We start from the raw sequence: 57,671 nt of genomic DNA on the forward strand, positions 1-57,671 counted from the left end.
GGTTGCGGAAAATTATTTTAAAAATCAAAAAGGTCGATTCCCGCCGACCCGTAACAGTTGATATAAAATTTTCTGATAAAATAAATTCTGTTGTGAGCAAAATCAATCACGTCATACCTGAAATTGATGCGTTTGGGTTGATTTTCGGTGATAAAATCCCATCTACAAATCAATTAAAGACATTACCTGCTCCCTATTTTATCAGTTACCTGCCTGCAAATCGCCGCGACCAGCGGACCTCCGAAAATGCGGTATTTATTTCGAACTGGCAAGACGAAAGTTGGTCAGACAGAGTCAGCTTCGACGGTATCAAAGATTTCGATGGAAGGTATAAAAGCACGGATTTCACAGCACCAATTAAAATCTTAAAACCAGCAGCAGGAACATTCCCCGACATTACCCTTTCTTATCACGCATTGGTCAGAAAGAATGGAAGGTGGGCGTTAGCATCCACGAGTAAGGATCTATATCACTTCGAATGGAAACTGGTCACGACAGACCAGAATGAAAATGCCGTCGCAGTTCATGATGTGGGAAGCGAACCTTCACTAAAACTTCAAATACCGAAGAATGCATCCTACCATAAACTGTATTTGTATGTTATTCAGGGAGATTCAGTAAAAACCATCGTCCGGTCGCCGTTAAATACCCCTTTACCCGCTGAGTCAAGCCAATCGGGTTATTGACCGGATAATTTTTTAATAAATTTGTCAAATGTTACCCGCTTGATGCTCCAGTCCGGTGCCGGGATGTCGCCCCAGGCCTTCGGATTGTCAGCGAGGTTGAAGTAGCTGACACCGACGATTTCGTTATGATCTCTGATCAGTTCCGCAGCGTCTTCAACCCATTGTTGCTTGTAATCTTCCGGTCCTTTTACCCCAAATTCGGTTATAAAAATAGGTTTACCGACCAGGCTAACCCTATGAAACTTGCGATCGTATATTGTGCTGAACGATTCCTGCATTTTTGGATCGGTTATGTTCTTGTCGGGGAGGCCGTAAATCGCAATACTGATGAAATCCACTGCATCATCGCCTGGCCACCATTCGAGTGAGCCACGATCTCCGGCTGGTCCCCAGATTCGTTTAATATTGTTATCGCGTCCGCCAAATTCCATAAAATATCTGAATGCTTTAATGTAGAGCACCGGATCCTGGCTCTGCCACGCATATCGATGAATCGGAATCTCCATTTCGTGTGCAAAACGTAGGTAAACAGTCTGTCCGGAAGATTTCATAATTCGGTTGAGCTCCCGAAATTCTTCGTCATACACCCCATTGATGGTATTTAACAGCACATTCGTATCTCCCCTCATTTTCTGGTCTCTCCAGGGTTCGAAGCTGACGAGAGGTGAATGCTTGCGCCGGATTATCGCATTGAAATCCTTTTCGAAAGTACCATTCTGCACATGGGCAAGGTCAATGAAAATATGCTCGACATTAACGGACGCTGAATTCGTCAATAGTAACTTTGGGTCATATACGCCTACGACCGGGTCATGTTTTCTCCCGGTAATTTTCTTTCCCCTTTCAACCTTTGCAGTCGAATAAATGATTGAGGATTCCGCGCGGATTTGTTCAAGTCCATTTTCAATTTCCCTGACAGCCGAAGACTCCATTTTCCTCTGACCTAGTATCAGCACAGGTTTATCCATGAATCGCAGCCGATGCAGTTTCCTCTTTACCTCTGTTTGGATGTTAGGGTAAGCTGGATAGGCGTCCAGTTTCTTTTCGGCCTCAGTCCCAAGTGTAATGCTGACAACATCTGTGAAATCGTCTCCAGGATAATACTCCTCTGTTCCCGGATACCCGGCCGGTCCCCATACAATACTTACAGTCGGCGCAGATATTCGGCAGAGTCGGGCGAAATGGCGGAACGCATCAGCATAAGCCCGCGAGGACTGATATTGCCATGGATAAATTTTCACGGGCACCTCCATTTCAGGATTTAGCCGCACTAAAACGGAAGGTTTATGTTGTTTCAAGGTTTCAAAAAGAAGCTTGAATGTACTATCGAACGCCCCCGAACTGATTTCCTTCAATAGGCTGCCATCAGCTTTACCTGATAATTTTACCGTAAGCAGAATCCGTCCTTTACCTTCCAGACCGTTTGCGAGATTCTCGAAGAAATCACGTGTTGCGAATTTGTCCAACACTATCGAAATGTGTTCTACGGAAGTGGAAAGTTGGCCTCTTGACACCGGGGAGCGGTCATAGATCGCGAGTATCGGTTCGTTGAAAGCGCTTTCAATACCGTAATTGCCCGAAACATAGGCGGTATTTTTCCTGAATATGAATATGGTTGCTGCAATTACAAATACGATAATTGACGCAAGAACTATCTTACCTCTTACTGAAATTAGGCCATTTTGTCTCATTCGCAGATTTTACCTTTTAGATATGCTAAACTTACGCTGCGTGAAATTCACCGTTTGTTGATAAAGGTTTTCTTTACCCGTTTCTCATCAAACAAGTCAGCAATTGAACTCACAACACCAAAGGTAACAAGATCCATAATTTTCACGTCTTGTTAAGTCATTAAGGCAATTTCTTGTCCCTATTCACTCTTGAGTACCTCCACCGGATTACTCCTCGCCGCCTTCAACGTCTGCGAACCGATCATGACAAATGCGATCAGTAATACGGCCAGCAAGCCAATGAACAGTTCGACGAAATGCACGGGTGTGTGATAAGGGAAATTGGTGAGGACAAATCTTTCAAAGAAAAGATAAGTTACTGGAAGTGCGATGAGTGCCGATATAGACAGCAGCAATAGGAAACCGCGGCTTAGCAAGTATATCAGATTGCCCGAAGTGGCGCCCATTACTTTGCGGATACCGATTTCTTTTAGTCTGGTTTCGGTAGTAAATACGACCATTCCGAATAAGCCTATTGAGGCAATGGAAATAGCAAGGAATGAAAGGAAACCGATGATTTTGATCATGGTGGAAAACTCGCTATATGCATCTGCAATCGCCTGGTCGTAAAATTCAGCCTTAAAGGGATGAACCCGGTCGATCTTTTCCCAGGTAGACTCAATCTTTGCCATGGTCGCTGGCATATCCGCGCTCTGTATTTTAGCATTGATAATTGCGCCGTCTCCGGGCGTCCAGGGCATGAACGCAACCGGTCCGATGAGATTATCAACTTTGCCATAGTGAAAGTCCTTCATGACACCAACGATCGCCATTTTGCGCCCGTTTACACTGAAATTACTGAATAAAACCTCTTCTCCGATCGCCTTTCCCGGATCTCCCCCACTGATATTGAATCGCTTCAAAAATTGCTCATTGACAATCAGCTCACTGACGGCATCGCCTGTGGTGGGTCTTTTAATAAAGTTTCCGCCCGCAATGAGCTGATATCCATGAAGCGGCATATAATTCTCATCTACCTGGTTGGTCATCACCAGCACTGAGTCCTGCGAATCTTTGTATTTCATAAAACCACCCCACGCATTTCCAACGCTGGTTACGATCAGGGAACGGGATATATCCGTTACTTCCGGCATCTCGCTTAGTTCCTTGAGAAGTGCATCGGGTTTATTACCCTGCATATTGATGTTCAGGATGTTCTCGGTATTAAATCCCAAGTCGAATGCCAATATGTTTTTATATTGAACGTAGCCAATGGCTGTGGTTGTAATAAAAATCAGCGTGACCGTATATTGAATCACCGCCAGAGCGCGTCTGAGTGGAACATGTTTCAAAAACCTCACATTCGTCGAATTCCGAAGTGCACTTATTGCGCTGGTTTTTGAAAAGAAAATGGCCGGAATAATACCGGCAATAATACCGACGGTAACCGAAAAGCCGATAAAGGCCAAGACCACAGTGGGAGTAAGATCCAGTTTCACAGTGCGCTGCATCTCAGGGGCTATATTGATCAGCTGAGGCCGTAAAACGAGAAACAGGAAGAATGAAAGAAAGAGGGCTGCCAGGGAAATCATGATTGATTCGGAGAGAAACTGTTGTCGCACCTGGCTCTTTCCCGCGCCGATTGCTTTACGAAGACCCACTTCTTTGAAACGACGCATACCCCGTGCGATCGAAAGATTGGTATAGTTAAAACAGGCAGACAATATCACAACAAAAGCAAGCCCTCCTAGTATCCAGAGCACCATTGACGGCGTATGAGGCCCCACAGATCCGCTCATTGACCCGGATATAAGCTGCTCTCCAACCACGATATTGTATAAAGGAAGAAGTTCAAGTTGAATCTTCGTATTTTCTTCTGCAAGATTTTCCTCCTTTGCAATGGCATTGAGCTGTGACTGAATAGCTGTTTGGTCAGCATTTTCGGGCAACAAAAGATAGACGGAATTCGAATACATACTTGACCATTTTCCAAAGTTCACGTCATTCTTGTTGAGCTGCTCGGCTGTCGACAGAGATACAAGCGCTTCGAAACTGATATGCGAGAAGAAAGGAACGTCTTTTATGATACCTGTCACCTGGTAGTCGAGCGTATCAAATTTGACCGCCTTGCCCAGGGCGGGTGCGTCGCCAAATAGTTTCTTCACGGCCGTTTCTGTGAGAACGACCGAATAAGGTTCTTCCAGTGCCGTTTCAGGATTACCTTCCAACATCGGAAATGTGAATATCCGGAAGACCGATGGCTCCGCCCAAAAGCCTTTGATGGGTAGAATTTTATCGCCCACCTTCGCATCCTGCAAAAAGTCATTTTTTAGAATAGCCACTTCTTCGACACCTTTTACTTTCTCCCGGATCAATTTTCCGGTCTTTATCGAAGTTGACGAGTACTTGCCACCCCGTTCGCCTTTGAAAGACGCCACGTTAGTAATGCGATATATCCTGTCGCCTTTCCTGTTGAACTTATCGTATGATCGCAGGTCAAGCACAAATGCGATCAGCAGTAAGCCGACTGACATGCTGATGGCTAGGCCAACGATATTGATGGATGAGAACAATTTGTTACGCAATAAGCCGCGTCCCGATGTTTTGAAGTAGCTTCCGATCATGATCCAATTGATAAAAAGGTCAGCAAATTTTGGTTTCCTTACAGTATATGTTCTGAAAAACTTAATGGCATCGATCATATATATCAGCTTCGCTCGGCGAGGCCCTACAGAGCGTACATTCCGCTCAAAATATTCATTGAGATCCCCGATGAGGTCCTCGACGAGCCCCGGTTTGCAATACCATTCCACAAATCGCTGTGCCCACGCGGGCGGATGATGGTTGTGTTGATCTTTCATATTACAATTTACTCCAGACAAGCGACGGTATCTTTTCCCACAAGTCGTCACGCATTTCCTTAGCACGAACCAATGCAGTTTTCCCTGGCACCGTGATTTTATAAAATCTTTTGCGTTTACCACCCCGCGTCTTCGTCGCCTCGCCCAGCTCACTTTTCACAAGTCCTTTCTCTTCAAGACGGTGCAGTACCGCGTGGACCACACCTAATTTCATCGAACGACCTGTATAATTGGAAAGGTCGTCGCATATGGAGACGCTGTACGCCTCCCCCGTCAACGTGGCGACGGTGAGCAACACCAGTTCTTCAAATTCTCCAAGGTTCGTTCCTTTCATCGTAGTATTAATTATTTAAATGTATGTAAAATGATATTATTATACATACAAAATGGGATTTAATTAACTATTTTTAACAAAATACAAAAATCCGGTTCCAGTTTCCAAGTATTTGATAACCAGACAATAACAAGTAAAACCATTTAACAAATATCTCAGTTAATCTCCTTACCTTATTACTCAGATTCGCCTCAAAATGCCAGAAAGCTCATCCTGAATCACAGATGATTACCAACTATTGCATATCACCCAGTCCGGCTTTGAGCCCCTACGTTAACCAATATATATTGTCTACTTCAGAAGGAAAACCTGTGAAGTATGCCAGCCAATGGCCGGCCGCATTTGAGGTGATATTGATTTTTTATCTGGCAGACCGGCCGGTACATCAAACTCAATATGCGAGCTCGTCCTTATCAAGCAGCGACAATTACCTGGTTGGACCGGTGCTGCATGACAATGGCATGGTCCGGTTTGATGGCCTATATCATACTTTTATTATAGAATTTAAACCGGACGGATTAAATAGAATTTTTCGGCTGCCGGTAACGGAGATCACCGACCGGATTCTTGTGGCGGAAGATGTTTTTGGTTATACGATCCAAAACTTCAATGATACATTGCATAACGCAAAAAACGTGGAGCAAATGGCTGCAATTGCGGATGGATTTCTATTAACCACTTTAAATGCTCATACGCAGAAAAATTATTTTGCAGACGGCATAAGCTTCGTGGTCAACAAGTTGAACAATTGTCTTGAATTTGAAAGTATCCCGACTTACGCTGCGATATGTAATATGAGTGTGCGAAGTTTCGAAAGAAAGTTTACCAGCCTGCTCGGGATTTCGCCCAAGCAATATACGCAGCTGCTCCGTTTTGAGAAGGCGCTAAAAATGAAACTTATGCACCCCACCAAAAACTGGACATCCATTGCACACGAATGCGGATACTACGACCAGATGCATATGATCCGATATTTCAATCAGTTTACGAACAGAAACCCAGGTGCATTTTTGGTTGATGAAGCGCAATTTTCAAGGGCATGTATTAACATTTTCGATTCTGCTGGCTCAAACTTTGATCTCCTGAATTCGAAGACCGCAAAGGAAAGATTTATTCAAGCAAAGCGTTCTGGCTTTTAGGGTATTAGAGCTTAATCCAGGGAATAAAGCCTCAGCTGCTCATTCCATGTTCTCAAACCTAAAAAAGGACCTCTACAAACCAGCGTCCAAATGCTTGCCACCACGCGGCCATTTGATAACTCCAGCAGATATGGCAAAATAGTAAACCCATAAGAACAGTGAGATAAGGTTTCAGAAAATTGCCTTTAGCATAGTCGTAGATGATAAACACGATGGCGATCGCCTCGGCAACAAACATCGTATACGTCACAGCGACTGGAAATGGAATGCCCCCAAAAATGATCAAAGCCCGACCCAGACCCGGCCCGATCATCAGCAGAGAAGTTCCCACCATATAGCGCATATGGGCTGCCGTAGTTCTGCGGTTGACCATCGCGAGCGCAAAGAATAAGCCAAATATGAGGATAACGGGTATATCCAGCGCCAGTCCGCCAATAGCAACATCGGTGGGTTGACGGGTTATATTTTTTAGGTAAGAAACCTTGGTTACCAAAAAGATGGAAAGCAAAATCAGCGGTACCAGCGCATAGGACAATTTCCCGAGCTGACGATGCCACGCATATTTTTTATACCGGATTAAAAACGGTTGGACAATTAACATCAAAAACCACGACATCAGTATGGCACCATGAAAATGATGGACAGCCGTCAGCCCCGTAAAAGTGGGGAACTGCATCGTATACGTGAAATGGAAGCCAATCAGGCTGCAGATCAGCACACCGATAAAGAAATAACTGATGTCGGTATTAGGGGTATAAGTCTTTTCCATAGGAGCACGAACGTCTAGATTTTTTAGAATTTATATCTCAAAACTAGGCGTCGTTGGAAGGAAAAAATAGTATGAATCTGCCAATAAAATTGAAAGAGGATATATCTTCTCCGGCTGGAAATCAATCTGATTTTGAGAAACACTTGCAGCAAGCCCTTCAATTCACGGGATCAGCCATTTTAAATACTCCGTCATAATTGCTTCCCATATAGGAACCCCACTTAACCTGTTTTTTTGAGGACGAGAAGGTTTCGATTCGATGGACTTGCATGCCTTCGAAGGATTTTGCAAGTAAATTCTGCGTGTCGGTGCTGTTACAATATATTACTTCCAGATACCCATCGCCATCCAGATCTCCGATCCATGGTGTTGACGAAAGGTTATGTCCGGGTTTCGGGTCAACAAGGCTCTTGATTCGATCCGTTGTGAAATCTATGGTATATATGGCTGTATTGAAAACTTTTTCCTGTCCTTCCAGAATTTGATAATCGACACTCAATAACACTTCGTCGATATCATCCCCATTAAGGTCGGCAACGATCGGGCTGCTCGTTTGATAATAGCTTAGCGAATCGAGAAATTGAATCGAACCATCTTTCCCGCTGATCATCGCCTGTTTGGTCCACTTGAGATAAGGCCACTGACCTTTGGCAAATGATATAAAAAAATCAGGCGTAGCATCTGAATCAAAATTTCCAACTGCCATGGTCGTGTAAGCTTCTGTGCGGGGCAACCGGGCTGACCAAAAGGGATTAAAGCTCAGTCCATCGAATGTCAAAATCCGCCCATCCACACTATTAGCCACAATATCCAGCGCGCCATCTCCATTGATATCAACCCATGCGGGTGGAGATATGAAGCCTTTTTTCTCCCCGACAGCCAGCTTTTGAGCTTTAGACAAATCACCGTCCAGTACCATTTCGATCGTTCCCACAAACAAGTTCCCCCCAACCGTTTCTCCCCCTGTTCCGAATATAATTTTAGATTTTCCCGGATCCTCCTTATTGAAATCCACGGCGACAGACATATATATTTCTTTGTCGTCCGGCATTTCGGCTTCTGCCAGCAACTTCCCATTTGCGCTGCTTAATATCACTAGGCGGCCCGCAGCGCGGTTTGGATTAAATGGAGGCACTTTTATATCTCCTCCATTGGAAATAAGAATATCCTGAAGTCCATCGCCGTCGACGTCCTGAATGAACTGGGGGTCATAAAAATTAAACCACCTTTTCCCATTTTGCGAATAAAGCGTGGAATCAAAATGCCAGATAGCTTTCCCTGTTTTCCCGTCAAGAGCTTGAAATTCAACAGATCGTCCTGCAAAAAATGCGTCCTTAACGCCGTCTCCGTTTATATCGTAAAGCCCAGCGGATCCAAATATTTGATCCGTTGCAGATTTAGCCCATATCAAATCTCCCGATTTGCCATCCAGAGCCACCATTGCAGAATCGCTAAATTCAAACTCGGCCTTACCTGCGCCGATAATGATATCCATCACGCCGTCTCCATTTATGTCTTCTGCCCGCGGCGAAGAAAATGTTCCGATTCCGGGTAAAGTTTTTGACCATTGCTCATATGGACGACGGTGAGCCATATAATACCATCCACCGCAAACCATCGCAATTGCCGTAATGAGGATGATTATTTTTTTCATAAGAAACCGTTGATAACATCTTAATACACAAAAGGATAAGTAACCAAAATATACTTTTTGTAAAACATAAATTTGTATCCTGCGGTTGATTTACTTTGAAAGGAATAGGACTCTTGCGACTTTAACTGACGTGATGTAAGTTTTCCTGCCAGTATTATTTCTTATGCCAACTTCTTCCAGGTTGCACACAGATATTTTCCTGTGTAATTTCCAGAACTAATCGATCCCTTAACCAGACAGAATATGAACACTCGCCTCGTTCGCTTTTTTATCCTGATATTCCTGGGCCTATACACAGCCGATTCTTTCGCCCAAACACCCAAAAAACATAAGTATATAGTTAACGGTTACGTTGGTGGCTTCAGGGGACTGGTGAATACCGAGTTGATCGATGTATCCAAGTTGACGCATATCAACTACGCTTTTGTGAACGTTCAAGACAGCCTGGCTGTACTTACCAACCTTGCGACGGACTCTACCAACTTTCGGAAACTGAATGAATTGAAACGTGTCAATCCAGATCTTAAAATATTGATTTCCATTGGCGGCTGGGCTTGGAGTGAAAACTTTTCAGACGCCGTTTTGACGGAAAGTTCCAGGATAAAATTTGCGAAATCAGGTGTCGATATCATCCGGCAGTTTGACCTCGACGGAGTCGATATTGACTGGGAATATCCGGGCATGAAAGGTGAAGAGGGAAATATTTACCGACCGGAAGACAAGGAGAATTTCACGCTGATGTTCAAGGCTTTTCGGGAAGAGCTGGATAAACTGGCACAGGAAAAGGGAAAGAAATATTTGCTAACTGCTGCGGTAGGTGGGTCAAAGTCCTTTATTGAACATACAGATATGGGCGCGCTGGCGCAATACATGGATTATGTGTTGATTATGACCTATGACTACGGCGGGAGAAATGGAACAGTGGGGCATCACACCAATTTATATGCTGACAAAAAAGACCCTGATATGTCGTCCGCCGATCGCTCGGTCAGGAACTTTATAGCTGCCGGTTTGCCTGCTTATAAAATTGGCCTGGGAGCTGCTTTTTATGGTAAAGGTTGGGAGGCCGAAAGTGCAGTTAACAATGGATTGGGCCAGAAAAGGGTAAAAGCTGTGCAGGGAGGCGGTTATACCAAAATCAAGGACACGATGATTGACCAGAATGGGTACAAAAAATACTACGACAAAAAGGCAAAAGCTCCCTACCTTTTCAATGCCGAATCAAAGGTGTTTATCACGTACGAAGACGAAAAATCGATAAAGGGAAAATGTAAGTATATCAAAAAGAATAAGCTGGCTGGTATATTCTTTTGGGAGTATTTCAGTGATCCAAAAGGATATCTGCTCAACGAAATATCAAAAGACTTAAAATGAAATCGTTCTTAAAGTTTTTAAAATACAACGCCGGAGTCCTGGTCACTGCGATTTTTATGGCGTGTATGGCTTATAAAGAATTTCAGCATCCAAGATTTGGGAGGGAAAATGTGCCCAAAATCTATCTCGCGTTCTCCATCGTTCTGGTGGTTATGATGGTGCTGATTTATTTCAAATATTTTCATGGAAAGGGAGGCGGAACGAAAAGGAACTTGCCGAGAAAGAGTTAACGGAGCTGGAAGAAGCTCGACGTAGCTCGACCGGATTTGCAATCCGGTCGCAATGGTTCAGCGTTTGCAACGCGACTATATTATTTTGCCTATTTTCATTTTTCACAAACCCCCGAAGAGACTTAGTATTGTGATTTAAGAGCCAGCATCATCGGTCAACATTTCTCCCTTTGACTATTAACTTTCTCATACTTAACCATTTGTAGCACAAGCAAATCCTTCCCGCTAAATTGCCCCGCGCGCCTTTAACTCCAGATATTTATTGATCGTATTAGCCGACAGATGCTGCGGAGCTGTCAGAATCGTTTGAATACCGTATTGTCTCAACTCCGAAGTGATTCTCTTCTTTTCGTAATAAAACCGTTGTGCAATGGTTTTCAGATACACCTCCTCCACATTTTTTGCAGGTGTTTCGATGAGATGTTTGGTTTCGGTATTTTCGAATAAAATCACTACCAGCAGATGATCTTTGGCAAGACGTCTTAGATAAGGCAATTGACGTTGCATCCCGTCCACAGTTTCAAAATTTGTAAAAAGAAGGAGCAGACTTCTCTGACGCACTTGCGTCCGGACGGCTACACTTAACCTTTCAAAATCAGATTCCAGAAACCGGGTTTTCTGTCGGTAAAGCACTTCCAGCAACTTTTGTAAATGTCCGGCCCTTTTGTCAGCGGCCACAATCTGCCCAATAGTATCCGAGAAAGTGATCAACCCAGCTCTGTCCTCTTTTAGCAACGCAATATTGCTCATTACAAGCGAAGCGTTAATGGCATAATCCAGTAAGGTTAGTCCTTCAAAAGGGGACTGCATGACCCGGCCTTTATCAATCAGGCAATATACCGATTGCTGTTTTTCATCTTGGTAAGCGTTCACCATCACGTCACCTCGCCGCGCTGTAGCCTTCCAGTTTACTGACCGACGATCATCGCCCGGAACATAACTCCGCACCTGATCAAACTCCATGGAGTGCCCAACCCGCCTGATTTTGCGAATTCCAACCTCCGTGAGCCGGTTGGCGATCGCCATCAATGCATATTGTCGCATCTGCAGAAAAGACGGATATACCGCCACGTCGTTTTTTACTTCAAATTTGAATCTGCGTTTTACCAATCCTAATGGAGTGCCGACAAAAACATTGATGTGCCCGAACTCATATACCCCGCGACTGACAGGTCTGAGGTTATAATGAATCTGCTTTTCGGAGCGTGGCTCCATTTTCATTTCAAAAAGCACATCCCGGCGTTGAAACTGATGTGGAATTTCATCAATGACCTCAACGCTTGTTTTGAATGGGTAACGGCTTTCGAGAAAGATCGTTATGCCGTTTTCATCCCCATTTGAAAGGCGATCCGGTGAGCTGCGTCTGGCGAAAAAACTGCTGTTACTACGGTACAAAACGGATATATCTCCTGCAACAAGGAGCAGCGCTACCACCAACAACAAATTGAAAACAGGAAGCAGAATCGGAAAGACATATGCCACAACAAACCCAGCCATCAACACGCCGCCGACAATCCAGAAAATCAACGAAAAATATAGGGAACGTATTAAACGCATTGTGGAAGTTAGTGTTGATTTGTTCTCAAATAGGTATCAGGCGCAGTTCAACGCGGCACTTCTGTTTTTTCCAAAATCAATTTGATAATATCATCTTGCGTCGCTCCTTCCATTTCTCGTTCGGGAGTGAGGATAATACGGTGTCGAAGGACTGGATATGCCAACTCCTGGACGTCGTCCGGGGTTATGAAATCCCTTCCGCGCAATGCAGCCAGCGCTTTGCAGCTATTAAGTAACGCAACCGACGCTCTGGGAGATGCACCCAGAAACAGAGCAGGATGCGAGCGTGTGGAAGCGACTACCGACACTATATATTCCATCAATTTATCCTCTACATGAACGAGACGTACCTTTTCACGCAACGCAGCCAGCTGTTCTGCATTAACAATCGGTTTTAGCTCAAGGATCGCATCGTGCAGTGAGCGACGTTGGTGATGGCCTTGCAATATGCCGACCTCATCCGCCGAGGTTGGATATCCCACATTTAACTTGAAAATAAAGCGATCTAACTGCGCCTCCGGCAATCGGTATGTCCCTTCGTGCTCAACAGGATTTTGGGTGGCAAGGATAAGGAATGGTTCAGTCATGGGATATGTCACGCCGTCCACGGTAACCTGTCTCTCTTCCATGACTTCAAAAAGTGCCGACTGCGTTTTGGCGGGAGCCCGGTTTACCTCATCCACCAAAACAATATTTGAAAAAACCGGACCGCTCTTGAATTCAAACTCCATCTTTTTGCTGTTGTATACCGAAGTCCCCAACACATCGGACGGCATTAAATCCGGCGTAAATTGAACCCGCCCAAAGCCGACATCGATCGTCTTGGCAAGCACTTTTGCCAGCAAGGTTTTGGCTACACCAGGAACCCCTTCAAGCAGTATATGCCCGTCGGCTAACAACGCAGCAAGTATATACTCAACCGTAGCGTGCTGACCAACCACGATTTGCCCGATTTCCTTTTTTATATTATTAACGGCCTCCTGTAAATCAGCCAGTTCAATTCGATTCGTAAATTCCATTATTTCTTTATTTGTTGTTGTTATTTAAACGCAGAGTTCAAAGAGTTTTCAGCAGAGTTGCGCAGCGTTTTTCCTTTCGCCGTTAACCTGTTCTTCCCTTCCTTCGTTCCTCCCTTTCCCCCTTCTTCCATTACCTCGTTCTTTCATAAAAATCTTCCAACCGGCTATTCAAATCCTTCAGGCGATCAGCTGTCCATTTGCCGTGCTGGTCAGCGATTTCTTCCTGAAGTAGTTGCATTTCTGATTCTGAGAAACCGCTTTTTTGTGCAAGAATAGAAAATAGGTCTGTTTCTTTCATCTGGCTAGTGGTGATTCCAAATCTTTCCCGGACGTAAATCCAGAAATGATGTTTCAGTTTCTCTGCAATATTCGCATGATCTCCCTTTCTATAGTACATGTTGCCGATTGTCGTCACGAATTCCAGCGAAACGTTTTTAGGCGGATTGATAACCGGTATAACACGTTGCCGCCTTTTTCCATAAAAAATGGCAAACAAAAGCAACAGTATCAGACCCAAATAATATGCATTTTTGAGGCCCGGCTGACTGACAATATATCGAAAAACAGAACCTTCTTCTTCACCAAACCTTCCTTGCTTTTGATATTCATCCCAAAAAACAGGCTGCTCAGGCAAGTAAGACAACGCCTTGAAAGCGTGTTTGTTAGTCAGCGTATCCACAATAAAATAATTCGTAAAGGCAAGAGGTAGGTTATGAAGATAAACCTTTCCTTTACCATATGCCGACTGAACAAAAACCGGCTCATTTTTCTCATTGGAAGCCAGCAGGATATTTTTTTCGAAGTTGATGATTTTGAGATGGTTACGTCCGTCATCCTTTGGAAAAAGAAGGCCTTTTTCCTCACGCAGTCGTGGATTTACGAAATTCACATATTTAGCCGTATCAGTTTTTGAGGGTGCATCAAGAATAGCCTTTACTCCCAAAACCTTCATCAATGAATCCGGAAAATCGTAAGCTGATATGAATACCGTATTGCCCTTTTTTACATAATCAAGTAATGCCTTTTGGTCGTTATCGTCAATCAGACATTCGTTGTTGATAAATATGTAGCTGCTTCGGCTCGGGAGCAATGAATCCTCATGCAGGTGATTATATGGTGGAATGCGGAGACTTGTTACCTTCCGGTTGCCGATCAGGTCTGGTAATAATTGATATATAGCTTCGGCGCCAAAAGGTATATTATCCTTATTCGAATAGGTGGACGTCCAATCTAACGGTTTGGGACGATAGTATTCGAAAGCTGCATATGCCAGCACGATAATCCCCAGAAAAAACCAGTATCTATTGAGACTAAACATGGGCGCGTTGGTTCAATTTGCCGTGGAATGATACCGAAAACGCCTCCATTTCTTCATACTCCGATTTGCTCACACGGAAATCACCATACCACGCAAATTCGAAATAACGCGTTATCTGCACAAAATCAGGTTGATATGGGTACTTTTCCAACTCATGTACATAGCTATAATTAGTTCTGTTGGGCCTCCAGCTGATCAGCTCTTTCAAAGAAAGCAATTTGAGTGTACGAAGATATTGCAGCCTGATTGCAAGGCGGTAGTCGCCAGATGTGAGTGCGTCTTCAATCGCTTTTTCGAAATTGATCTCGTGAATATTTTCCTCCCCAACTACGTAATCAGTAGGGTCGGAATTGGCTTTTGATGCAAAGACAAATTCAAGAATCCCTGCTTTGTAGAGCAAGAAAATGAACAGCGCCGCCATCGAAGCCAGGATCACATATTGCCAGAAATTTTTATAGGATTTCCCTTCAAAAAGTGCCGAGAGCTTCTTCCAAAACCATTGGAACCACCTCTCAAACGGGCTGGTTGGCGGCTGGGGATCATCCCTGTACTGATAATCTCTATCATTGAGAAATTCTTCAATGTGCTCAGCCTTAGGATATCTTGGGACAATGACGCTGGCATCAGACACTACTACTCCAACACTATCCTTCTGTGCGTTTACATGCGCGTATGGGCTTGCAAGAAACAAGAAGTAAATCAAAACCTTCAGTAGAGGTTTTGGCTTGATATGAGTTAAAAACTTACTTTTCCCGGCGATAAAAATCATTGAGTACAATTTGGTCTTTTATGACCCCGTAAATTAAAATTCCTCAAACGAGTTTTGGCAATCAATCAGAACTCCTCGCTCCTTGGCCTCTCCCAATCTCCCTTTCCCAGCTGATCAATTTCAGATTTCAACGATGAGCCATCTGCTCTTTCCACCAAATTATAATATTGAAAACCCAATGATACCCATATGAGTCCCTGCACAATTGTACTTCCGAAAATAGAGAGAATGCTCCCGCCTATCACCAGTGCTTTTGCATTACTCAAATCTTTAATAATGCCTAAAGTCGTCATTATTGTGCCAATCAAAACGGGAATCTGAAAAACGATCGAGATGAGTCCGGCGATGAATGACATGATAATAACCAACCCGAAAGTCGACCACCACTTGTCTCGAATGAGTTTTCGACTCCGGGTTAAAGAATCTCCGGCAGACAACCCTTCCCGTATTGTTATCATCATGAAAAATTGCAACGCAACGCTCAGATATATGCCGGGAATGATGAAAAAAGCAAGCCCCACAATTGCTGCCAAAAAAGAGAGCATCATAGCGACGACGCTTGCGGATAAATTATCACTTATTTTCTCCCAAACTACCCCCGGCGTTATACCTTCTGATGATCCTCTTTCCTCATACAATGTCATAAAAGCACATACAGAAGCATATGCCATAAAATAGGCGATGATCGAGAAAATCATCGTAATGGCAAAACCCGGGGTAAAATACTGATTGAACTGTGAAAAAATGTTGGGATTTTGTGCCACTCCTAAAATATTGGATTGCATAATACCCTGCCCGATCCCGGCGAATATCGCTGGCGGTCCGGCTATAAAAACAAGTGTTTTAACGAGAGGGCCAAAATTCTGTTTCGCAAACTCGAAAGAAGCATTAACTTTTGCGCCAAAGTCGCGTTGTTGTAGAAGTGGAATGGTTTTGTTCATGGAAAAAGGAAGTGGTTTATAAGGCTTCGGCCTTCGGTAGCTAGCTATCGAAAAGGTTAGATGGTAATTAAAAGGGACTACTGATAGCTTGCATAACGTTGTCTTGGGTATATAATAAAATACCAGACGATAAAAGCAGCAGAAACTCCGATAATACCTGCGCTCGCCCATATCGGCAGTGTAAGACGTGTAACGAAGCTTTCAAGGAAACCTGCGGCAATGAATACCGGAACAAGTCCGATGATCATTTTCAACCCTTGCTTTGCTCCGCTTTTAAAAGACTCGATTCTGGAGAAAGTTCCGGGAAACAACAGACTATTGCCCATTACCAATCCCGCTGCTGCGGCAATGACAATGGCTGAAATCTCCAGTGTTCCGTGTATCCAGATCTTTAAAACGGATTCTAATAAAAGTCCCTTTTCAAAAAAGAAATATTGAAATGCTCCTAACATAATCCCGTTTTGAATCAGAATAAAAATGGTACCTACGGAATATATCAACCCAAAAGCGAATGCCTTAAATGATACACCAATGTTATTTATCGTAATACCTAGGAACATATCTGCTGATGATTGCGACTTATAGATAGCCAGCGGATCCCCTTTGCTTATATTTTCCAGGGTTTGATTTACGTATGAATCTCCGAGAATGAGCCTCACAAATGTTTCATCATTTGCTGCCGATATGGTGCCAATAAAAAATGCCACCAGAAAAAACAAAAATGAGTACAACAAATGAAATCGTGCGTTGAAGAAAACCAGCGGCAGTTCATAAACCCAAAATGTTCTGATCCGTCCCGCATCCTCTTTACGATTCCTATATAACTTCCCGTGAACATGAGCGGTGAGGCCGTTCAGATATTGGAGCACTGAAGAACCTGGATAAAAGGTGCGCGCACAAGAAAGATCGTCCGTCAGAGTTATGAATCGGGCTGTGAGCTCGTCAGGATCGTTGGTGGGGTTTTCTTCGTAAGTCTGCCAGCGTTCTGAATTACGTTTTACAAAAAGAGCTTCCCTCATATTAACCGGATTGGAATATTACTGGCTTTCCTTTATTTTTCCTGCAAGATAAAATAATTTTCATCTTCCCAAACCCATACAAATTAATGAGTATCCAAATTGAAACCGCCCAAAATGTTGGTGTCGACTACGAAATTGCCAGCATCGGCGACCGCATATTGGCGCAGCTTTTGGATTATATGGTTTATTTTGGATGGTTCATGGCAATGGCGGCATTACTGGCTGTCAGTAAAGTTGCCGAACAAGGCGCCTCGGGAGTCTGGATTTGGATTGGCGCTGTTGGTTTGCCCATTCTGCTATATCCACTGCTAACGGAATATTTTCTGGATGGGCAGACAGTGGGGAAAATCGCCCTGAAAATACGAGTGATCAGACTTGACGGCAGCAAAGCTACGTTGAGTTCTTACTTATTAAGATGGCTTTTATCGCTTGTCGATATAGGTCTTTTTTCTGGTCTGGTTGCTATAATTACGATTGCTGTAACCGGTAAAGGTCAGCGGATCGGTGACCTGGCTGCTGGAACTACCGTTATCAAGACCAAGCCAACCGTTCGCCTTGAAAACCTGATACGACCGGGATGGACTCCAAACTACCAGCCCTCGTTTCCCAATGTCGTCCAGCTTTCGGATAAGGATATCAGCATTTTGCGGAAGGTGATTGCCTCGAACAGCCCTCAACTTCAACAAGACGCTGTTCACAAAATAGAAGAATTAATAGGTGTGAATAGTCTGGACGAACCCCATGTTTTTCTGAGAAAGGTGATCAACGATTATGAATATTACGCCACTTTGGAGGCAGATTGATGGAAGCTCCTTTGGATTTGCAATCGGGTTGAGCTTGAAAGGCGCCGTTCATGCTTTTAAATTTTAATATTGATTCAGGATCGCGTTGCAAAGCTTTAACAACGCAACCCGATTGTATCAATATCGCGTGCAAACGCTTAACCTGGCCAACCCGATTGTATCAAGATCGCGTTACAAACGCTTAACCAGGCCAACCCGATTGCAAATCGGGTTGAGCTTAGCCTCCCGACTTCGCATTTTTCTGGTCGTCGTTGCTGATTTTTCGGCTGTTGGCACCTTTGAATATACTGCCAAATTCCCAGTTCAGCGAAAGGCGGACTGAGCGAATCAGATATTCGCTGCGGAGTGTCGAATCAAAATCGACAGACCTTGTCACTACAGTTTGGGAAGCACCGATGCTGAATGGGTTGACTACCGTCAGGTTGACCGTCAGCTTTTTAGCCGGCAACTCCTTTTTGGCCGAAAAACTGTAATAAAACCACGAGCCTTCATATCCCTGCATGGTAACACTACGCACGTCATAATCGGTATATGCCTGCAGGCTAAAATTATTGGGAAGTTTCCAACTGCTATTCACGTTAATTCCCCAGGCCATCCCGCTATTGTTGATATGAAGTGCCGAGCTTTCATACCGGGCATGACGAATATTGGCATTACTGTTGATTTTCCAACCCGGCAGCACGTTCAGCGAAGTTGAAAAGTTGAGACCAAATTGGGTGTTGGAAGCGAGATTCTGCTTGGTTGTAGTAGCAACTCCTGACGGATCAATATTGACAATACTTTCAATTGAATGATCAGTCTTTCTGCCGAAAAGTGAGAAATTCATAAAGAGGTCTGCGTCGGTTTGCAGGGCATATGTAAATTCAACCTGATTCACTTCTTCTGGACGCAGTGCTGGATTTCCAATGATGATGTTCCTGGGATCCTGACTATCCACGTTCGGATTGAGATCCCAGATAGATGGACGGGATATCCTTTTGGTATAACTCAATGTAAGGTTGTTATTTGCATTCAGCTTTTTGAAAATCGTAGCACTCGGCACAAAATTCCAAAAGTTATTGCTGAAATCGGTTCCTGCATTTTGTTGACTACCTTCCAGAAAAGTACCTTCTACTCTTGCTCCCGCATGCAAAGCCCAACCTTTGTTCCATTTAAATTTTAACTGACTATATGCAGCTACCACATTTTGATTGTATTTAAATATGTCGGTGCGATCATCATCTGGAACTAAAATTTCAGGATAGTCGCTGCTGCCCGTTTCCACATGATAATTACTGCTGTTATTTCGCAAGATCGCCTTTGCTCCTGTTTCCAATGCATGTTTCCCCGACCCGCCAAATGGCAATGTATAGTCTGTTTGTACAGTCCATTCCTGACTAGAATTCCTGTTATTATTCAACTCCCTGTACATCAATATCTGATCTACATCCCGTTGAAGGGCGTTGTATCTGTAGTCGTCGATGGAGCGGTTATGCTGACCCATTACATAAAGCTCTTCGCCCACTTTTTTGAATTTATGGGTATATCCCAGGTTCAAATCGACACCTCGGGTTGGAGCCTTTGTTGTAACGCTTTGATCATATTCCTGAGTCAATGCTCCTGAGCTAGAGAAAATCTGATTATGCTGAAGATTATTATCAGGCCAATTACCCATCCAACCATTTAATGAAAAATTGAAAACGTTAGCAGAATCGGGTGTGAACTCAACCTGAAAATCGCCTGACGAGTGTGGTTTCACATTGTCTCGCTCGATATCCTGGTGCATTTGACCGGACTGTAATCCATTATCAAAGGTTAGTCGTTCTAAATTGCTAAACTCTTTATTGCGAAGCCTGTGAAGGTGAAGCGCACTGCTGATATTCCACTTATCCCTATTAATCCCAACGCGTGGGTTGATCGCCTGCTCCAGATTTCCTGCCACCACCTCGATGTTCCCACTAACACTTTGCTGACCTTTTTTGGTAATGATATTAATTACCCCGGCTGCTCCCTCTGCATCATAACGTGCTGACGGACTAGTGATTACCTCGACAGATTTGATCGAATTAGCAGGCATCATATTCAGCGCGTCAGCGGCACTACGCGCCATCTGACCGGAATATTTTCCATTGATCAAAATGCGCAGGTTCGAGCTTCCACGCATCGATACGTTCCCCGCTGCGTCAACATTTAGGATAGGCGCCTTCCGAAGTACATCGGCGGCGGTACCCCCGTTATTGCTGATATCCTTCTGTGCATTATAGATCAGCATCCCTGGCTGTTGCTCGACAAGCTGTCGACTTCCTGTAACTGTCACGGCATTAAGCTGTGTGACGTCGGAACTTAATATGATATACCCGAAGTCAAACACTGGTTTTTGCAAGGAAATCTGAAAAGGCAAATTCTTCTGCGCATATCCTATAATTGATAGGTTCAAAAAGTAGGATCCCGAGGCGACATCCGCCGATTTAAACCCACCGTCTTCATTGGAATAGGTAAGCGCCACTACTTTCTTTTCGTGATCCAGAATGCTTATAGTCGCAAATTCTATGGCTTTTTTCGATGTTGAATCTGTAACTATCCCCTTAACCAGAAAAGATGATGTATTTTGCGCAGAGATCGTCCTCGACGCCATAAAAAAGAGAAGGAGGACGAGTAAGGTAATTTTTTTGTAATATAAATTCATTGTTGCGGCGATGATTTACATGGCTAATGGACTTCTTTCTTTTAGTAGCGCAATCCAAAATTACCCGAAGGTGTTGTCAAAAAAGCAAAAGAGATCTGACGAAAAGAATCACTTCTTCCTAGTCAAATCAGAAGAAATTGCAACCAATAGTTTCGTTATAAAACCGAAGCGGGTAAGCAATAGGCCAACGTCTTTTTATCAAACAAACGAATATATTACATGCAGTCAAACCGCGCAGAGGCTATCAATATGGGGATTATCGTGTACAGCTTTACAGGAATGAGGATATCTTGACATTAAGTAAATTCCCTAATATCCAAAATCCTGGCAAATGCAGACTTCATAAATATTGGCATATATTTTTACTGTAAAGACGTGGCTAAGGATATCGTCGCAATTTCCATAAGTCGTTTTCAGTCAACGGTGATTCAGTGGTCCTGTCTTTGAGATCATGCGTATAAATCAGCAGCCGGGAACTTGCATTCAAAAATGCTTAAAGCATGAAAGACATTATACCAAAAAAGAAACCTTATTTTCTACTGGGAGAAGGCGAAATGGCCGACCTGATCCGCGATTTTGACTGGACAAAAACGTCAGTCGGCTCGCCGGAACAGTGGCCTGAGAATCTTCGTCTGACGCTTTCCATGATCACCTCTTCCAGGTTCCCAATGTTTTTATGGTGGGGCAAAGATTTGATACAATTTTACAACGATGCCTACCGACCGAGTTTAGGAAATGAAGGGAAGCACCCTCTCGCACTGGGCCAAAAAGGGAAAGACTGCTGGCCTGAGATTTGGGATACAATCGAGCCATTGATTCACCAGGTTCAAACGACTTCGAAAGCAACATGGAGTGAAGACCAGCTTATACCAATTTATCGAAACGGCAAAATTGAGGATGTATACTGGACCTTCGGGTATAGCCCGATCTTCGGGAATGATGGAGAAGTGGATGGTGTACTGGTAGTTTGTAATGAAACTACCGAGAAAATCCTTTCCCAAAATGCCTTGAAGGAAAGCGAGCAACGGTTTCGAACCATGGCCGAAGGAGCAGACTTATTCATTACCGTTACAGATCCGAATGGTGTTCCGACATACTACAATAAAAACTGGATACACCTCACAGGCAGGCAACTAGACCAACTTCTGCAAGAAGGCATGCTCGATCTTATTCACCCACAAGAGAAGAGTCTTTATACTGAACTTTTCCGGCCCGAACCTGAAATCAGGAAGTCTTTCTCAGGCGAATTCAGGGTACTCAACAAAGACGGTGACTACTGCTGGCTTCTGGCCAAAAGACAGGTACGGACCATGCATGACGGATCCTTTGGTGGCTACATCAACTCGTGCGTTGATATTACCCAACGGAAAGTTGCCGAAGAAACATCCAAAGAAAAAGAGACCATGATCCGGAGTTTGATTGAAAGTGCTCCTTTTCCCATAGGTGTCTACACAGGAAAGGAAATGCGGATCGACCTTGCCAACCAGGCAATTCTTGACGTATGGGGTAAAGGGAATGACGTGACCGGCAAAAAATATTCCGAAATTTTGCCAGAGTTGGAAAACCAGGAGATATTCGCTCAACTTGACGAAGTATATATCACCGGCATTCCCTGTCATAAAAGAAACCAGCTGGTGGAGTTGATGATAGATGATAAATTATCTCCTTTTTATTTCAACTATAGTTTCACCCCGTTATACGACTCTCGTGGGGAAATTTATGGCGTTATGAACACAGCAGCTGATGTGACGGACCTTAACACTGCGAAGCAGCAGGTAGAGCAAAGTGAACGAAATTTCAGAAACATCATAGTTCAGGCACCAGTTGCGATGTGTATTATGCTTGGCCCCGAACACACCGTGACCATAGCCAACGATTACATCATCAAACTTTGGGGTAAGCCGGTAAACGAGATAATGAATAAGTCTATATTCGAAGGACTTCCAGAGCTAAAAAATCAGGGACTCGAGCCGCTTTTAGAGCATGTTTATTCGACGGGTCAGGCCTATACGGGAAATGAGAGAATGCTTGAGCTCATACGAAACGGAGAGCCTGAAAAGGTATATCACAATTTCGTCTATGAACCTTATCGTGACCCCGACGGAAATATACTTGGTATTTTGGCTACTATCCTAGACGTTTCAGAGCAGGTCCGAGCCCGGCTGGAAATCGAGGGAATAGTGGCTGAACGTACCCAGGAGCTGGAAACGGCTAATAAAAATCTCGAAAAATCGAACGGTGAGCTGGCTCAGTTTGCATACGTGGCTTCGCATGATTTGCAGGAACCCCTTCGGAAGATCAGCACTTTCACGCAAATGCTGGATCAGCGAGCCAGTGAACGGTTGGACGATCAATCCAAAATTTATCTGGAAAAGATCAACAATTCAGCAATCCGGATGAATACGCTAATAAGGGATATACTGGCATATTCGGAACTGTCGAAAGAGTATGTGGCTTTCGAAAAACTGGATTTGAATAGCATATTAGAAAACACGATTACCGATTATGAATTGCTCATTGAGCAAAAACAGGCTTCCATTAGCTATCAGGTATTGCCAGTTATTGATGCCATTCCGCTGCAGATGTCGCAGCTATTTTATAATATCATCGGCAATTCACTCAAGTTTAGCAGAGACGACAGAAATCTGAAGATTGAAATAAGCATTGAATACTTTTCTGAAAGTGAGAAAACCAGGCTTGGTCTGGAACACGCCTTTGACTACAAAAAAATCGTTTTTAAGGACAACGGAATAGGCTTCAAGCCAGAATATGGCCATCAGATATTTAATATATTCCAAAGGTTACATCGAAAATCTGAATATGCAGGAACTGGGATCGGACTGGCAATGTGTAAAAAAATTGCGTTGAATCACCAGGGAGAATTAACTGCCGATGGAAGTTCTGAAAACGGTGCGGTTTTCAATGTGATTCTACCGGTAAACCGCTCGCCGCTCAGCCTGATTTGAAATTCGGACGCTCTTCTTCAAAACAGATGTTTGAAAGCCGTGATAACAACTTTACGCCTCATTCAATCAGGAAATCCCAAAGCCATTATTACGATGTGACCAATTATTTTCACCGGTAGAAAGAAACACTATGGGCAGACTGATAAACTATCAGTCAAATTAATTTAATTGATTGATTTATAGCAATTTATTTGTCCTATCGAATCGTGATATTGTATATTCAAAATGAAAAAAAGTATGAAACAATTCATTGTGTTATCTAGAGAGCCTGATGGCAGAACGTTAAAACATTCTGATGACGAGATCAGGAAAATTGGAAAAATTGATCCTCTTATTGGGAGCAGAAAGGTAGCCTAACTGGTGGTAGTGGTTTAACGTTAAGTCGGAGATTAATAAAAGGAAAGGGCGATATTGTCTCACACGAAATTCACAGAAACGACAGGGAAATTGTTGGAGGTTATTTGCTACTGAAAGTTGTTGACTTTGAAGAGGGAGTAGAGATTATGAAAACATGTCAGATTTACGAATTTGGCGGTTATGCTGAAATTAGAGAACTCCAAAATCAAGAATAGCAACCAGCTCAACCGCCGCTACTTCCAGCTTTCGACAATCTTGCTGCCTTCTTCGGTATTTTCGATTTTCAGATAGGTCTGGATTTCCTGTTGTAAATCCTCCACGTGGCTGATAATGCCTACGATGCGGTTTTCCTTTCGCAGAGACTTTAAGGTTTCAAAAACAGTCTGAAGCGCATTTTTATCAAGGGAGCCGAAGCCTTCATCCAGGAAGAAAAAGTTATGTTTTGACTCATTTCGAACATGCAGGTGATCTGCCAGTGCAAGTGCCAACGACAATGCCGCCTGAAATTTCTGTCCGCCCGAAAGCGTTTTCAGCAGACGCACATGGCCACCATTTAGCAGATCGCGTACCCAAAAACTATTGCCTTCACCAAGTTCGAGATGAAGTTGCTGGTGGGTCATTTGATGAAAGCGAACATTTGCTGATTGAATGAGGTTTTTGAGGTATATGCTTGATGCATAGTCAACGAAACCACTAGAGCGGAACAACTTGGCCAAATCTGCCAAATGTTGTTTACGCAAAGTCAGTTGGGTTTGCTCTTTCACCAAAGCAATTCTTCTTTGAAGATCGTCTGTCAACTTTTTCACAAGTCCATCCAGTCGTCCTTCTTCCTTGCGGTCTTCATTGAGTTTGGTGGTGAGCAATTCTTTTTTGTTAAGGACAGCAGCATGCTCCATCGCGTCATATGCCTGAGCCTGCCCTTCCGTCTGCAAATTTTCCAGATCACGTTGAACATTATTCAAGGCAAGATTAAATTCGTCAATCACTTTCCTTTCCTCTGCAATATTCAACGGCTGCGACAACACATTTTGAATCTCCGCTTCTGCGCCAAATTGATAAATAACCATTTGATTATGAATGGCTTCATTCAACGAAACCAGCTCATTCTTATTGGTTTCAAGGGAAACGCCAAGCATGCTCTGGCTGCCGGCCAGCGTATTATTTTCCTTCTCGAAAACATCAATTTTACCCTCAGCAATCTCAAACGACTTCTTGATTTCTTCAAATTGTTGTCTAAGACGCTGAACTTCCGCCAGGATATTGGATTCGTCGGATTGCTCATAATCCGAAAGTTTAATAACCGAAAACTGACCTGACAAGGTTTGATTGATATATTCTTTGGCAAGGATATCATCGCGTAAAGTCTGCAACGGTTTTTCAAATTTGTCCTTCACCTCCTCCTCTGACATTGCCAGATTTTGAGTGATATTTTTTAAAAGAGACTCTTCTGATTTTAATTTTAGTTGAAGCGCCTCGACCTCTTTTTCAAACTTTTCAAACTCTTCTCTCTTATCCTTATTGAATTGCTCCCAAACGAATTCTTTCTCATGAAGCTTTTCGCTGTCGGCGGCCACCTTGTATTTCTCACGTAATTCTTTGGTTTGACTTTCATACATCGCAACCTCCTGAAAGAGCCTGTCGATTACCAAACTATCCGTTCTAATATCCTTTTCCTCGATCGTCAACTTATTTTTGCGAATATTAAATTCTTCAGCAGTTGGGGGGGGTACTGCTCCGTGAGACGCCAATAAAGGATGGTGCAACGCGCCACACAATGGACATGGGTCGCCCTCTTTCAATTCAGCAGCATATTGGCGCAGGCTATGGCGCGTATTAAAATCTATAATTTCCTGATCGAGTGCCTGGCGGTTGGATTCAATCAAAAGAAACCGACTGGCAATTACACTGCTAAAAACCTGCTGCGTAAGATCTGAAGGTATATCCAAACTAAACTTATGCACCATTTCCACTTTGGCAAGCGCGATTTTCTGTTCCTTTTCAGTTTTTGTCGCGCTGAGTTTTTGGCCCTCTTTTATGATCGCATCCTTGTTAGAAGCCAGTACAGCAGCTTTGGCAAACCAAGCCTTTACTTTACTAATTTCATTGAAATCTGGCAGGCGAAGTTTTAATACTTCTAATTCTTGCTCTTTATCTGTTTTCTGTTTTTTCAGAACGGCTATTTCCGCTTCTTTTTCTTTTAAACGCAGTTCCCCGCGTTCAAGCGACGCTTTGGTCTTCTCTATTAATTTTTTATTACTCAGAATCTGGATTAATTTTTCGAGCTCCTCCGCTTTTCTGATCAACTCCTCCCGATTTTCATATGCCGGACGCTGAGCTTCTCGTTGTATATAAAGATCGGCCAGAGTAGTTCCAAGCTCCTTTCTTCGGGCTTCGTTTTTGTCAAATTCCGTCTGCGAAATTTGAATACTTTTTAACAGCCTGTTTTTTTGGTCAAACAATCCTTTAAAATGCAGAGAGCAGATCTCAAAAATACGTAGTGATTCAGTCCGTTCGCCGATCTCATTTTTTCGTAAATCCAATTGAGTGAGCCGCGTTTTTAAGGCTAATATCCTTTCAGCCAATAACTTTTGGCGAGCCAGTTCGGTCTCAATTTTGGTTTGAATCTGCAGATCTTCCTCTGTCAGTTGAATCGAATTGCGAATATCAGTACGTTGAACCTCAGCCGCTATAATCATGTCCGAATTGACTTCCCCGACAGCTGTGAGCTGGCCTTCAACGTTAGATATATCAACGTCATTTTGCCGGTTCAACGAAATTACCTTGCCGCTCAAATCGTACTTTTCCAACTGGAAAAGCTCCTTCATCATTTTGGTTCGCTCGGCATCTTTCAGCTCAATAAACTCCTGAAAACGGCCTTGAGGAATGATTATCGATCTCCTAAAGTTATCATAACTCAGTCCAATGATATTCTCGATGGATTCTGACTCGGGCACGGGCACCCACTCGCCGTCAGTTTTGATATATGCCCTTCTTTCAAAAGTTTTTACTTCTTTGAAATTCTTGCTGCTGCGCTTACCTCTGACTGTAAACTTGTAGTGCTCCCCTTTCCTTCCTGCTATGCATTCAAAATCGATCAGCAAATCGTCTGACCGAAGATTCATCATGTTATATGTACGGTCGTCGCCCGATTTGTTCAGGCGTTCCGTATCTCCATAAAGTGCAAAAGTAATGGCCTCTAAAACAGAAGATTTGCCACTGCCGACAGCTCCGAATATCCCGAAGAGCGAGGCACTCGTAAGCGGTTCGAAATTAATTTCTTGTTCTTTTTGGTAAGAATAAAGGCCCTTAATTTTAAGATATACAGGAATCATGCGGGAAAATGAACAGATGGGAAGCCAGACCTGTTTGCGAGTTATTGGAAAAATTAAATCGTAACACTCATCGACGGTGATTTGAAACTAACTGTTTGACGAACCTACCCAATCGCTAAAAATACCTCACACTTCTGAGACCGTCAGCAGGTCGTCGAGATATTCGCGGTCGTTGCTCAGGCGTGGCACTTTGTTTTGACCACCGAGTTTGTTTCGGCGGGCCATCCAGCTGTAAAAGGTACCTTCGGGAACCACATTGACAAGGGGAGCCAAAAGAGCCATATCTTTATATCTTTTGGCATCATAATCGGAATTCACTTCCCGAATTGCTGCATCCAGTGCCTTCACAAAACTGTCGATATTATCTGGCTCCTTACTAAACTCAATGATCCATTCATGTCGGCCTCGTGAGCCGTCGCCCATATAAACTGGACCCGCAGTGTAGTTTGCCACCAACGCGCCAGTTTTCTGAGCAGCCATTTTTATCCCATAATCCGCGTTTTCAACGATAACTTCTTCTCCAAAAGCATTGATAAAGTGTTTTGTACGACCACTCACTTTTAGTCGGAAGGGATATTTGGACGTAAATTTGACAGTATCCCCGATCAGATATCGCCACAAGCCGGCATTCGTTGATATCACTAAAGCATAGTTTTCGCCTACTTCAATTTCATCTAATAGCAATGCCTTTGGGTGCTTCTTTCCAACTTCAGAAAGCGGTAAAAATTCATAGAAAATTCCATAATCGAGCATTAGCAGCATTTCCCCAACTTTGGTGAGATCATCCTGAATAGCGAAAAAGCCTTCGGAAGCACTGTAGGTTTCAAGATATGTAACCTGATCCCCTGGAAAATATTTTTGTTTGAACAAATCTCTATATGGCTCGAAAGAAACGGCTCCGTGGACAAAAACCTCAAATTCAGGCCATACCTCCAGCATATTCTTTTTGCCTGTCATTTCCAGAATCTGGTCCAGCAAAACAATAGTCCAGGTCGGTACTCCGAGGATACTTGTTACATTTTCTTCAGAGCAGATCGTGGCCATTTTTTCAAGCTTGCTCTCCCAATGATCCATTAATGCCACCTCGAGCGGCGGTGTACGCATGATCTGGCCCCATGCAGGAAGGTTTTGCATAATCACCGCCGACACATCGCCCACCTGCGTATAATCATCAAAAGGATTGGCATGTAATGTTCCGCCGATCGACAATCCCTTTCCGTCGAAAACTTTTGTTTCAGGCCGGTTATGAATTAATAGCGTCATCATATCCTTCCCGCCTTCGTAGTGGCACTCTTCCAGCGCTTCGGGCGAGACAGGCAAAAACTTGCTTCTGGCGTTCGTAGTGCCGGACGATTTGGAAAACCATTCAATTTGAGATGGCCAAAGTACGTTTGGCTCACCTTTCAAAACCCGTTCGATTTGAGGATACAGATCTTCGTAGGCAGAAACGGGTACCCGTTCCTGATATTCCTTTATTGACTTTATCTGGCCATAGTTGTACTTCATGCCCCACTCGGTATATCGGGCCGTCTCCATCAATTCAAAAAACATCCGTTGCTGGGTCTCAACAGGATTTTTCATAAACTGTTCAATCCTTTCGAAGCGTCGCTTCAGAAACCAGACCGTCATATCATTCACCAACTTCATTTGCTACTGCGGGTTTAGAATTTGATCCTGAAAGTTATGAAAATAGCCCTTAAAAAAAACAGGGGAAAAGCTTTTGGCTCCTCCCCTATTCATATATTTTGCAATGAATCAGGCTTTTGGCCCAAATCTTCGATATAGAAATAACAGCAACAACGCTCCTAAAATAGCAATAAAAAGACTACCGATATCGAACCCGTCAACTCTGCCAAAACCTAACAGGGATGATACCCAACCGCCCACAACGGCGCCAGCTATTCCTATTAAAATGGTAACAAAAAAACCTCCCGGATCTTTTCCCGGATGAAGTGCTTTGGCAATACCGCCTGCGACGAGGCCAACAATAATCCACGAAATAATTCCCATTCTACTTGTCAGTTAAAAGTGTGTAATTTATTTATCAAAAAACATATTTCCTCCCCCCGCTTTCTTATCCAAAGATGACATAATCTCTTGGCCTCCAACAACTTTCAGATTCGCATCCGCTGCCTTTCGAACGACGTGAGTTCCAGTAATACGAAAAAGTGCTTCACCAAGTAACGGATCCCGCGGATCTCCATAGGGATATAAAACCATTCCTTCAGAAACAGCAACATCCGGCACAAACCCTACTGAATAGTCCGATTTACGCAAACTATTAAATGACTTGGTAACAATCGGCTGAAGTCCATATTTAATACCTGCGTCAGGATTAGATAAAGTAACCGAACCAACATTTTTCCCCACCGTTGTTAGCCCGACCAATGTCACAGGCATGAATGGCTTCAAACCATTTATCAATAATTCGCTGGCAGATGCCGTTCGATTTGAGGTCAGAATGATCAGATTTTTTAACTGTGATCCTATATTCTGGCTCTTGTTGTCAAACTTGTCATAGAAGTAGCTGTCGCCATATTTCTTCTTAAAAGCAACAGTCGCTGTATCGTTATACTCTTTGTAATAAAAAATATCGTCAGCTGTCACTTTACCGAGTAAACTTCCCAAAGTAGTAGCGGAACTTACGTAACCCCCCGGGTTATATCTAAGATCAAGAACAACCGAAGTTGCTCCATTATCCTTAAACGAGCCAATGACCTGTTCCAATTCTTTGTCATATTGAAGATTGTCCGCCTTATAGGGTTCAGGAATAAATTGATGATAGACCAGATATCCAATTTTGTTGGCCCCATATTGAAAAAGAGTATCATAAAAGACAGGATCTGCCTGAACGACGGCTGTAGTCACACTTTTCTTAACATTTGTTTCAGCAATAACCCCCTGAGCATCAATACTTCCCATCGAGTAAGATATAGTTCCAGTTGCTGCGACCAGCGCTTGATAATTACTTCTGTTCAGTTGTTGACCGTTGATTCCGGTAAAGACGTCACCTCTTTTGAATCCAGCTTTTTGAGCTGGTGAACCAGGCAAGGTATAAATGACAACACCGACAATATTATTAGTGCCTGTTGGATAGATGGACAATTTATATTCCATTCCTGTGGTGGTTTCTTCTCCACTTAGGCCGGCTGTCAGCTCTTCTGCGCTTTCCTGAATCCACGAAAAACGGTCGCCGTCGGGGCGCAAGGTTGCATCGTATTTGTATAGAAGCGATTCGAAGAAGTCTTCAGAGTTAAGAGTATAATCGGGTTTTTTGGTCATTTCATCTTTCCAGTAATACCAGAAAGACATTTCGCTATATATCCACTTGTTTGTTGTAAGGGTAGTCGCAGAGCCCGGATCTGGTTCAACGGGGTTATCCTTACAGCTTTGAAATATAAAACCGATTACCAAAAACGCGAGAAGTCCTTTTAGATTCATATAGATTCAATGAGAGAATGTGTGAATGAGTGAATTGCCGCAAGGAATAGCTTTTTTTCTTATGAATGAAATCCTGCAACCTTTTCCCATAGAGATGGTAACTTCCAAATCACCCCTCTATTATTTATAGTTAAGAAATACTTCTTCAATAATATCACAAGCCTGATTTAGCTGCGCTTCGTTGATAACAAGCGGAGGTGCGAAACGGATTTTATTGCCGTGCGTTGGTTTGCAAAGTAATCCTCTATCCATCATTTGATAACAAAGTTTTGTCGCAGTGTCACTTTCCTCATCGTCGTTAATTACAATCGCATTCAAAAGTCCCTTACCCCTAACGAGCTCAATCAGAGAACATTGTTTTTGTAACTCAGATATTCTTCTTCTAAATAACAGACCCATAGATTCAGCATTTCCAGCCAGATCTTCATCTTCCACAACTTGCAGGGCGGCTATGGTGACGGCACACGCCAGCGGGTTTCCCCCATATGTTGATCCGTGTTCTCCCGGGGCGATAGTCAACATCACTTCATCGTTGGCCAGGGCTGCTGAAACCGGCATGGTGCCTCCAGAAAGTGCTTTTCCCAAAACCAGAATATCCGGCTTCACATCTTCCCAATCACAAGCCAGTCTTTTTCCTGTCCTTCCAATTCCTGTCTGCACTTCGTCAGCGATAAAAAGAACATCATATTTTGTACACAATTTCCGCACTCCCTGCAAATATCCTGCCTGTGGCACAACCACCCCAGCTTCTCCCTGAATAGGCTCTACCATAAAGCCCGCAATGTTTTTATCTTTTTTGAAAAGATCCTCAAGTGCATTCAGATCATCGTAAGGGATAATTTCATATCCAGGCAAGAATGGCCCGTAATCGCCGGTACTGGAAGGATCAGTAGAAGAAGAAATAGCAGCCAGTGTTCGACCCCAGAAATTCCCCGAAGCATACACCGTTTTAGCTTGGTTCGGAGCAATTCCTTTAACTTTATATGCCCATTTCCGGGTTAGTTTCAGTGCCGTTTCGCCACCTTCAACACCCGAATTCATCATCAATACTTTATCATAACCGAAATATTCAGCCATGTATTTTTCGCATTCCCCTAGCCGATCGTTGAAAAATGCTCTGGACGTAAGCGTTAGTTGCTGCGCCTGTTGGATCAGCGCATCAACAATACGCGGATGGCAATGTCCCTGACTCACTGCACTATAGGCCGACAGAAAATCCAGATATTGCTTTCCCTCCACATCCCAAACATGTACGCCAAGCCCCTTTTTGAGAACAACCGGCATCGGTTTATAATTGTGCGCACCATATTGATACTCGAGATCTATTGAACTTTGGGCAGCACTAACTGTGCTCGTGTCTGTATGGCTAGGCATTGGAATCTGTTTTCTATGAGCGTGATATCAGAGTAAAAATACGGAAAATGTGAGAGAATCCGGGTATAGTAAAATTGAGACTTCTTTCAATCTATTTGATATAAAATTTAAACAATATACAGTTTCCAGATTCGGACTAAGCCAATACGCCAAAAGGTGTTGACACGGCCCCCTCAATAATTCCATCGTTTCAACCATTTTTCTCCGTATATTTGCACCATAATCTCAAAGGGGTGCCCTACCAAACGGGCTGAGATCATACCCATAATACCTGATCCGGGTAATGCCGGCGTAGGAAGAGAAGCTCAATCGTGATCATAATAAAACAGAGGCCTATGTTTTATTTGAAATGTTGAAGCGAGTTTTAATTTTTTAACTTATTAATTTACAACCCGATAGGTGGCCCCTTGCCTCTCGTAACAAATTTTATCGCTATGCGAAAAGTTACGACCTATCTGAAAACAGTACTTCTTTTGTTGTCCATATCCTTTCCGGTTTTGGCGCAAAGAACAATTACCGGCACCGTTCACGATGCTGATGACAATAAACCGCTTTCCGGAGCAACCATTAAAGCAAACGATATCCGTGGCACCACCACCAACGGTTCGGGTTCTTTTACCCTGAAAAATATCGCTGAAAGCACTCCGTCTATCGAGATCTCCTATATTGGTTATGAGACCGTTAAGCTGAACGTCCGGGATATATCGGGCCCGGTAAATGTAGATCTCATTAAAAGCACATATCAGGCAGATGAAGTGATTATCAACGCGACTCGCGTTACGGACAAAAGCGCAATGGCATATACCAACGTGTCCGCGGAAACTCTGAACAAACAAAATCTCGGTCAGGATTTACCTGTCCTATTGAACTTCACTCCGTCGCTCGTGTCAACAAGCGATGCAGGTGGCGGCGTTGGATATACCGGAATCAGAATCCGTGGTTCGGACGCCACGCGTATCAATGTGACTGTCAATGGAATTCCCTATAACGATGCTGAAAGCCAGGGTGTATATTGGGTAAACATGCCCGATCTTGCTTCTTCTGTCGGCAGTATTCAAATCCAGCGCGGCGTCGGAACTTCCACCAACGGAGCGGGATCGTTTGGAGCAACCGTAAATATCAATACCAATACTTTCCGGCCGGAAGCCTATGCTGAGCTCAACAACTCTGCAGGTTCATTCAATACTTTCAAGAATACGCTGAAGCTGGGAACAGGTCTGATCAAAGACAAATTTACTTTTGACGCCAGGCTTTCCAGAGTTTCGTCCGATGGATTTGTGGATCGGGCTACATCCAACCTGCATTCTTATTATTTGTCGGGCGGATATTTTGGCAAGAAAAGTTTTGTAAGGGTGAATGTATTTAGCGGTAAAGAAAGGACGTACCAATCATGGAACGGAAGCCCGGAAGCCAAAGTACGCGGAGATATTGAAGGAATCAACGCATATATTGAACGAAACTCGCTGAACGAACGGGATGCGCAAAATCTGTTGAATTCCAACGATCGTACTTATAATTATTATACCTATAAAAATGAGGTTGATAATTATCGTCAGGATCATTATCAACTGGTTTCCTCACATACGTTAACCGACAAAATCACCTTGAATCTGAATGGATTTCTGGTACGTGGTTTAGGATATTACGAGCAATATCGTGATCAGGATAAGTATAGTAATTACAAGTTGCCAAACGTAATTATTGGCGGCGATACGCTGACTCGCTCCGATATTATACGCAGAAGATGGCTGGACAACTACTTTTATGGCACCACTTTTTCGCTTGATTACAACAACTTTAAAAAGCTGAAAGCGACCGTCGGCGGTGGCTGGAATAAATATGACGGGGACCACTATGGAGAAATCGTATGGGCAAGAAATGCAGGAAATATCGATAACGAATATCGTTACTATTTCAACAATGGTACGAAAACCGACTTCAACCTGTATGCTAAGGTATATTACCAGTTTACCGATAAACTGAATGCGTTCGGAGATATTCAGGTACGGGATGTGAGACACAAAATTTACGGGGCAGACAATGATCAGGTGCCATTAGATTTTGATCAGCATTATACTTTTTTTAATCCAAAAGCCGGTATTAACTACCAGATCGCCGAGCAAAGCTCTGTATATGCATCCTATAGCATTGGCAATAAAGAACCCAACCGCGACGACTTCGCCAATTCAACTGCCGGACTTTTCCCAAAACCTGAAAATCTGCAGAATATAGAAGCCGGATTTCGCACGCAGAGAGGTGTCTGGGCATTTTCGGCCAATTATTATTTGATGAAATATAAAAATCAACTGGTGTTGACGGGTCAAATCAATGATGTTGGAAATTCTGTCCGCGTGAATGTGCCGAAGAGTTATCGCGCGGGAATCGAGCTGGAAGGAGCTGTCGCATTTTCGAAGAAATTGAAATGGAACGCTAACGCGACTTTTAGCCAAAACAAGATCAATAATTTCATAGAATATATCGTCGATTACGACAACGGTGGCTATCAGACCATCAACCATGGAAAGTCGGATATTTCATTTTCACCAAATGTGATCATTGGAAGCCAGATTACTTACGCTCCGACGGCTAGCACCGAAATCGCTTTGCTTAGTAAATATGTTGGCAAGCAATATCTGGACAATACTTCTGACGAAACCAGAAGGCTGGATGCATATTTCACAAACGATATCCGTTTCTCGTGGACTGTAAAACCTAAATGGGTAAAGGAAATTACTTTCAATTTATTGATCAACAATATCCTGAATGAACTATATGAGTCAAATGGATATACCTATGGATATATAGCCGGGGGCGCTTTGACCCAGGAAAACTTCTATTTTCCGCAAGCAGGGCGGAATTTTCTGATTGGTCTAAATTTCAAGCTATAAGAAATCTTTCGGTGGCTCGAACCGATTTGTAATCGGTTCGCAATGGTTAAGCGTTTGCAACGCAACAAACACATAATTTGTTAATTATCAATCGTTTGCAAAATTCCTTCAATTTGCCAAAAAGCTCCCAAACGTGGTAAGATTTGTAGTTGGAGACTTCTTCAAAGAAGTTATTGTAAAAATCATTCGCGTTGCAAACGCTTTACCATACAACTTCGATTGCAAATCGAAGTTAGCGCGGTCGTTTTTAGAACTTGCGATGTTTGTAAACAGCGGCTCGAATGGGACTCGAGCGGGGCTCGAACCGATTTGTAATCGGTTCGCAATGGTTAAGCGTTTGCAACGCAACAAACACATAATTTGTTAATTATCAATCGTTTGCAAAATTCCTTCAATTTGCCAAAAAGCTCCCAGACGTGATAAGATTTGCAGTCGGAGACTTTACGAGGAAGTTGTTGTACAAATCATTCGCGTTGCAAACGCTTTGCCATACAACTTCGATTGCAAATCGAAGTTAGCGCGGTCGTTTTTAGAACTTGCGATGTTGTAAACGGCGGCTCGAATGGGACTCGAGCGGGGCTCGAACCGATTTGTAATCGGTTCGCAATGGTTAAGCGTTTGCAACGCAACAAACACATAATTTGTTAATTATCAATCGTTTGCAAAATTCCTTCAATTTGCCAAAAAACTCCCAGACGTGATAAGACTTGCAGTTGGAGACTTTTACGAGGAAGTTATTGTACAAATCATTCGCGTTGCAAACGCTTTACCATACAACTTCGATTGCAAATCGAAGTTAGCGTGACAAGTTTGGCGGCGGTAAGCCTTCCAACTAAAACCTACTTTTTTGTGTCCATCGGATAATATATCCCTTATCCCAAAACCTTCGGCCATGAAAAATCTTGCATTGCTCTTTATCACATTCCTTTGTATCTTCTCTTCATGTAAAGAAGATTATCAAGAGCAGGAAAACCTCGCTAAAACATTCGTTCAAAGTCAATTCCCTCAGAAATGGGTGCTTGTTTCCATGAAGGGGAATGTTGCGAATATCCCGCCAGCAAAAGGTAAGGATATGGATTACCAGGAGCTTTACATTTTGAACGCTGACAGTACTTTCTCCAAAACGCGAGATCGAAAGGGTGTATCTCAAACAGTACATGGCACTTACTCTGTTCGAAGCAGCACCCCCACTAATTATATAATTCTGCATCATGAGGCGGAAACCAGCCTTATAGGCAATTGCTTGGCCACCTTAGATGAAGAATTAGTTTTTAGTGGAACGAATGAACTCAAAAGCACCTGGCAGGCATGCGACGGCCCCGGCCTGATCTATAACAGAGCCGAGTAGAAAGAAAATACCCGGAAAACTGCAAGTCAGGAATAATTGCAGATTCGGATATCTCGACAATTAGGTAGCAAAAAATCAATAATTGCATTATAATCAACATAGTTCCAACACTAATGGCTAAAAGCTGACAGCTAAAAGCTTCCAAACAACAAATTTCGCCCTACCTTTGCGGCATGAATTTGAAAAATGACCTTTTGCTTAGGGCAGCTCGCGGAGAAAAGACCGAACGCACGCCCGTATGGATGATGCGCCAGGCTGGAAGAATACTCGCAGAATATCGTGCGGTACGAGAAAAAGCCGGAAGTTTTATCCAACTCGCCACCACGCCGGAACTAGCGGCCGAAGTTACGATCCAACCTGTGGATCTGCTGGGTGTGGATGCAGCCATAATATTCTCTGACATTCTTGTGGTACCCGAAGGTATGGGTTTACCATACGAAATGGTGGAGCAAAGAGGTCCGGTTTTTCCGAAGACCGTTCATACGATTGAGGATTTGAAGAGTCTTCATATTGCTCAACCTGAGGATGATCTGGGATATGTACTTGAAGCGATAAGAATCACAAAAAGAGAATTGAACGGCCGCGTTCCGCTGATCGGGTTCGCTGGGGCACCGTTTACCATTTTCTGTTATATGACAGAAGGTAAAGGTTCCAAAACGTTTTCTGTTGCAAAAAAGCATTTGTATGCAAATCCTGAGTTCTCTCACGCCTTGCTTCAACAAATTACAGATAGCACAATCGCATATCTAAAAGCGCAGGCTGTCGCCGGTGCGGATCTCCTTCAGATATTTGACTCCTGGGCCGGGATATTGTCGCCGGCTCAATATCGCGAATTCTCGCTTCCGTATATCAAGCAAATTTGCAATGCAATAACAGAAGTTCCGGTGACAGTCTTCGCAAAAGGTGCCTTTTTTGCAAGAGAAGAAATCGGCCAGCTGCCGTGTTCCGTAGTAGGTTTGGACTGGAATATGGATATCGCGGAATCGAAAAAACTGATTCCGAATAAAACACTTCAGGGAAATCTGGATCCTTGCGTATTGTATGCTTCGTACGATCAGATCAGAAAAGAAGTAAAGAAAATGGTGGACGAATTTGACGGCCATTCTTATATCGCCAATCTTGGCCACGGTGTATATCCTGACACCGACCCTGATAAAGTGCGTTGCTTTATTGAAACCGTTAAAGAATATTCGTCAACTAAAAGATAAGTAATGCCCAAGTCAAAATGCATTTTTCTGGACCGCGATGGCGTTCTGAATGAGGATCTCAATGATTACCTTTATAAAACTGAAGATCTCGTAATACCCGAAGGCGTGCCTGAAGCTTTGAAAATATTGAAAGCAGAAGGATACCTCTTGATCGTAATTACCAACCAGGCCGGAATTGCCAAGGGTTTATATACGGATCACGCGGTATATCAGATTCACGAAATTATGCAGAAGGTATCTGATAATGCGCTGGATGATTTATACTTTTCTCCAGATCATCCTGCTCATTCCGGAGAATCATTATCCAGAAAACCGGATTCTCTTTTGCTTGAAAAGGCTGTGGCAAAATATAATATAGACACCGCACTATCCTGGATGATAGGTGACCGTGAGAGGGATATGCAGGCAGGTAAGAAAATGGGATTGAGAACCATTCAAATTATTCCTGAAACGGAAAGATCTGCAGGCGATTTTTCGGCTGCAAGTTTACGGGCAGCAGTCGAGATTATTCTTAAACAATCGTAATCAAGCTCTGTCAGCTACTGGTGCTGGAGCTGCCTTTTGTACTGATCCATATGCGGGACAAGCATGCTTTGTACATGAGGAAAATGCAAGTACGCCACAGATTCCAAGAAGTAAAGCCAATTTTTTCATCTTACGTTATGTTAGTTTTTCCTGAGAAATCCGCTCGCTTCACCCTCAGATTTATATTATAGGACAAATTTATTAAAAAAGTTCTTTTAACAAGAATCGTTTTACGATATAGTAACGAACTCATTAAAAGAACTTTATATAATTCTTCAAATTTTTGTTTCTACCAGTTCCTCTTCTTCCAATGCCTGGCCGTTTTCCTTCTTGGATTTATCAAGTGGTGCCACGTAGGACTCATCTTTAAAACCAAGGATACGAAGCATTGAATCACTATTTTGTTCGTTTGCAAAAACTTTGGTTATAATCTTACCGTCTTCGTCCTTATCCACCAGCACATGCTTTGGAGCGGGAATCAAACAATGCTGGATTCCGCCATATCCGCCCAAAGATTCCTGATAAGCGCCCGTATGGAAAAATCCGATATACTGAGGTTCATTATCTTCAAAAATCGGCATATATAAATCCGCACTGTGCATCTCTGTATTGTAAAAATCCTGCGAGTCGCAAGTCAAACCGCCAAGGTTAACCTTTTGATATGGATTGTCCCAGTTGTTGATCGGAAGCATGATATACTTCTGGTTCATTCCCCACGAATCAGGTAGCTGTGTGATAAACGACCCATTGATCATATACCACAGCTCCTTATCATTTTGAAGCTTTTTATCGATCACTTCATATATAACTGCACCACTTTCTCCTACAGTATAACTTCCGAATTCCGTAAAGATATGCGGAACCGGTACCATATTTTTATTACAGATCCACTGGATATTCTCAACGATCTCGTCAATCATTTGCTGATAATCGTAGTTTGATTGCAACGAAGTCTGAATCGGAAGACCGCCCCCGATATCGATTGAATCCAGATCAGGACAGATCTTCTTCATCTCACAGTACTTAAACATAAAGCGAGTCAACTCACTCCAGTAATATGCACTATCCTTTATACCAGTATTAATGAAGAAGTGAAGCATTTTCAGCTTGAACTTCGGATTGGTGGCAATCTTCTCTTTGTACAGCTCCTGCACATCGTTATATCTGATACCCAACCGCGACGTATAAAAAGCAAAGTTTGGCTCTTCATCAGTCGCAATCCGGATACCCAGATTGACCGAATCCGCAGTTACCAGCTTCTCATATGCCTCAATTTCCTTCAGGTTATCGAGAATCGGAATGCAGTTAAAGCCTTCGTTGATCAATTCGCTCAGATATTGTGTGTACAGCGGACGCTTGAATCCATTGGCCAGGATATACATATTCTTATTCAACTTACCGCGTCGATATAGCTCTCTGATGATCGGAATATCAAAAGACGAAGAAGTCTCCAGGTGCACGTTATGTTTCAGCGCTTCCTCCAGCACAAAGCTGAAGTGCGACGACTTTGTACAATAGCAGTAGGTATAGCTTCCCTTGTAGTTATGCCTTTTAAAAGCATTTCTGAAAAACATATTGGCGTTCTCAATATGCTCTCCAATCTTGGGAAGGTAGTTTAGTTTCAAAGGTGTACCGTGCTCCTTGATGATATCCATCAGGGGTACATTGTTGAACAGCAATTCATTATTGTCAACATTAAACTCCATCGTTGGGAACTCGAACGTCTGCTGAATCAGGTCAATGTAGCTTTTCATTTATTTATTTTCGCGGATTGCTATTTAAAAATCGTGAGTATAAATTAACGGGGGTTTTAAATCTTTGTTGCCCCCTGACTACCAAAGTTATCAATTAAAAACCCTGAATCATTCAATTGCGGGTGTTTTGTAAAAAGGGGCGGAAAATTCAATATAAAACACGTCTTTTCCAAACATCCGTTTTTAATAAATCATTCCATCAAAAAAGTCGTTTATCCTCCAAATCCTGACGTTCAAATCACAAAACATATAGTTGATACTCTTTCCCTTGCTCTCAGCATCTTATCACATTTACCTTTAACATGCCAAAGTTGGAGCATGTACTTATTTTATTCCCTCAGCAGGTATTTAGCTCGTTCATCAATTTACTTAAAAATCGCAGGTTTTGAGTGCTTATTTCCACGGTAAAATTCAAATCCGTGAACAGCCTGTTTTGTTCTTTTAAATATTGAAATAATACTATTTAAAGTATCTTACCGGTCACAAACGTTTATACAGCCAACCGTTCGATAATTGTTCACAAAAAACTTTGAAGAACTTTAAAGTTTTCTTAGTTTTTTTGATGGAAAAAGTACAGCTTTGTTTCGTGAAAGAGAGAATTATACAAGCCGCTTTGTCCTTGTTTTGGAGATACGGCATCAAAAGCATAACGATGGATGACATTGCTCATGATCAGGGCATATCCAAAAGGACTATTTATCAGCATTTCCCTGATAAAGAAGCCATTCTGGAACATGCGATCAGTCATGAACTAGCCACTCAAAAATGTGAAATTCAGAGAGTGGAGGAAGCCACATCGAACCCTATCGACGAGATGCTTCAGACCTCCGAGCAAATGCAATCTTACCTGGCCAATATGAATCCAGTGCTAATGTATGATCTGAAAAAGTATTACCCCAAAGCATGGCAGATGTTCGCATCTTACAAAAATGACTTTGTGCTGAACAGCCTTAAGGATAATCTCTACAGAGGTATTGAAGGAGGCTATTATCACAAAGACTTGAATGTGGATATCCTGGCAACATTGAGAATGGAACAGATTGAACTTGCGTTTGATCCGACAATTTTCCCCCCGAAGAACTATAATATGATGGACATCCAGATTCAGTTTGTGCATCATTATCTGAGGGGTCTTTTAACAGAAAAAGGTTACAACTATTACAATTCCAAACAATTCAAATTACCAATTGAAATTAACACCCATGAAAAATGAACAGATAATACGAAGCACATTATTGTTGCTCTGTGTGCTATTGTGTGTGTTGCCATCAAGGGCTCAACCCGCACAATACTCCGTGAAAGAAGCCGTCAATTACGCCTTGCTCCATAACCTGAACGTCAAAAATTCTGAACTCGACGTTACATCCGCAGAAGCAAAAATCGGCGAGACGAAAGCGATCGGCCTACCTCAGGTCACCGCAAACGCAAGCTTTATAGATAACATCATCATTCAAAGATTCTTTCTTCCCGGATCTTTTGCTGGTGGTGCTGCTGATTCGCCTCCGGTTGCCGTTAAGTTTGGGGTACATTACCAAGGATCGGCATCCGCAACCTGGAACCAGTTACTTTTTAACGGCACTTACCTGGTTGGTCTGAAAGCAGCAGCAACGTATCGCGAGTTGACCCAAAAGAACGTGCAGCAAACCAAAATAGGTATTGCGGAATCTGTAACCAAGGCGTACTATTCTGTACAGGTTGCAGAAGAAAATGCCAAAGTAATTGATCGCAATATTGAACGTCTTGATTCACTGCTTGCAGAAACCAAGATCATGAATCAAAATGGTTTTGTGGAGCTTCTTGACGTAAACCGCCTTGAGGTACAGGTAAACAATCTTAAGGTGGAAAGGCAAAAGGTGCAAAACCTGATCGAGTTAAGCTATGCTCTTTTGAAATTCCAGATGGGCATGTCATTGGAAACGCCGATAGAACTAACCAACAAAATTTCGGATGTCAATATTTCCAAATTGAAAAACGACATGAGCCATCCGCAGGTGACCTATTCCAACAGGATTGAATATTCGATTTTGTCCACGCAGACCAAATTGGCCGATCTTGATTTGAGGAGCATCAAGACAGGCTACCTGCCTGTACTATCCGCATCACTCGGCTACGGGCATAACAATGGTCAGGATGTATTCGGTAACATGTTTTCAACGAAATGGTTTAATAGTTCGGCTTTGACACTCAACCTGGCGATTCCGATTTTCGATGGTTTCACGAAGAAATATCAGATCCAACAGAAAAAAGTAGCTCTGGACAAACTTGCAAATGGTCAAAAATTATTGGAGCAATCCATTGATCTTGAGGCAAAACAAGCTTCGATTGTGATGAACAATGCGTTCTCCGCATTACAAACGCAGGAACAAAATCTTGCATTGGCGAAAGAAGTGGTACGTGTTACCAAAATCAAATATAAGGAAGGTGTAGGAACCAACATTGAAGTAGTCAACGCTGAATCTTCGCTAAGAGAGTCGCAAACCAACTATTTCACTGCCCTTTTTGATCTTGTCATTGCACGTGTAGACCTTACAAAAGCCAAGGGAGAGCTTTACACTGAATTGCAGGAATAACCAAAAATCAAACCCATAACAGACATTTACTATTTACATACATGAGAAAGAATATTCTATACATAGCAACCCTCTCAATACTTTTTTTCGCTTGTGGTGGTGAAAAAAAATCGGGTGTGGAAGGAAAAAAAGCAGAATTGGCCGAACTTAAAACTTCTCAGGCCGAGACCGAAAAGAAGATCAAGGCACTTGAGTTGGAGATAGCCAAGCTTGAACCAAAAAAGGACAATACAAAGGCAAAAGTAGTATCGGTAGGTGCGCTTAATCCTGAAACTTTCAGACACTTTGTTGAGCTTCAGGGAACTGTTGATGCGAAAAATAACGTCTTGGTAACCCCAAAATCAGGCGGAGCGGTAACGGCGATGTACGTTCGCGAAGGCGATCGCGTAAATGTCGGCACGGTGATTGGAAAGATCGATGACAGCATTTTGACAGAATCTATCGAAGAAGTAAAAACGCAGTTGTCTCTGGCTAATACAATTTTTGAGAAACAGAAAAACCTGTGGGATCAAAAAATTGGTACTGAAATTCAATTCCTTCAAGCAAAAAATAACAAGGAAGCATTGGAGAAAAAATTGACTACGCTCCACACCCAGCTTTCACAAAACAAGATCGTGTCTCCTATGTCGGGGGTAGTTGATCAGGTAAATGTAAAAGTGGGCGAGATGGCTTCACCTGGTATGGGCGTTGTGAGAATTGTGAACCTGAGCAACCTGAAGGTGATAGCCAAAGTTTCGGATGTTTTTTCTGCAAGTGTCAGAAAAGGCGATGAAGTGATCGTAAAATTCCCGGATCTGTCGAAGGAATTTAAAGCACGAGTATCTTTCGTTGGTACCGCCGTCGATCCTCTTTCCCGTACTTTCTTAATTGAAGCTAATTTACCTTCAGATCCTGCACTGAAGCCGAATATGATGGCTCAGGTTCAGATCAACGACGTTACTAAAAAAGATGCGCTGGTGATTGATCAAAACTATGTGCAGAACACAGAGAATGGCCATCTGGTATATGTGGCGGTAACAGAAGGAAATAAGAAAATCGCAAAAGCTAAGGAGGTTAAAACTGGCTTGAGCTACAATGGCAAAGTGGAAATTTTGCAAGGACTTTCCGCTGGCGACCAGTTGATTACGCTAGGATATCAGGACGTTTCGGACGGCCAGGTAATATCATTTTAATGAGCATAGGGGATGGGGCGAAGGCTGCGGGGTTCTCCTGATGCCCACTGCCCTTACCCCTCTGCCATCCCACAACATTTAACTTTCAGAATTCTCATGAAATTTGAAGAATATAAAACCTTAGGCTTTACCAACTGGTGCGTTGAGAACAGGACTACGATCTACATCTTTACGTTCATCATTACTTTGGCGGGGTTTCTGGTATATAGCAATCTACCGAAGGAACAATTTCCGGATATTAAGATCCCGCAGATCTATATCAATACGGTCTACTTCGGAACAGCACCGGCCGATATCGAAAACACGATTAACAAACCGATTGAAAAACAGCTGAAGTCGCTTAACGGTGTAAAAAAAGTAAAATCAAATGCATTGCAGGATGTTTCGGTAATTCTTGTAGAATTCACGCCGGACGTACCGGTTGAAGTTGCTCTCCAGAGAGTCAGAGATGCGATTGACAAATCGAAAACCGATTTGCCGACGGATCTTGATTCAGGCCCAACCGCTCAGGACGTGAACTTCTCGGAATTCCCGATTATGAACGTGAACATGGCGGGCAATTTCTCGCTGAAACAACTAAAAGAATATGCTGAAGATCTTCAGGATGGTATAGAAGGCTTGCCCGAAATCACCCGCGTCGATATACTTGGCGCGTTGAATCGCGAGATACAGATCAACGTTAACCTCGCTCGTATGCAGTCTACCGGTCTTACTTTTTATGATATTCAAACTGCACTTCAAGGCGAAAACATCAACGTTTCGGGAGGTGAACTGAATGTCAAAGGGGTTAGAAGAACATTACGCGTAAAAGGTGAATACTCGGATGTAGCCCAAATGGCAAATATCAGAATCAGAACTGGTACCGGCGCAGTAGTAAGGCTGGGTGATATTGCAGAAGTGACGGACAACTTTGAAGAACAGCAAGATTTTGCAAGGTTGGATAACAAGTCTGTAATCACGCTGAACGTAATTAAAAGATCTGGTGAAAACCTGGTAGAAGCTTCTGATAAAATTGAAGCACTTATCGATCAATATAAAGCGGATCGTTTCCCTGCGGGGCTGGATATCAAAATAACAGCTGACCAGTCAGTACAAACGCGCGCCGATCTTCATGATTTGATAAACACCGTTGTACTTGGATTTATATTCGTTGTAATGGTATTGATGTTCTTCATGGGTATCCGTGATGCGATATTTGTCGGTCTTTCGGTTCCGCTTTCCGCATTGGTTGCATTCGTAATGATGCCACTCATCGGACCGATGGTAGGTACGGAGTTTACTTTGAACACGATCGTTTTGTTTGCATTTCTGCTCGGTATCGGATTGGTGGTAGATGATGCGATTGTGGTTATCGAAAACACCCACCGTCTCTTCAATATGCACCGCGACTGGACGATCCAACAAGCCGTGAAAGCTGCTGCTGGTGAGGTATTTATCCCGGTATTATCAGGTACATTAACTACCATTGCACCTTTCTTCCCGCTTCTTTTCTGGACGGGTATAGTCGGGGAGTTTATGAAATTCATGCCGCTCACGCTCATCATCACGCTCTTTGCGTCTCTGTTCGTGGCATATGTAATGAACCCGGTTTTCGCTGTGTCGTTTATGGGTCGCCATGAAGATGAGAAAGAAGCGCACGATACTAGCATCAAAGCGATTCGCCGACCGCTGATCATTCTTGCAGTCGCTGCAGCACTTGGATACGTGTTTGACCGTGGTTTCGGAAACTTCTTCGTGATGTTATTGATCTTGTACGTTTTCAATCACTATATATTAACACCGAGAATCCTTGTCCCTTTTCAGGACAGATTGTTACCCGCTCTCAAAAACGGATATCGTAATTTGATCGATTGGTTGCTACGTGGATGGCGTCCGGTGTTTGCGATTCTTGCAATGGTTGTATTATTCATATTTACTTTCGTGTTGACTGGTATTGTAAAACCACAGGTATTGTTCTTCCCAAGTGGTGATCCCGATTACGTATATGTTTATAACAAACTGCCGATTGGTACCGACGCCCGAGTAACCGACTCCGTAACGAAAGTCATCGAGAAAAAGGTTTTTGAAGTATTGCAAAAGGAAGATGCGATGGGCATTGTGAACTCCGTTATTGCCAACATTGGTAAAAATGCCGGTGATCCATATAATCCGGATCGAGCTGCCACTCCTCATAAATCAAAAGTTACCGTAGCTTTCGTATACGGAACAGAACGCGGCGGAAGGTCGACAATGGAAATTCTCAATAAGATTAGAGATGCTGTTTCAGGAATTCCGGGCGCTGAAATATCGGTTGAACGTGAGGCAGTTGGACCACCGACAGGAAAGCCTATATCGGTGGAGATCTCGGGAGATGACTTTTCAATACTACAAAAACTGGAAAAAGATGTGCTCAATAAAATTGCACTTTCCGGAATTGAAGGTATTGATCAACTCAGATCCGATCTTGTTACCAACAAACCGGAGATTGTAATCAACATCGACCGTGAAAAAGCGCAACGCGAAGGTATTAGCTCGTCTCAAATCGCGCTTTCGGTAAGAACTGCACTTTTCGGATTGGAAGTATCCAAATTCAGAGATGATAAAGATGAATATCCGATCATGGTTCGTCTTGATAAAAACGATCGCGAAAATATTGAGAAACTGCTCAGTCTGAATATCGTATATCGTGATATGAACATGGGTGGAGCATTGCGCCAGGTACCTATTACGTCTGTGGCCAATATAAGCTATTCAACTACTTTTAGTCAGATTAACCGTAAGGATCAAAGTCGTATCGTGACATTGGGATCAGATGTTTTGCCGGGATATAACGCGAACGAAATTGTGGCGCAAATTGAACAGGAGATTAGCGACATGAAAGTTCCGAACGGCTACACTATCAAAATGGGTGGTGAGCAGGAAGAACAAAACGAGTCGATGGCGTTTTTGGGAACAGCATTCGGTGCTGCAATTCTCTTGATCTATCTAATTCTGGCAACTCAGTTTAACTCTGTAATTAAGCCGTTCATTATCTTCTTCACAATCCTTCTTTCACTGATTGGGGTATTACTTGGATTTATCATTTTCAACAAGGATTTCTCGATTATCATGTCTGGTGTTGGTATCATCGCCCTTGCCGGTATTGTGGTGAAGAATGGTATCCTCCTTATCGAGTTTATTGAAGAACTCCGTGGAAGGGGATATCCGATGCGTGAGGCAATTATAGAAGGCGGTGCCATTCGTTTGACTCCTGTTTTATTGACAGCTTCGGCAGCGGTTCTGGGTCTTATCCCATTGGCGTTTGGTTTGACCGTCGATTTTGTAGGTCTTTTCAGAGATCTTTCACCTCACCTGATTGTGGGCGGACCGAGTGCGGTATTCTGGAATATCCTTGCCTGGACGATCATCTTTGGACTTACTTTCTCTACGATACTTACCCTGGTAATCGTGCCGTGTATGTACTATACCAACGAAAGAATCCGCGACAAATGGTTCAGAAAAAGTGAACCAGAAGTTGTGAATCCTAACTGGCAGGAAGAGAGTATCTAGGCTTTTGTTAGTCTATATAGGTGTGCATTCAGGTCCGAAATTCTTCTGATTCTGAATGCACATTTTTTATAAAAGCTTATTAGATTTGCAACCCTTGAAGTGCATATCGGGCGAGACCGTATAGCATATAATTTAAAGAACGGGATGTGGCGCAGCCCGGTAGCGTACCAGCATGGGGTGCTGGGGGTCGCAAGTTCGAATCTTGTCATCCCGACGAATTAAAAGACAAAAACCTAATCGAATTGACCGGGTTTTTGTCTTTTTTATTTTCTTCCCCATCACTAACATTGTCCTGAATTGCCTCTAAATTGTCCTAACCAAACAGCGTAATTAATTAGATTTGAAATTAAGTTTGCAATACACAATCAATTGATTTTCACTTAAAACCACCTGATATGAAACCTAGACTGAGTCCATACTTAAATTTCGACGGAACTTGTCGCGAAGCAATGAATTTTTATCAATCCATATTGGGTGGTGAGCTTTATTTTCAAACGGTTGGCGAATCTCCGATTGCCGATCAGGTGCCTGCTTCCATGAAAGATGCCATTCTGCATTCAACACTGAACACGGGCGCCCTGGAAATAATGGGCAGTGACATGAACCCAACTAAACTTGTTGATGGAAATGGAATGAATATGTGCCTGGTATTCAAAGATGAAGCTGAGACGATGGATTGCTACGAAAAGCTGTCAGCGGGAGGTGTAAAGACTCAGCCAATACATGAAATGTTCTTTGGACTGATCGGAGCGCTAACAGACCGGTTCGGTAAAAATTGGATTGTCGAATGTGATAAAGTTTTGGCGTGATATTAAAAAGGGCGGCCCCAAGCGACCGCCCAATTTGTTAATGCCAGAACGGATTTCCCGCCTTTACAAATTCTATTTTCAAATTGGGATAAAAACCCTTCAGCCACTTCGCAACATTCACCATACCCGGTTCTTCGGAGTCAGCATGCCCCATTACAATTAAAGCCTTATTTTTTCCTTCTTTGATCGCATCCTGAACATAGGGCACTGTCTCCCACTCATTGCTTTCTCCCACAATCAGCAGTTCACATTGATCGCTTCTTAAAGTCTGAAAATGCGCTCCCGAGCCAGCAGCACCCAATACCAATCCAACTTTGCTAAACCTGGCATCAGGATTCCCGACGATCCGCATCGTTTTCGCAACCAATGTTTTTTCTAAATGTTGCACAATCGTTCTCAAACTAGCCGACGGGATTTCTAAAAACCGGGCATCGGATTGCTGATACTTCTTCCAGCCGGTTTGATCCAGAAAACCTTCATATATCATATCCGGCTTATTCTGATGAAGGTGATCATGAAACCGCCAGACGACCATATCATTATCTTTAATAAACTTCAGTTTTTCAATCTGAATCGGATCTGACTCATGTGCTTTCAAGTCGTCCGTATGGCCGTAGAAAGTAGGTTCATGCGTTATAACAAGGTTTAATCCTTGTGATTTCGCCCGTTTTAACACCTCCAACGTCGCCATAAATGTAGTAGCAATGCCTGTAACGTTAGTGTTCGGGTTTCCGGCTTTAAATTCGTCGACCGTCACTGCATTCCACGGACAATTGACTTCTTTTTTGATGGTATTAATAACCTGATTTGCAGTTACCTGGGCTTTCAACGTGTAACTCCCCATTGCCAATAGGGCAATCATTAGTACTTTTTTCATGCGTCTTGAGCTTCCCATATGTGATTTGTGAAAATTATATCCAAGTTAAGCCTGATGCATGAGTAAAGACAGGATATATGTCTGCTTACTTTACCAAACAATTCAATGTTCATATATCTCGTTTGTTAAGCGAGCAGGATCTATACTATTCGACCAAAATCTCAAAGATTGTTGCGTCTTGAAAACTGGTTTTGTAACTTGAATTGTGGAACAGCTTCGTAAATAGTTTTGTATCAATACGTTAATATACAACTCATCACCATGGCATTATTTAAGCTTTCAGTTAACAAACGGACATATGAGGCGGACGTTGCCGCAGACACTCCGTTACTATGGGTTCTTCGTGACAATCTTGGGTTGGTCGGAACCAAATTTGGTTGCGGAATCGCTCAATGTGGTGCCTGCACGGTTCATTTAAACGGAAGTGCGGTAAGATCATGCGTATTACCAGTTTCGGCTGTGGGAAAATCCAATGTAACAACGATTGAGGGCTTATCTGAAAAAGGCGACCACCCTGTACAAAAGGCGTGGGAGGAAGTGGATGTAGCTCAATGTGGTTATTGCCAGGCCGGACAAATCATGACTGCGGCTGCATTTTTAAAAGAAAAACCAAAACCAACCGAAAGCGAGATAGTAACTGCCATGAGCGGGAATATTTGCCGGTGTGGAACCTACCACAGAATTCGGGAAGCGGTAAAAGTAGCAGCCTCTAAATCTGAAAAATGATGCAAAATATAGATCAAACTTCCAGAAGAGGGTTTCTAAAATTCTCTTCTCTCGCAGCCGGTGGACTGTTTTTGGGTTTTAACTGGTCAGGACAAGATGATATTTCTGTAGTTGTTGATCCCGCTAATATCTCAGCAGGACTTGTTCCTTTTAACAGTTACCTTTCAATCGGCACTGACAATATCATCACGATCGTGTCACCCAACCCGGAAATTGGCCAGGGAATTAAAACCGCCTTTCCGATGGTCGTTGCAGAAGAGCTCGACGCGGACTGGAAACTGGTGAAAACCGTTCAGGGCCATCTGGATAATTCCAAATTTGAAAGGCAGGTTACCGGTGGAAGTGGCGCGGTGCCTCATTCGTGGGAGCGCCTTCGCAAAGCAGGAGCATCTGCCAGATATCTTTTAGTTGCCGCAGCAGCAGAGCGGTGGAAAGTTCCGGCAGCAGAATGTTCTACTGATAACGGAAAGGTTTGGCACAAAGCTTCCAACAAATCACTTAATTACGGTGAGCTGGCCGAAGAAGCATCAAAAATCACGCTTCCAAAAGAGGTTCAACTCAAGAAAGAAAAAGATTTCAAATTGATCGGCCAGTTTGTCAATAACGTCGATAATCATAATATAGTAACTGGGAAACCTCTTTTCGGCCTCGATTTTTATCGCGAAGGAATGCTGTTTGCTCAGGTTCAACGGCCAAAAGCTTTCGGATTGAAACTTAAATCGGTGGATTCAGCAGCGGCCAAGGCCATGCCCGGAATCGTTGATGTTGTCACATTTGAAAACAGCGTGGCCGTGGTCGGAAAATCGACCTGGCAGGTTAAGAAAGCAAGGGAAGTTCTTAAAATTGTGTATGAAGATGCGACCAATCTGGAAAGCAGCACGGATCACAATCGCATATTCAAAGATTTGCTCGACAACGGCGATGCCACCGTAAGAAGAAAGGACGGCGACGTGGAAACTGCATTCAAAAATGCGGCGAAAACGGTAAAAGCCGAATACCAATGCCCTTTTCTGCCGCATAGCCCACTGGAACCCATGAATTTTTTCGCACATGTACGTGAAGACGGCGTGGAATTGATCGGGCCAACACAAACTCCGGATCGGGCCAGAGACGAGGTGGCCAAGATCACAGGGTTTCCGAAAGAAAAAATTTCTGTCGAAATCACCCGGCAAGGCGGTGGATTTGGCCGGAGGTTAGCTGCTGATTATGTAATTGAAGCAGCCCATGTTTCCAAATTGGTGAAAGCACCGGTCAAGGTGATGTGGACTCGAGAAGATGATATGACTGGAGGTATATATCGTCCGGCTGTAAGATATCGTTTTGAGGCAGCACTAGATGCAAGCGGACTGATGATAGGTTATAAACTACGAGGTGTGGGACTAAATTCAGGAAATTCAACCCGCGAAGACAACTTCCCATCCTCTGCCGTGGATAATTTGCTCATCGATTCGGTAGAATATAAATCGGCTATCACGACTGGCCCCTGGCGTGCTCCGATTACCAATTTCCTCGCATATGCTGAGCAGGCATTTCTGGATGAGGTGGCGGAAGCAGCCGGAAAAGATCCGATTCAATTCCGTCTGGAATTACTGGAAAAAGCAAAAAAGTCGCCAGTCGGTGCACTTAAATATGATGTCGACAGGTTGATCGCCGTGACCAAACTTGCTGCTGAAAAAAGCAACTGGGGCAAGAAAAAAGGCGTTCATCAGGGTTTCAGCGTTTATTTTTCGCATCGTTCCTATGTTGCTCAGGTCGGTGAAGTAGTTTTGGAAAAGGGAAAACCGGTGATCAAAAATATAATTGCAGCCGTCGACTGCGGTATTGTGATTAATAAAAGCGGATCGTTACAGCAGGTCCGGGGAGGTGTAGTGGATGGTATGGGACATGCAATGTATGGTAATCTTACCTTCAAAGAGGGCGTTCCCGATCAAAACAATTTCAACGCTTTCCGTCTTATTAAAATGAATGAAATTCCCGAAGTGGAGGTGCACTTTGTCGATAATGGCATATCACCAACCGGATTAGGCGAGCCTGCCCTGCCACCTACCGGAGCTGCGGTTGCAAACGCATTTTATAAGGCAACCAAACAACGTCTAAGAAGTCAACCTTTCATAGAACAGGACGCTTTTAAAGGAATTTCTTAACACAAAATTGATTTACCAGACATAACATGGTGCCCGCGGACTAAAGTTCTGCGGGCATTTTTTGTCTAATGAAGTGATATTTCTTATTTTAGAAAATATACACAAACATTTCCGATTTCACTATCCAGCTAAGTGACTTACTACCGAATGTCTGTTATTATTGTGCTCTGAAAAGCTATTCTGAAACAGATATAGCCACCTCCGAATCTTGAATTTCTCGATTGCTCACACACATATTGATATGGGATAGTGTCTTAATATATCAACCATTACGTATATAGCTTATCGTCTTTGGGTCTCCCGTTTGAAATTGGATTTAGTAAGCTGTCGGCAATTCGTCATATGTCGCCGATGTTACCGACATCTTTCCAAATCCAGAAGTCCGGGTTCAGGCAAAAACACCGACCGGATAGTCTTAAGATACTGATTCAAAGAGGATTCATAAGGAATGTCAAACAGGGCAAACGAAAAAGTGAAAGCCACTTTTGTAACTATTTTATAAAAACATATAAAATTATAGTACTGACGTTTGGATTGTTTAATCGTTTAAATGTACTTTTGATAACCTTTATTAACGACACCGCATGAGTACAAAAAAGGTTTCATTAAAGGATATCGCCCGTCAGGCGGGTGTGTCAACAGCTTTGGTGTCATATGTTCTGAACGGCAAAGAAAAAGAGAGCAGGGTTGGACAAGATATAGCCAGTAAAATCAAGCAGATTGCCAGGGAATTAAACTACCAGCCAAATCATCTGGCGAAAAGTTTGAGAAGCGGTAGAACCTTTACGGTCGGATTAATCATCGCAGATATATCCAACCCGTTCTTTGCCAATATTGCGAGAGTAGTTGAGGACGAAGCAAAGCGATACGGATATACTGTCATCATTGGAAGTTGTGACGAAAGTGCAGCGAAGTCCTCGGATTTGATTAGTGTATTGATGAACAGACAATTAGACGGTTTCATCATAGTATCTTCGGAAAATTCTGAGGATCAGGTAAAGTATCTGAAAGAACGAAACATTCCGTTTGTGTTGCTGGACAGGCACTTCCCGGAAATACAGACTGATTTTGTGGTGACGAATAACTATAAAGCCTCTTATGACGCATGTAGTCACTTAATCAACAGAGGATATACGCGAATTGCCATTATTGCCTATAAACTGGATATGTCGCATATGCAGGAGCGGATCAGAGGGTATAAGCAGGCTTTGGGCGACAGGAAAATAGCGTTCAAAGAAGAGTGGCTGAAAGAGGTTAAGTTCGAGCATATTGAAAAAGAAGTGAAAGTCGCCATTGATGAAATCATGAATATGGAAACCCGGCCTGACGCTTTGATATTTACAACATATGGTCTGGCAATCAATGGATTAAAGTATTTCAACGAGCGAAAAATAAAAGTACCTGACGATCTCGCGATCGTCAGTTTTGGACAAGCAGAGGTTTTTGATCTGTACTATTGTCCGATTACCTACATGCACCAGCCGCTGGAACAGTTAGGTAAAACCGCCGTGGAAATGTTAGTTAACAAATTGAAAAACCCGGAGGAGGGATTGAGGCAAATACTAATGGAAGCGCAATTGATTGCCAGAGAGTCATCAAGAATGAAAACTGTGACGATTTAAAAATTTACAAAATTGCTTAATCGATTAACTTTATACTGATATTTTCCTAAACCTTTAAAATTGATGGAGCGAAGACATTTTCTGCAATCGGCCTTATGGGGCTCAGCCGCTTTAATGACAAGCTTTCCATTCAAGGATGCGAAGGCGGCCTCCAAGCTTAAAATTACAAAAATCAGATATTACGCCGCGCCCGGTTACAACAAGCCATTGTTTAATCAGGCTCGGGGTATTGTCGAAGTTGAAACGGACGGTGGCATAATCGGCATCGGCGAGGGCGGTTCAAAAGACATGATCGAGCAATGTGCCCAGATGCTGATCGGTGAAGATCCCTTCAAAATCGAGTATTTGTGGCAATACTTGTACCGCGGAATGTTCTATCCGCCAGGTCGTGAAAAATTGCACGCGCTCGGGGCCATTGAGATGGCTCTTTGGGATATCAAAGGAAAAGCACTCGGCGTTCCCGTGTATGAATTAATGGGCGGTGCCTCGAGAGATTATGTGGAGTGTTATGCAACGGGTTTCAAAGCTTCAAAAGCGACCACAGAAGAAGACCGTGCCCGTGATTGTATCGACGCAGGGCTGCGCTGCTACAGGATCGGGCCAACCGGTGGAAATGGTACGGAGCCTTTTGATTTCTATGACAACGCCAAGAAAACGATCGAATTTTGTAAACGGATCGATAGCGCAGTTGGTGGCGGCGGTAAATGGGCCATAGATCTGCATACTCGATTTGATATGACCGACGGATTAAAAATATGCTCGGCTCTTGAAAATATGGAGCCATATTTTGTCGAGGATATCATTCGCTCTGAGAATCCCGGAGCCTATCGTGAAGTACGCGGGATGACAAAAGTTCCGATAGCCGTCGGTGAACAATTTGGTGATCGATGGGATATCAATGAAATGATCGAAAACAGATGGATTGACTACACGCGTGTTACACTTCCCAACACGGGTGGCCTTGCCGAGTTAAAAAAAATTGCCGCACTCTGCGAAACGCATTATGTGGGAATGATCCCGCATTTTACAGGACCACTTTCTACGGCGGCTTTGGTACATGTCCTTGGCTCCAGTAGTCCTTCGCGGTGTCTGATGGAACTTGGAGGAGGAGAACCTGAGCGTCCTGCCTACTTCAATGAAGATTATATTCATTTCAAAAACGGCAAACTATACCTCAATCCTGCTCCTGGCCTGGGTGTAAAATTTGATCCTAAGAAGGCAATGTTCGTAATGGAGGTCAAAGAAAGAACCCAATACCCACATCCATATCTCAAAAGCCCCGACGGGTCAATCCACAATTGGTAAGCGCTCAATTTGCGGTGTAAGTTTAGACAGCCAGCATATCGGAGCAGCGCATCGCCAAGGCTTTCAGCCGGTTTTTTCTGATGGAAGGATGATAAACCGCAGGAATATTGCTTTTACATAAGTAATCCAATCCATCTTTTACAGAACAGTTTATGAGGAAGCTTTTTATACCCGCGCTCATCCTGCTGATTACCATATTTGTAACAACATCCTATCGTTTCGAATATCCGTCTGCTGAGATTAGTAATGGAAAAATAACCGCAAAACTATATCTTCCCGACGCGCAAACCGGCTACTATCAAGGTCTGCGTTTCGATCATGCCGGAGTTGTGTATAGTCTTGAATACAACGGTCATCAGTATTTCGGGCAATGGAACGCTCAAAATACGCCGAAACTTCATGACGCTATCATGGGACCTGTGGAAGAGTTTGTTGCCCTTGGATATACCGACGCACCGGCTGGAAGCGAGTTTGTCAAAATCGGGGTAGGTAAATTGGTCAAGCCGGATGATAAACCATATAATTTCGCCCGGCTGTACGACCTGAAAGATGGTGGAAAATGGAGTGTCAGCAAAAAATCTGACCGGATTGAATTTACCCATATCCTCAACGATGCCGCCGGATATAGTTATGAATACAAAAAAACGCTCCGACTCGAAAAAGGCAAGCCTGTACTTGTCCTGGAGCATAGCCTGAAAAATACCGGCGCAAAAGCAATTGAGACAAGCACTTACAACCACAACTTTTTCGTAATCGATCAGGAGCCGACCGGTCCGAATATGACCACTACTTTTCCGTTTGGCGTTGCTGCCGAAGGCAAAGGTTTCGGTACGATTGCGGATATTAAAAACCAGTCCATTATCTACAACAGAGCACTCGAAAATGGGGAGAACGTTTTTAGTAGTGGGCTTAAAGGATTGACCAATTCATCGAAAGATTACAACCTACAAATAGAGAATATCAAATCAGGCGCCGGGGTCCGTATCGTTGGCGACCAGCCAATTGAAAAACTGGTGTACTGGTCTTGCTCCACCACTTCCTGTCCCGAACCTTACGTGAAAATTTCCGTAAAACCGGGTGAGGTGACGAAGTGGAATATTAAATATGAATTTTACACAAAACAGTAGACTGCCCGACAAATCACCGCTTACATGCCTAAGTATAGTTGATGGAAATCTATCGCTTTCAGATTTGGTATATCCTAATCACTTTATTTAAAATCAGTCATATCAAACATAACCAATGAGTAAAAATACTTTTTCGTGGGATCTTTTTCAAAAGATGCCCATCGTAGGAATTATCAGAAATGTGGACGCAGAGGATGTAAAAACCATATTACCCCTTTGCATTGAGGCCGGTTTGACTACGGTGGAAATTACAATGAACACGTCGGGGGCCAGTGATATGATACGTGATGCAATTGAACAACAGTTTGAAAAATTAAATATTGGAGCGGGTACAGTCTGCAATAAAGCCGATCTGGAAGAGGCCCTTGAGGCAGGTTCTCAATTTATTGTGACACCCATTATTGATAAAAAAGTAATCAAATCGTGCGTAAAAAAAGGAATTCCCATTTTCCCGGGAGCCTATACTCCGAGTGAAATTTACCGTGCGTGGTCGCTGGGCGCGCCGATGATTAAGATATACCCTGCCACTTCTCTTGGACCCGAATATATCAAAGACGTGAAGGCTCCTTTGAATAATATCAAGCTGCTGCCAACGGGGGGAGTGAGTTTACATAATTTACTGGACTTCAAAAAGGCAGGTGCGGACGGTTTTGGCATCGGAAGCCAATTATTTGATAAAGAGCTTATTAAAAACAAAAAATGGGATGAGTTAAAAGCCCACATACAGCAATTCACCTCCCGCCTCGAGGATTAACATTTCTTTTTATGAAGAACTATCGCTGGATCATTGTTGCCCTATTGTTCGCCGCTACGACCATAAATTACCTCGACCGCCAGATTATCGGACTTTTAAAACCGATTTTGGAGAAAGAATTTAACTGGACGGAAACGGATTTCGCCAGGATCGTAATGGCCTTCACTGCGGCATATGCCATCGGTCTACTCTTCTTTGGCTGGCTAATTGATAAAATAGGAACCAAGGTCGGATATTCTTTGACGGTAGTGTTCTGGAGTATAGCGGGGATGCTGCACGCACTTGCGAGAAGCGCGTTCGGATTCGGAATTGCGCGGGTTGGATTGGGCTTGGGAGAAGCCGGAAATTATCCGGCGGCAGTGAAGACTGTAGCAGAATGGTTTCCCAAAAAAGAGCGTGCGCTGGCAACCGGACTTTTCAACGCTGGAACAAGTATTGGCGTGGTCGTGGCCTTGCTGATTGTCCCCTGGATATTAACGCATTTCGGATGGCAGGAGGTTTTCTGGATCACCGGCGGACTTGGATTTGTCTGGCTGGTTTTGTGGATATGGCTCTATGATATCCCTGCCAACCAAAAACGGCTCTCGAAGGAAGAATATGAATACATTATTGCTGGTCAGGATGATAACGTTGTAGAAGAAAAAAATGTAGTCAGCTGGATCAAGCTTTTTACTTTTCGGCAAACCTGGGCTTATATCACCGGCAAGGGTTTGATTGATCCGATCTACTGGTTTTTCCTTTTCTGGCTACCCTCCTATTTCGCCTCAACTTTTAGTCTGGATCTTAAAAAACCAAGTTTGGAACTGATGCTGATATATACTGCTACCACGGTAGGTAGTATCACAGGCGGTTATTTCTCTTCGATTTTGATCAAAAGAGGATGGGAAACGGTCAAGGCGAGAAAGGCGGTATTGCTGGTTTTTGCAGTATTGGAATTGAGTGTGATATTGATCCAGTTTGCTCCGGATGTTTGGGTTGCCGTCGGGTTGATCAGTTTTGCGGTGGCGCTGCACCAGGCATGGGCAACAAACGTATT

The 57,671-nt window shown here is 43.2% G+C and carries 41 protein-coding genes, 1 tRNA gene and 1 riboswitch (2 of these 43 cut by a window edge); of the genes, 23 read left to right on the top strand and 19 right to left on the bottom strand.

What is annotated here, in order from left to right; genetic code table 11:
- A protein-coding gene (locus AC1XUD_RS07240; protein ID WP_483360307.1) for a glycosyltransferase family 2 protein crosses the window boundary here: on the top strand, positions 1–686 show its 3' end. Its footprint begins 2,206 nt before the window's first position; the window shows 686 of its 2,892 coding nt (coding positions 2,207–2,892); its start codon lies off the left edge, out of view; it ends in the stop codon at positions 684–686.
- Here AC1XUD_RS07240 and AC1XUD_RS07245 read toward each other — a convergent pair.
- The 3 genes from AC1XUD_RS07245 to AC1XUD_RS07255 all read right to left on the bottom strand — a co-directional run bounded on the left by AC1XUD_RS07245 (position 680) and on the right by AC1XUD_RS07255 (position 5,551).
- A complete protein-coding gene (locus tag AC1XUD_RS07245; RefSeq protein ID WP_483360308.1) occupies positions 680–2,377 on the bottom strand; it encodes a hypothetical protein in 1,698 nt (565 codons plus the stop codon). The genes AC1XUD_RS07240 and AC1XUD_RS07245 overlap by 7 nt on opposite strands.
- 179 nt (positions 2,378–2,556) lie before the next feature.
- Positions 2,557–5,217, bottom strand: coding sequence for an ABC transporter permease (locus AC1XUD_RS07250; protein WP_483360309.1), 2,661 nt, complete (start codon positions 5,215–5,217; stop codon positions 2,557–2,559).
- Between the two features lies 1 nt (position 5,218).
- Positions 5,219–5,551, bottom strand: coding sequence for a PadR family transcriptional regulator (locus AC1XUD_RS07255; RefSeq protein ID WP_483360310.1), 333 nt, complete (start codon positions 5,549–5,551; stop codon positions 5,219–5,221).
- Positions 5,552–5,775: 224 nt separating this feature from the next.
- Here AC1XUD_RS07255 and AC1XUD_RS07260 point away from each other — a divergent pair, with 224 nt between their 5' ends.
- Positions 5,776–6,690 carry a helix-turn-helix domain-containing protein gene (locus AC1XUD_RS07260; RefSeq protein ID WP_483360311.1) on the top strand — a complete coding sequence of 305 codons (915 nt, stop codon included), beginning with the start codon at positions 5,776–5,778 and terminating at the stop codon, positions 6,688–6,690.
- 58 nt (positions 6,691–6,748) lie between these two features.
- Here AC1XUD_RS07260 and AC1XUD_RS07265 read toward each other — a convergent pair whose 3' ends face one another.
- Positions 6,749–7,459: a hypothetical protein gene (locus AC1XUD_RS07265; RefSeq protein WP_483360312.1), complete on the bottom strand. Its 711-nt coding sequence runs from the start codon at positions 7,457–7,459 to the stop codon at positions 6,749–6,751.
- Positions 7,460–7,616: 157 nt separating this feature from the next.
- Entirely contained in the window at positions 7,617–9,113 is a 1,497-nt protein-coding gene (locus tag AC1XUD_RS07270; protein WP_483360313.1) for an FG-GAP repeat domain-containing protein, read from the bottom strand.
- 243 nt (positions 9,114–9,356) lie between these two features.
- Between AC1XUD_RS07270 and AC1XUD_RS07275 the strand changes: the two genes are divergently transcribed.
- Complete coding sequence (locus AC1XUD_RS07275; protein ID WP_483360314.1) at positions 9,357–10,487, top strand: glycoside hydrolase family 18 protein; 1,131 nt, start codon at positions 9,357–9,359, stop codon at positions 10,485–10,487.
- Positions 10,484–10,717 (top strand): hypothetical protein, encoded by a 234-nt coding sequence (locus tag AC1XUD_RS07280; RefSeq protein WP_483360315.1) that lies wholly within the window; start codon positions 10,484–10,486, stop codon positions 10,715–10,717. The genes AC1XUD_RS07275 and AC1XUD_RS07280 overlap by 4 nt, the downstream gene beginning before the upstream one ends.
- Positions 10,718–10,942: 225 nt before the next feature.
- Here the strand turns inward: AC1XUD_RS07280 and AC1XUD_RS07285 are convergent, their stop codons facing one another.
- The 6 genes from AC1XUD_RS07285 to AC1XUD_RS07310 form a co-directional block, all read right to left on the bottom strand.
- Positions 10,943–12,274: a DUF58 domain-containing protein gene (locus tag AC1XUD_RS07285; protein WP_483360316.1), complete on the bottom strand. Its 1,332-nt coding sequence runs from the start codon at positions 12,272–12,274 to the stop codon at positions 10,943–10,945.
- 47 nt (positions 12,275–12,321) lie between these two features.
- The gene (locus AC1XUD_RS07290; protein WP_483360317.1) at positions 12,322–13,293 is read right to left on the bottom strand and encodes an AAA family ATPase; all 972 of its coding nucleotides are present in this window, start codon (positions 13,291–13,293) and stop codon (positions 12,322–12,324) included.
- 130 nt (positions 13,294–13,423) lie between these two features.
- The gene (locus tag AC1XUD_RS07295) at positions 13,424–14,611 is read right to left on the bottom strand and encodes a DUF4350 domain-containing protein (RefSeq protein ID WP_483360318.1); all 1,188 of its coding nucleotides are present in this window, start codon (positions 14,609–14,611) and stop codon (positions 13,424–13,426) included.
- Positions 14,604–15,380: a DUF4129 domain-containing protein gene (locus AC1XUD_RS07300; protein ID WP_483360319.1), complete on the bottom strand. Its 777-nt coding sequence runs from the start codon at positions 15,378–15,380 to the stop codon at positions 14,604–14,606. The genes AC1XUD_RS07295 and AC1XUD_RS07300 overlap by 8 nt, the downstream gene beginning before the upstream one ends.
- A 65-nt stretch (positions 15,381–15,445) precedes the next feature.
- Positions 15,446–16,321 (bottom strand): DUF7847 domain-containing protein, encoded by an 876-nt coding sequence (locus tag AC1XUD_RS07305; RefSeq protein ID WP_483360320.1) that lies wholly within the window; start codon positions 16,319–16,321, stop codon positions 15,446–15,448.
- A 77-nt stretch (positions 16,322–16,398) separates the two neighbouring features.
- Complete coding sequence (locus AC1XUD_RS07310) at positions 16,399–17,340, bottom strand: stage II sporulation protein M (protein WP_483360321.1); 942 nt, start codon at positions 17,338–17,340, stop codon at positions 16,399–16,401.
- Positions 17,341–17,426: 86 nt separating this feature from the next.
- Here AC1XUD_RS07310 and AC1XUD_RS07315 point away from each other — a divergent pair, with 86 nt between their 5' ends.
- Positions 17,427–18,143, top strand: a complete 717-nt coding sequence (locus tag AC1XUD_RS07315) for an RDD family protein (RefSeq protein WP_483360322.1) — start codon at positions 17,427–17,429, stop codon at positions 18,141–18,143.
- A gap of 217 nt (positions 18,144–18,360) precedes the next feature.
- Here the strand turns inward: AC1XUD_RS07315 and AC1XUD_RS07320 are convergent, their stop codons facing one another.
- Positions 18,361–20,808 carry a TonB-dependent receptor gene (locus tag AC1XUD_RS07320; RefSeq protein WP_483360323.1) on the bottom strand — a complete coding sequence of 816 codons (2,448 nt, stop codon included), beginning with the start codon at positions 20,806–20,808 and terminating at the stop codon, positions 18,361–18,363.
- Positions 20,809–21,308: 500 nt separating this feature from the next.
- Between AC1XUD_RS07320 and AC1XUD_RS07325 the strand changes: the two genes are divergently transcribed.
- Positions 21,309–23,774 carry a PAS domain-containing protein gene (locus tag AC1XUD_RS07325; protein WP_483360324.1) on the top strand — a complete coding sequence of 822 codons (2,466 nt, stop codon included), beginning with the start codon at positions 21,309–21,311 and terminating at the stop codon, positions 23,772–23,774.
- 590 nt (positions 23,775–24,364) lie between these two features.
- Here the strand turns inward: AC1XUD_RS07325 and AC1XUD_RS07330 are convergent.
- The 5 genes from AC1XUD_RS07330 to rocD all read right to left on the bottom strand — a co-directional run bounded on the left by AC1XUD_RS07330 (position 24,365) and on the right by rocD (position 32,278).
- The gene (locus AC1XUD_RS07330) at positions 24,365–27,463 is read right to left on the bottom strand and encodes an AAA family ATPase (protein WP_483360325.1); all 3,099 of its coding nucleotides are present in this window, start codon (positions 27,461–27,463) and stop codon (positions 24,365–24,367) included.
- A gap of 126 nt (positions 27,464–27,589) precedes the next feature.
- Positions 27,590–29,110 carry a GH3 auxin-responsive promoter family protein gene (locus AC1XUD_RS07335; RefSeq protein ID WP_483360326.1) on the bottom strand — a complete coding sequence of 507 codons (1,521 nt, stop codon included), beginning with the start codon at positions 29,108–29,110 and terminating at the stop codon, positions 27,590–27,592.
- A gap of 108 nt (positions 29,111–29,218) precedes the next feature.
- Positions 29,219–29,473: a GlsB/YeaQ/YmgE family stress response membrane protein gene (locus AC1XUD_RS07340; protein WP_483360327.1), complete on the bottom strand. Its 255-nt coding sequence runs from the start codon at positions 29,471–29,473 to the stop codon at positions 29,219–29,221.
- A 27-nt stretch (positions 29,474–29,500) separates the two neighbouring features.
- On the bottom strand, positions 29,501–30,904 hold the full coding sequence (locus tag AC1XUD_RS07345) for a S41 family peptidase (RefSeq protein ID WP_483360328.1): 1,404 nt from the start codon (positions 30,902–30,904) through the stop codon (positions 29,501–29,503).
- Positions 30,905–31,024: 120 nt separating this feature from the next.
- Complete coding sequence (gene rocD / locus AC1XUD_RS07350; protein WP_483360329.1) at positions 31,025–32,278, bottom strand: ornithine--oxo-acid transaminase; 1,254 nt, start codon at positions 32,276–32,278, stop codon at positions 31,025–31,027.
- 219 nt (positions 32,279–32,497) lie between these two features.
- Positions 32,498–32,593, top strand: a riboswitch (TPP riboswitch).
- Positions 32,594–32,712: 119 nt separating this feature from the next.
- Between rocD and AC1XUD_RS07355 the strand changes: the two genes are divergently transcribed.
- The 4 genes from AC1XUD_RS07355 to AC1XUD_RS07370 all read left to right on the top strand — a co-directional run bounded on the left by AC1XUD_RS07355 (position 32,713) and on the right by AC1XUD_RS07370 (position 38,247).
- Positions 32,713–35,166: a TonB-dependent receptor gene (locus AC1XUD_RS07355; protein WP_483360330.1), complete on the top strand. Its 2,454-nt coding sequence runs from the start codon at positions 32,713–32,715 to the stop codon at positions 35,164–35,166.
- An 892-nt stretch (positions 35,167–36,058) separates the two neighbouring features.
- Positions 36,059–36,514, top strand: coding sequence for a hypothetical protein (locus tag AC1XUD_RS07360; RefSeq protein ID WP_483360331.1), 456 nt, complete (start codon positions 36,059–36,061; stop codon positions 36,512–36,514).
- Between the two features lie 173 nt (positions 36,515–36,687).
- Positions 36,688–37,722 (top strand): uroporphyrinogen decarboxylase, encoded by a 1,035-nt coding sequence (gene hemE, locus AC1XUD_RS07365; protein WP_483360332.1) that lies wholly within the window; start codon positions 36,688–36,690, stop codon positions 37,720–37,722.
- A 3-nt stretch (positions 37,723–37,725) separates the two neighbouring features.
- Positions 37,726–38,247, top strand: coding sequence for a D-glycero-alpha-D-manno-heptose-1,7-bisphosphate 7-phosphatase (locus AC1XUD_RS07370; RefSeq protein ID WP_483360333.1), 522 nt, complete (start codon positions 37,726–37,728; stop codon positions 38,245–38,247).
- Positions 38,248–38,522: 275 nt separating this feature from the next.
- Here the strand turns inward: AC1XUD_RS07370 and AC1XUD_RS07375 are convergent, their stop codons facing one another.
- Positions 38,523–40,001 carry a type III PLP-dependent enzyme domain-containing protein gene (locus AC1XUD_RS07375; RefSeq protein WP_483360334.1) on the bottom strand — a complete coding sequence of 493 codons (1,479 nt, stop codon included), beginning with the start codon at positions 39,999–40,001 and terminating at the stop codon, positions 38,523–38,525.
- Positions 40,002–40,563: 562 nt separating this feature from the next.
- On the opposite strand from AC1XUD_RS07375, the gene AC1XUD_RS07380 reads away from it, so the two are divergent.
- The 6 genes from AC1XUD_RS07380 (at position 40,564) to AC1XUD_RS07405 (ending at position 48,080) form a co-directional block, all read left to right on the top strand.
- A complete protein-coding gene (locus AC1XUD_RS07380; protein ID WP_483360335.1) occupies positions 40,564–41,214 on the top strand; it encodes a TetR/AcrR family transcriptional regulator in 651 nt (216 codons plus the stop codon).
- The gene (locus tag AC1XUD_RS07385) at positions 41,204–42,571 is read left to right on the top strand and encodes a TolC family protein (protein ID WP_483360336.1); all 1,368 of its coding nucleotides are present in this window, start codon (positions 41,204–41,206) and stop codon (positions 42,569–42,571) included. The genes AC1XUD_RS07380 and AC1XUD_RS07385 overlap by 11 nt, the downstream gene beginning before the upstream one ends.
- Before the next feature lie 41 nt (positions 42,572–42,612).
- Entirely contained in the window at positions 42,613–43,743 is a 1,131-nt protein-coding gene (locus tag AC1XUD_RS07390; protein WP_483360337.1) for an efflux RND transporter periplasmic adaptor subunit, read from the top strand.
- Positions 43,744–43,839: 96 nt separating this feature from the next.
- Entirely contained in the window at positions 43,840–47,271 is a 3,432-nt protein-coding gene (locus tag AC1XUD_RS07395; protein WP_483360338.1) for an efflux RND transporter permease subunit, read from the top strand.
- Positions 47,272–47,411: 140 nt separating this feature from the next.
- Positions 47,412–47,485: transfer RNA gene (locus AC1XUD_RS07400), tRNA-Pro, on the top strand.
- A gap of 181 nt (positions 47,486–47,666) precedes the next feature.
- Positions 47,667–48,080, top strand: coding sequence for a VOC family protein (locus AC1XUD_RS07405; protein ID WP_483360339.1), 414 nt, complete (start codon positions 47,667–47,669; stop codon positions 48,078–48,080).
- Between the two features lie 37 nt (positions 48,081–48,117).
- On the opposite strand, the gene AC1XUD_RS07410 is transcribed toward AC1XUD_RS07405, so the two are convergent.
- The gene (locus AC1XUD_RS07410) at positions 48,118–48,957 is read right to left on the bottom strand and encodes a Nif3-like dinuclear metal center hexameric protein (RefSeq protein ID WP_483360340.1); all 840 of its coding nucleotides are present in this window, start codon (positions 48,955–48,957) and stop codon (positions 48,118–48,120) included.
- 261 nt (positions 48,958–49,218) lie between these two features.
- On the opposite strand from AC1XUD_RS07410, the gene AC1XUD_RS07415 reads away from it, so the two are divergent.
- The 7 genes from AC1XUD_RS07415 to AC1XUD_RS07445 form a co-directional block, all read left to right on the top strand.
- Complete coding sequence (locus tag AC1XUD_RS07415; RefSeq protein WP_483360341.1) at positions 49,219–49,683, top strand: (2Fe-2S)-binding protein; 465 nt, start codon at positions 49,219–49,221, stop codon at positions 49,681–49,683.
- Positions 49,683–51,827 carry a xanthine dehydrogenase family protein molybdopterin-binding subunit gene (locus AC1XUD_RS07420; protein WP_483360607.1) on the top strand — a complete coding sequence of 715 codons (2,145 nt, stop codon included), beginning with the start codon at positions 49,683–49,685 and terminating at the stop codon, positions 51,825–51,827. Before AC1XUD_RS07415 ends, AC1XUD_RS07420 begins: the two co-directional genes overlap by 1 nt.
- A gap of 584 nt (positions 51,828–52,411) precedes the next feature.
- Entirely contained in the window at positions 52,412–53,449 is a 1,038-nt protein-coding gene (locus AC1XUD_RS07425; protein ID WP_483360342.1) for a LacI family DNA-binding transcriptional regulator, read from the top strand.
- 63 nt (positions 53,450–53,512) lie between these two features.
- On the top strand, positions 53,513–54,754 hold the full coding sequence (locus AC1XUD_RS07430; RefSeq protein ID WP_483360343.1) for a mandelate racemase/muconate lactonizing enzyme family protein: 1,242 nt from the start codon (positions 53,513–53,515) through the stop codon (positions 54,752–54,754).
- 152 nt (positions 54,755–54,906) lie between these two features.
- Complete coding sequence (locus AC1XUD_RS07435) at positions 54,907–55,881, top strand: hypothetical protein (protein WP_483360344.1); 975 nt, start codon at positions 54,907–54,909, stop codon at positions 55,879–55,881.
- A 115-nt stretch (positions 55,882–55,996) separates the two neighbouring features.
- Complete coding sequence (locus tag AC1XUD_RS07440) at positions 55,997–56,635, top strand: bifunctional 4-hydroxy-2-oxoglutarate aldolase/2-dehydro-3-deoxy-phosphogluconate aldolase (protein WP_483360345.1); 639 nt, start codon at positions 55,997–55,999, stop codon at positions 56,633–56,635.
- 11 nt (positions 56,636–56,646) lie between these two features.
- Positions 56,647–57,671, top strand: partial view of an MFS transporter gene (locus AC1XUD_RS07445; protein ID WP_483360346.1) — the 5' portion only. The gene runs 259 nt beyond the window's last position; 1,025 of the gene's 1,284 nt are visible here — the first part of the coding sequence; it begins with the start codon at positions 56,647–56,649; its stop codon lies off the right edge, out of view.

It is taken from the genome of Dyadobacter sp. HNCC25DJ184 (assembly GCF_056895215.1).

What these genes read in the sequence shown, in the direction of transcription:
- AC1XUD_RS07340 (WP_483360327.1), bottom strand. Translation starts at nt 29,473, where the DNA reads ATGGGAATTATTTCGTGGATTATTGTTGGCCTCGTCGCAGGCGGTATT.
- AC1XUD_RS07275 (WP_483360314.1), top strand. Translation starts at nt 9,357, where the DNA reads ATGAACACTCGCCTCGTTCGCTTTTTTATCCTGATATTCCTGGGCCTA.
- AC1XUD_RS07425 (WP_483360342.1), top strand. Translation starts at nt 52,412, where the DNA reads ATGAGTACAAAAAAGGTTTCATTAAAGGATATCGCCCGTCAGGCGGGT.
- AC1XUD_RS07265 (WP_483360312.1), bottom strand. Translation starts at nt 7,459, where the DNA reads ATGGAAAAGACTTATACCCCTAATACCGACATCAGTTATTTCTTTATC.
- AC1XUD_RS07390 (WP_483360337.1), top strand. Translation starts at nt 42,613, where the DNA reads ATGAGAAAGAATATTCTATACATAGCAACCCTCTCAATACTTTTTTTC.
- AC1XUD_RS07395 (WP_483360338.1), top strand. Translation starts at nt 43,840, where the DNA reads ATGAAATTTGAAGAATATAAAACCTTAGGCTTTACCAACTGGTGCGTT.
- AC1XUD_RS07345 (WP_483360328.1), bottom strand. Translation starts at nt 30,904, where the DNA reads ATGAATCTAAAAGGACTTCTCGCGTTTTTGGTAATCGGTTTTATATTT.
- AC1XUD_RS07320 (WP_483360323.1), bottom strand. Translation starts at nt 20,808, where the DNA reads ATGAATTTATATTACAAAAAAATTACCTTACTCGTCCTCCTTCTCTTT.
- AC1XUD_RS07330 (WP_483360325.1), bottom strand. Translation starts at nt 27,463, where the DNA reads ATGATTCCTGTATATCTTAAAATTAAGGGCCTTTATTCTTACCAAAAA.
- AC1XUD_RS07270 (WP_483360313.1), bottom strand. Translation starts at nt 9,113, where the DNA reads ATGAAAAAAATAATCATCCTCATTACGGCAATTGCGATGGTTTGCGGT.
- hemE (WP_483360332.1), top strand. Translation starts at nt 36,688, where the DNA reads ATGAATTTGAAAAATGACCTTTTGCTTAGGGCAGCTCGCGGAGAAAAG.
- AC1XUD_RS07370 (WP_483360333.1), top strand. Translation starts at nt 37,726, where the DNA reads ATGCCCAAGTCAAAATGCATTTTTCTGGACCGCGATGGCGTTCTGAAT.
- AC1XUD_RS07310 (WP_483360321.1), bottom strand. Translation starts at nt 17,340, where the DNA reads ATGAGGGAAGCTCTTTTTGTAAAACGTAATTCAGAACGCTGGCAGACT.
- AC1XUD_RS07430 (WP_483360343.1), top strand. Translation starts at nt 53,513, where the DNA reads ATGGAGCGAAGACATTTTCTGCAATCGGCCTTATGGGGCTCAGCCGCT.
- rocD (WP_483360329.1), bottom strand. Translation starts at nt 32,278, where the DNA reads ATGCCTAGCCATACAGACACGAGCACAGTTAGTGCTGCCCAAAGTTCA.
- AC1XUD_RS07300 (WP_483360319.1), bottom strand. Translation starts at nt 15,380, where the DNA reads ATGATTTTTATCGCCGGGAAAAGTAAGTTTTTAACTCATATCAAGCCA.
- AC1XUD_RS07420 (WP_483360607.1), top strand. Translation starts at nt 49,683, where the DNA reads ATGCAAAATATAGATCAAACTTCCAGAAGAGGGTTTCTAAAATTCTCT.
- AC1XUD_RS07315 (WP_483360322.1), top strand. Translation starts at nt 17,427, where the DNA reads ATGAGTATCCAAATTGAAACCGCCCAAAATGTTGGTGTCGACTACGAA.
- AC1XUD_RS07260 (WP_483360311.1), top strand. Translation starts at nt 5,776, where the DNA reads ATGATTACCAACTATTGCATATCACCCAGTCCGGCTTTGAGCCCCTAC.
- AC1XUD_RS07440 (WP_483360345.1), top strand. Translation starts at nt 55,997, where the DNA reads ATGAGTAAAAATACTTTTTCGTGGGATCTTTTTCAAAAGATGCCCATC.
- AC1XUD_RS07295 (WP_483360318.1), bottom strand. Translation starts at nt 14,611, where the DNA reads ATGTTTAGTCTCAATAGATACTGGTTTTTTCTGGGGATTATCGTGCTG.
- AC1XUD_RS07380 (WP_483360335.1), top strand. Translation starts at nt 40,564, where the DNA reads ATGGAAAAAGTACAGCTTTGTTTCGTGAAAGAGAGAATTATACAAGCC.
- AC1XUD_RS07435 (WP_483360344.1), top strand. Translation starts at nt 54,907, where the DNA reads ATGAGGAAGCTTTTTATACCCGCGCTCATCCTGCTGATTACCATATTT.
- AC1XUD_RS07410 (WP_483360340.1), bottom strand. Translation starts at nt 48,957, where the DNA reads ATGAAAAAAGTACTAATGATTGCCCTATTGGCAATGGGGAGTTACACG.
- AC1XUD_RS07335 (WP_483360326.1), bottom strand. Translation starts at nt 29,110, where the DNA reads ATGAAGTTGGTGAATGATATGACGGTCTGGTTTCTGAAGCGACGCTTC.
- AC1XUD_RS07360 (WP_483360331.1), top strand. Translation starts at nt 36,059, where the DNA reads ATGAAAAATCTTGCATTGCTCTTTATCACATTCCTTTGTATCTTCTCT.
- AC1XUD_RS07375 (WP_483360334.1), bottom strand. Translation starts at nt 40,001, where the DNA reads ATGAAAAGCTACATTGACCTGATTCAGCAGACGTTCGAGTTCCCAACG.
- AC1XUD_RS07355 (WP_483360330.1), top strand. Translation starts at nt 32,713, where the DNA reads ATGCGAAAAGTTACGACCTATCTGAAAACAGTACTTCTTTTGTTGTCC.
- AC1XUD_RS07385 (WP_483360336.1), top strand. Translation starts at nt 41,204, where the DNA reads ATGAAAAATGAACAGATAATACGAAGCACATTATTGTTGCTCTGTGTG.
- AC1XUD_RS07255 (WP_483360310.1), bottom strand. Translation starts at nt 5,551, where the DNA reads ATGAAAGGAACGAACCTTGGAGAATTTGAAGAACTGGTGTTGCTCACC.
- AC1XUD_RS07415 (WP_483360341.1), top strand. Translation starts at nt 49,219, where the DNA reads ATGGCATTATTTAAGCTTTCAGTTAACAAACGGACATATGAGGCGGAC.
- AC1XUD_RS07280 (WP_483360315.1), top strand. Translation starts at nt 10,484, where the DNA reads ATGAAATCGTTCTTAAAGTTTTTAAAATACAACGCCGGAGTCCTGGTC.
- AC1XUD_RS07325 (WP_483360324.1), top strand. Translation starts at nt 21,309, where the DNA reads ATGAAAGACATTATACCAAAAAAGAAACCTTATTTTCTACTGGGAGAA.
- AC1XUD_RS07250 (WP_483360309.1), bottom strand. Translation starts at nt 5,217, where the DNA reads ATGAAAGATCAACACAACCATCATCCGCCCGCGTGGGCACAGCGATTT.
- AC1XUD_RS07305 (WP_483360320.1), bottom strand. Translation starts at nt 16,321, where the DNA reads ATGAACAAAACCATTCCACTTCTACAACAACGCGACTTTGGCGCAAAA.
- AC1XUD_RS07245 (WP_483360308.1), bottom strand. Translation starts at nt 2,377, where the DNA reads ATGAGACAAAATGGCCTAATTTCAGTAAGAGGTAAGATAGTTCTTGCG.
- AC1XUD_RS07405 (WP_483360339.1), top strand. Translation starts at nt 47,667, where the DNA reads ATGAAACCTAGACTGAGTCCATACTTAAATTTCGACGGAACTTGTCGC.
- AC1XUD_RS07285 (WP_483360316.1), bottom strand. Translation starts at nt 12,274, where the DNA reads ATGCGTTTAATACGTTCCCTATATTTTTCGTTGATTTTCTGGATTGTC.
- AC1XUD_RS07290 (WP_483360317.1), bottom strand. Translation starts at nt 13,293, where the DNA reads ATGGAATTTACGAATCGAATTGAACTGGCTGATTTACAGGAGGCCGTT.